Origin of the sequence: Streptomyces sp. NPDC005775 (assembly GCF_042871565.1) — a bacterium.
GTDB lineage: Bacteria > Actinomycetota > Actinomycetes > Streptomycetales > Streptomycetaceae > Streptomyces.
In genome coordinates this window covers 1-57671 of sequence record NZ_JBIAIU010000004.1, presented here as the reverse complement: position 1 = coordinate 57671, position 57671 = coordinate 1, and the positions used below count along the sequence as shown (strand labels likewise).

Sequence of the window (57671 nt, the reverse complement as noted above, 5' to 3'; positions counted from 1 at the left end):
GATCTGATCGCCACGGTCGAGAGGACCGGGTACACGGCGCAGCCGGTGCACCGCCCGGCACCGACGCCCCCCGCCCCGGCACCGGCCGCGGAGACCGATGACAGCACCGGTACCGACACCGACACCACGACCACCAGCGACACCGGCGGTGACACCGCTCTCGCCGCGCTGCGGCAACGGCTCATCGTCTCGGCCGTCCTCGCCGCACCCGTCGTCGCGCTCGCGATGATCCCCGCCCTCCAGTTCGACAACTGGCAGTGGCTGTCCCTCACGCTCGCCGCCCCGGTCGTCGTCTGGGGCGGACTGCCCTTCCACCGCGCCACCTGGACCAACCTCCGGCACGGCGCAGCCACCATGGACACCCTCGTCTCGGTCGGGACGCTCGCCGCCTTCGGCTGGTCGCTCTGGGCCCTGTTCCTCGGCGACGCCGGGATGCCCGGGATGCGGCACGGCTTCGACTTCACGGTCTCCCGCGCCGAGGGCGCCTCCACCATCTATCTGGAGGTCGCGGCCGGGGTCGTCACCTTCATCCTGCTGGGCCGCTACCTGGAGGCCAAGTCCAAGCGGAAGGCCGGCTCCGCCCTCCGGGCACTGATGCATCTGGGTGCCAAGGACGTCGCGGTCCTCCGGGGCGGTACGGAGGTGCGCGTACCGGTGGGCCGGCTCGCCGTCGGCGACCGCTTCGTCGTCCGCCCCGGCGAGAAAGTCGCCACCGACGGCACCGTCGTCGAGGGCGCGTCGGCGGTGGACGCGTCGATGCTCACCGGTGAGTCCGTCCCCGTCGACGTGCGGGCCGGGGACTCCGTCACCGGCGCCACCGTGAACGTCTCCGGCCGGCTCGTCGTCGAAGCGACGCGGGTCGGCGCCGACACCCAGCTGGCCCGGATGGCGAAGCTCGTCGAGGACGCCCAAAACGGCAAGGCCGAGGTGCAGCGGCTCGCGGACCGGATCTCCGCGGTGTTCGTCCCCGTGGTGCTGGTGATCGCCCTGGGCACCCTGGTCGCCTGGCTGCTGGTGACGGACGACGTGACGGCCGCGTTCACGGCCGCCGTGGCCGTACTGATCATCGCCTGCCCCTGCGCCCTGGGCCTCGCCACCCCGACCGCCCTCATGGTCGGCACCGGACGCGGCGCCCAACTCGGCATCCTCATCAAGGGCCCCGAAGTCCTGGAGACCACCCGCCGCGTCGACACGATCGTCCTCGACAAGACCGGCACCGTCACCACCGGAAAGATGACCCTCCAGAGCGTCCACACCGCCGACGGCGTCGCCGAGACCGACGTCCTGCGCCTGGCCGGAGCCCTCGAACACGCCTCCGAACACCCCATCGCCCAGGCCGTCGCCACCGGAGCCACCGACCGCACCGGCGCTTCCCTCCCCACCCCCGAGGACTTCACCAACGTCCCCGGCCTCGGCGTCCAGGGCATCGTCGAGGGCCACGCCGTGCTCGTCGGACGCCCCCGGCTGCTCACCGACGCCGGAATCGACATTCCCGGCCCGCTGACCGACGCGATGTCGCAGGCGGCCGCCCGGGGCCGTACCGCGATCGCCGTCGCCTGGGACGGCGAGGCACGCGGTGCCCTCGAAGTCGCCGACGCGGTCAAGGAGACCAGCGCGGCGGCCGTGGCCGATCTCCGCGCGCTCGGCCTGACGCCGATCCTGCTGACCGGCGACAACCGGGCGGTGGCGGAATCCGTGGCCCGCGCGGTCGGGATCGACGAGGTCCGCGCCGAGGTGCTGCCCGAGGAGAAGGCGCACGTCATCGAGCGGTTGCAGGCCGAGGGGCGGGCGGTCGCCATGGTCGGTGACGGGGTCAACGACGCGGCGGCGCTGGCCACCGCGGACCTCGGCCTGGCGATGGGAACGGGCACGGACGCCGCGATCGAGGCGAGCGATCTGACGCTCGTTCGTGGAGATCTCAAGGTGGCAGCCGATGCCATCCGGCTCTCCCGGCGCACCCTGGCCACCATCAGGGGCAACCTTTTCTGGGCATTCGGCTACAACGTTGCTGCTCTACCCCTTGCGGCATTTGGCCTGCTCAACCCTATGATTGCGGGAGCGGCGATGGCCTTCTCCTCGGTCTTCGTCGTGACGAACAGCCTGCGCCTGCGGTCCTTCACGTAATTTCCACAAGGAGACTTAGATCACACCGTTTGGGGGGTAACCATTCGGCGGGTTCGCGAGTCTTAGAGTGCGATGCCAAAGGATGTCTTGGGGGACGTCCGACGGAGGGTCTTGGGGGACACTCCGGGCAAGCGTGGGCCGGGGCACGTGCACCGGGGAGCTTTGAGCGGCCCTCCCGTCCGTACGTACCCCGGCAGACCGCAGGCGGCACGCGCAGGCGGTACGAGGAAAAGCGCGGCACCAGCAGGACCCAGCAGTACCGAGGAACCCAGGAGCTTCGGCTCCCACTGAACGCCCGGCCGGATCCCGTGGGGGGAATCCGCTCCGGGATATGGGAAGCGCCTCGTTGTCGGCCCGTGGGGGGATCGACGACGGGGCGCTTCTCGCTTTCCTGCGGGAGCGCTCCCGCAGCCGCCGACGATGCCGGTGTCGGTTCCCGGGCAAGCAAATCGCCCCGGACACCGCGCTCTGTGCGAAAGCGCGGCAGTCGGGGCGAAGGCAACCGGCCGACAGGCCGGGTGATGCGGGGGTGACGCGGGTCGGTCCTCGGGTCAGCGACCTTCGACCGGGACGAAGTCGCGCAGGACCTCGCCGGTGTAGATCTGGCGCGGGCGGCCGATGCGGGAACCCGGCTCCTTGATCATCTCGTGCCACTGGGCGATCCAGCCCGGAAGCCGGCCGATCGCGAAGAGCACGGTGAACATCTCGCTCGGGAAGCCCATGGCCCGGTAGATCAGACCGGTGTAGAAGTCCACGTTGGGGTAGAGGTTGCGCGAGACGAAGTACTCGTCGGAGAGCGCGTGCTCCTCCAGCTTGAGCGCGATGTCGAGCAGCTCGTCGGACTTGCCGAGCGAGGACAGCACGTCGTGGGCCGCGGCCTTGATGATCTTGGCGCGCGGGTCGAAGGACTTGTACACCCGGTGGCCGAAGCCCATCAGGCGGACGCCGTCCTCCTTGTTCTTCACCTTCTGGATGAAGCTGTCGACGTCGCCACCGTTGGCCTGGATGCCCTCGAGCATCTCCAGCACCGACTGGTTGGCGCCACCGTGCAGGGGGCCCCACAGCGCCGAGATACCGGCGGAGATGGAGGCGAACATGTTCGCCTGCGAGGAACCGACCAGACGCACGGTGGAGGTCGAGCAGTTCTGCTCGTGGTCCGCGTGCAGGATGAGCAGCTTCTCCAGCGCCGAGACGACGACCGGGTCCGGCACGTACTCCTGGGCGGGGACCGAGAAGGTCATGCGCAGGAAGTTCTCGACGTAGCCGAGGTCGTTGCGCGGGTAGACGAACGGGTGACCGATCGACTTCTTGTACGCGTACGCCGCGATGGTCGGCAGCTTGGCCAGCAGCCGGATCGTCGAGAGGTGACGCTGCTCCTCGTCGAACGGGTTGTGGCTGTCCTGGTAGAACGTGGACAGCGCGCTGACGACCGAGGACAGCATGGCCATCGGGTGGGCGTCGCGCGGGAAGCCGTCGAAGAACCGCTTGACGTCCTCGTGCAGCAGCGTGTGCTGGGTGATCTCGTTCTTGAAGGCCGACAGCTCGTCGACCTTCGGAAGCTCACCGTTGATGAGCGTGTACGCGACCTCAAGGAACGTCGACTGCTCGGCGAGCTGCTCGATGGGGTAGCCGCGGTACCGCAGGATGCCCTGCTCGCCATCGAGGTAGGTGATGGCCGATTTATAAGCAGCGGTGTTGCCGTATCCGCTGTCCAGCGTCACCAGGCCGGTGTTCGCCCGGAGCTTCCCGATGTCGAAGCCCTTGTCGCCGACGGTGCTGTCGATCACCGGGTAGGTGTACTCGTCATCGCCGTACCGCAGTACTACAGCGTTGTTGGTGTGCTCGCTCACGTCATCCCTCACCGACGTAGTGCCTCTTCTTCGAGGTTCCCTGACTGTCTCCACCCTCCCCCATTTGGCTCAGGAGAGTGCACTCGGGGTCGTCCATTGGACCTACTCGCGGCACTGAGTGCCGCGAACTTATTCATCCTGCCCCCTTGACTGCGGTTGCGGAAGACCTCCGTGATGTTTCCCACCGATTTGATCGATCATTTTTTGGAGGGTCCGGCAAGCGGGGGACGGATGAAGGAGCGGGGCTGGGTGCGTGCGGCTGCAAGGCGGAGGACTGAGGCATGGCGGAGCCATGGTGATTGACGACAACGCGGCAGATGTGCGTGCCCAGCCCCGCGACGCCGTCCCCCGGTTGCCGGACCCTCCTCAGGAGGATCCTCCTTCCGCGCCTCCTCGCAGCCGGTAATTTAGCGCCGTACAGCGTCTGCCTGCGGAAACCGTGCGGACCGCCTGCCCGATCGCCTGCCGTGAGCCGACGAGCACGACGAGCTTCTTCGCCCTCGTCACGGCCGTGTACAGAAGGTTCCGCTGGAGCATCATCCAGGCGCTCTTCGTCACGGGGATGACGACGGCCGGATACTCGCTGCCCTGGGAGCGATGGATCGTCATGGCGTACGCGTGGGACAGCTCGTCGAGCTCGTCGAAGTCGTAACTGATCTCCTCGTCCTCGTCCGTCAGCACGCTCAGCTTCTGTTCGTCCGGGTCGAGAGCGGTGACGACACCGACGGTCCCGTTGAAGACGCCGTTCTCGCCCTTGTCGTAGTTGTTGCGGATCTGGGTGACCTTGTCGCCGACACGGAAGACCCGGCCGCCGAACCGCTTCTCGGGCAGATCGGGGCGGGCCGGGGTGATGGCCTGCTGGAGCAGCCCGTTGAGATGACCGGCCCCGGCCGGCCCGCGGTGCATCGGGGCGAGCACCTGCACGTCCCGGCGCGGGTTCAGCCCGAATTTGGCCGGGATACGGCGGGCCGCGACGTCCACCGCGAGCACCCCCGCGTCCTCCGTCTCGTCCTCCACGAAGAGGAAGAAGTCGCTGAGCCCCTGGGTGACGGGTGGCAGTCCGGAGTTGATGCGGTGGGCGTTGGTGACGACGCCGGACTGCTGGGCCTGCCGGAAGATGGTGGTCAGCCGGACCGCAGGGACGGGGCTGCCACCCGCGAGCAGATCCCGCAGCACCTCCCCCGCGCCGACCGAGGGCAGCTGGTCCACATCGCCGACGAGCAGGAGATGGGCCCCGGGCGCCACGGCCTTGACGAGCTTGTTGGCGAGCAGCAGGTCGAGCATGGACGCCTCGTCGACGACGACGAGATCGGCGTCGAGCGGCCGGTCCCGGTCGTAGGCCGCGTCGCCGCCCGGCTTGAGTTCGAGCAGCCGGTGCACGGTGGAGGCCTCGGCCCCGGTCAGCTCGGAGAGCCGCTTGGCCGCCCGCCCGGTCGGTGCGGCCAGCACCACTTTCGCCTTCTTCGCCCGGGCCAGCTCCACGATCGACCGGACGGTGAACGACTTGCCGCAGCCCGGCCCCCCGGTCAGCACGGCCACCTTCCGGCTGAGCGCGAGCCGCACGGCGGCCTCCTGCTCGGGCGCCAGCGTCGCCCCCGTACGCCCCGCGAGCCACTTCAGCGCCGCGTCCCAGTCCACGTCGCCGAAGGCCGGCATCCGCTCCTCCGGCGTCCGCAGCAGCCGCCGCACCTGCGAGGCGAGGGAGATCTCGGCCCGGTGGAACGGCACCAGGTAGACGGCCGTGATTGGCTCACCGCCCTCGGGCGACGGCACCTTCTCCCGTACGACCCCCTCCGGCTCCGCGGCGAGCTCGGCCAGGCACTCGATGACGAGCCCCGTGTCGACCTGGAGGAGCTTGACCGCGTCCGCGATGAGCCGCTCCTCGGGCAGGAAGCAGTGCCCCTGATCGCTGGACTGCGACAACGCGTACTGCAGCCCGGCCTTGACCCGCTCCGGGCTGTCGTGCGGAATCCCGACGGCCTGGGCGATCCGGTCCGCGGTGAGGAAGCCGATGCCCCAGACGTCCGCGGCCAGCCGGTAGGGCTGGTTCTTCACGACGGAGATCGAGGCGTCCTCGTACTTCTTGTAGATGCGGACGGCGATGGAGGTCGAGACACCGACGCTCTGAAGGAAGACCATGACCTCCTTGATCGCCTTCTGCTCCTCCCACGCGGCGGCGATCATCTTCGTCCGCTTCGGGCCGAGCCCGGGGACCTCGACGAGGCGCTTCGGCTGCTGCTCGATGATGTCGAGGGTGTCCACGCCGAAGTGGGTGGTGATCCGGTCGGCCATGACGGGACCGATGCCCTTGATCAGCCCGGAGCCGAGGTAGCGGCGGATGCCCTGGATCGTGGCCGGGAGGATCGTCGTGTAGTTCTCGACGGTGAACTGCTTGCCGTACTGCGCGTGGGAACTCCAGCGCCCCTCCATCCGCAACGATTCACCGGGCTGCGCCCCGAGCAGCGACCCGACGACGGTGAGCAGGTCGTTGCTCCCCCGGCCGGTGTCGACGCGCGCGACCGTGTACCCGTTCTCCTCGTTGGCGTACGTGATCCGCTCGAGGACACCAGTTACTTCGCAAACACCTTCATGGCTGCCCCGCTTGGCGTCAGCTCCGCTACTGGGCACCGCCCCACCTGCTCATCCGGAATCCGCTGTCTGTCTCGGGGGAGGCTATCGCCCGCCACCGACAGAGCGGACCTGCCCGTGTTCCGCGAGGTGGGGCGTTCCGGCGCGTGGTTGCGCGCGGCGCGGAGTGTGTAACGGCTTGGACTCGTGGCCCCTGGCACGTCTGGGCCCCGGCATGCTCAGGCCATGGGAGGACGCGATGGGGTGGGCGGCGGGGCGGTCAGGGGGTGTCTGTTCAACGGTTGTCTGGCCGTGCTCGTGCTGCTTCTTGTGTGCTTCATCGGGCTGTGGGTCTGGGCGGCCACGGCGGAAGGCCGCGCCGAGGGAAAGGCCCGCGCAGATGTGCGGAGTGCCGCTGACGCTCGGCAGGAGCGGCTCGTCGGGGCAGCGGCCGATGGTGTGCTGGACGACGGCGAGATCGCTCGGGTCTTCCCCCGGGGAAAACCGGCTCTGGGCCTGGTCGGCGTCGAGCGGCAGGGCCCTGATATCAGGGTGACGGCAGAGCTGCTGGGCGTCGGGCCGGGGGTCTTCCTCACCAGCGAGACATTCGTGACGGGGTGCTTCACCTTCGAGGTCGCGCTGGGCGGCAGGTCGGAGCCTGCGGTCGCCGTCAGGGAACTGGCCGTGGAAAACCAGCCTCAGTCGGCATGTACAGCGGCTGGGATGCCGTCTCCCAGCGCCCACCCGAGCGATAACTCCCCATCGTGACCCAGGTCGCGTTTGCTCGGATAGGTGGGATCCGCTCGAGTACGCCTTCTCGGCCGTGGCCATCCGACCCGAGGGAGCGCCGGGGCCGCCCGGGTGGCTCTGCCGTGTGAGCGGCTGCCGATCAGGAGATCTTCGTCAGCGTTTCGCCCTTGTGCATCGCGACGTGGTCGGTCTTGTCGCTCTTGATCTCGTACTGCGGACGGTCGGGGCTGCAATGCCGCGTACGGCCCTTGAACTCCACGTCCTCGGTGTGGACCTGGGTGATCCGGCCCTTCACATGGCCTGCTTCGGAGTTCCAGCGCACATGGTCCCCGGTCGCGAAGTCGCTGGTCATCGGTTCGCCTTCCGTCACGACGGTGTTCCCCGCCTCCTCCAGTGTCCCGCTCAGGACATGCTTCGCATGGTGTGGCGGCTCTGCGCCACGGCCGGTGCAGTATGTCCGGGGGCAGGGTCGGCCGACGCTTCCGGCGAGGAGGACGCGATGCGCGAGATCTGGACGGTCGGGCACTGGACGTGCCCGGAGGAGACCTTCATCGGCCGGCTCGACGACCAGGGCATCGACGTGCTGGCCGATGTCCGGGCCCAGCCCGGCTCGCGCCGGAGCCCGCAGTTCTCCCAGGACGTGATGCCCGAGTGGCTGGAGCGGGCGGGCATCGACTACGTGTACCTGGCCGAGCTCGGCGGACGACGGCGCAAGCAGGACGTGGACCCGCTCGTGAACGCGGGCTGGCACAACGCGAGCTTCAAGAACTACGCCGACTACTCGCTGCTCCCGGAGTACGAGGGCGGTATCACCCGTCTGACGTCCCTCGCGGACCGCGGCCGGGTCGCCGTCATGTGCGGTGAGCCGATGCCGTGGCGCTGCCACCGGCTGCTGATCGCGAACACGCTCACCGCACGCGACTGGACGGTCCTGCACATCATGGGCGACGGCCAGCCACGGCCGCACGAGCTGGGCGTTTGGGGCGCGACCCCCCGGATCGGCACGCGGGGCGAGGTGACGTACCCGGCACAGTAGGCCCCGCCGGGGCCCGCCGGCTGCCGGGGCCACCGGTCAGGCGGCCACCGCTGTGAGCGAGCGATGGTGCTTCGGGGTCTCGATCTCGTCGATCAGGACGACCGCCAAGTCCGCGTAGGAGAAGGCGGATACGCCGCCGACCGCCGGCAGCACCTGATGGTTCCCGGTCCGGTACCGACCGGCCCTCGGGCCCTCGTCGTCCAGGGCGACGGGCGGCGGGGCGACGACCAGCCAGTCGATGTCCGTCTCGGCGGCGCGCAGCACGTCGAGTTCCGCCGTGTGCCCGAGGGAGAAGGCCCGAGCCTCCTCGGGAAAGCCGGGGGCGTCGTGGACGGCCACGCCGGGCGCGGTCTCCAGGACGGATCCGATGCCGATGAGCACCAGCCGGCCGACGCCCGCCCGGCCCAGCCCGTCGAGCAAGGCGTGGGTCGCGCTCACATAGAAGTCCCGGGCCGGCACGTCCATCCGGCCTGCGGCGTTGATCGCCGCGTCGTGCCCCGCCGCCGTCTCCGCGACACTGTCCGCCCGGGTGACGTCGCCGGCGACGACGCTCACGCCGTCGCCGGCCGGCCCCTTGTACGCGGCCACGTCCCGCACGACCGCGGTGACCCGGTGCCCGCGTGCCACGGCCTCGGCGACCGCACGCCGGCCGGCACGTCCACCGGCTCCGAACACGATGATCCTGCTGCTCATGGGCTTCCCCTCGCCAAGGCCCGCGGACCGCCGGCCGACGCAGCGGACGCTAGCCCCGCACCCCATGGTTTCCGCAACGATAGTTACGTACGCTCGCCAGGGTGAGCCAACCACTTGATCCCGAAATGTTCACGGGCTGCTCCCACGCCACCTCGCCGCTTCGCCTCGGCGGCAAATGGACCGCGAAGATCATCAGGTGCCTGGAGGACGGCCCCCGCCGCTTCTCCGAACTGGAGGTCCCGCTGCGCGGCATCACGCCGAAGGTGCTCACCGAGACGCTGCGGTCGATGGAGCGCGACGGCCTCGTCACCCGTACCGTCGGCGGCGGAACCCCACCGCGGGTCGACTACGAACTCAGTGGACTCGGGCGGACGCTGCTCGACCCGATGGCGGCCTGCTGCGCCTGGGCGGCGGCGCATCTGCCGGAGTTGCAGGGTGCGCGGGAGGCGTACGAGGGGCCGGCACACCGTTCCGCGTCATGAGCGACTGCCCGCGGGAAGGTGTGCCGGGCCTGTCATGGCGTCGGCTTGCTGCCACCGCTGGGTGCACGGCTCAGGTCCACCACGCAGAAGATGTTGTCGTCGGGGTCCGCGAGAACGACGAAGTCGGGATCGGGCGGGTAGTGGTCCCAGTCGACGGTTCGCGCGCCGAGACCGACCAGGCGCTGGACCTCCGCCTGTTGTTCCTCGGCCGTGTCCGTGAAGAGGTCCAGGTGGATACGGGGGTGCGGCTCGGCCGGGGAGGCGCTGCGCAACAGGCCGAGGGCGCGGCCGGACCCGTCGGGGTAGATGAGCGTCCGCCACGTCTCGGTCTTCCACTCCTCGGCGGCGACCAGGTGCAACGCCGCGGTCCAGAAGGCCACGGCACGGGGGACGTCGGTGACGCCGATGACGGGAATTCCTAGTCTCAGCATGATCGCGAGCCTAGTTGCCCCGTACTGACCCTTGATACGAGAGTGGTCGGCCGCGACCGCCGCCGGAGCTCGGAGCTCTCCAGCGTCGAACACAGTGCGGTCCCGCTCACTCTTTCGTGGGTACGCGAAGGAGTCCGGGCCCGACGCTTGAGCTCCGGGATTCGAGGGTCGAGATGCAGGCTTCGGGATTCGAGCAGTGCAGTTATCCGGAAGGAAAAGAAGGGGTTGGGGTAAACCCTCCCCACCTCCCTGACCCGTAACGGTCAGCAAGTGTGACTATTCGTGACCAGGTTGCGGCGCGCTGTCACGGCTGCATACGTTGCCCTCAACAAATCGACCCCGACGCGGTGTTGTTCGCACCGGCCGGGGCCTCACCCCAAGATCGAACGGAACTCGACCCCGTGGCTACCGAGAACCTTAGCCCTGCCCTGCGCGCACCCGCAGCTTCGCGCCCGTACGCCAAAGCCAACCCCAGCTACGGCAAGCGCACGGTCTCCGAGCAACGTCCCGCCGGCGCCGCTGACTTCGCACTACTGCCGGAACGCGAGCGCTACATCGCCGGGTACGTCGACCGACTCCCCGACGGAAGCGCCATGGACGTCAAGTCGCTGGCCAAGGCGCTCCCCCTGCACGGACAGATGGCCGTCGGCAGCGCGCTCCGGGCCCTCAGCGCAGCCGGTCACCTGCGGCGCGTACGGTGCCAGGTCGTCGACGCGGACAGCCAGAGCCGCTGGGTCACCCGCACCTTCTGGTCCCGTACCGCACGCGACAGCGAGTGGTGGAACGCCTTCGCCCAGGCCGGGGCCGCCCCGCTGCCCCGGTCCGCTGCGCCATCGAATGAGCCCGCGGCTGAAGAGGTCCGGACAGGTCAAGCCGAGCCGGTGCGGCCACCCGAGCGCCCGCAGCCCGCTCCCGCTCCTGCCCCGCCTGCCACACCCCTCGTGCCCCAGCAGCGGTCCGTGACCGAGGGGAGCCCTGCCGCGCCCTCGCCCGCGTACCTCGCCCTGGCCGAACTCGGCCGCAGGGAGCCCCGGCTGTCCCTGTCGGCCGCTGACTGCACGGTGCTCGAAGAGCTGGCTTCCGCATGGCTGGACCGGGGCGTGAACACGGACTACCTCACCCAGGCCCTCACCGCTGGACTCCCCGCACAGGTCGACTCCCCCGTCGGCTTCGTACGCCGACGACTCATCGACAAGATCCCGCCCGCGCTGCCGGTCACGGCCTCACATCGAGTACCGAACGGCCCGGTCCGCCGCGTCATGATGGAGTGCACCGAATGCGGTGCGCCCGGCCGGCCCGAAGCCCTCCCCGACGGCCTCTGCCGCGCCTGCCGGACGCCTGCCCAGGTCACCGGCGACGCCCCGGAGACCATCGCCGAGGCGCCCGCCGAACGCGACATCAACGCACTGGTCGGCAACCTCCGCAATCTGATGCGGACACCCTGACCTCGCCCCCGGGTCTACTCGTCGAGTACGTGCGCCACGGCAAGGGCGATGCGGTCGATCCAGTTGATCGCATCCGTCACGTCGGGCTCGGAGATGGGGCTCCGCTGCTTGAGGTCCCCGGCCACCAGATCCGCGTCGTGCGCGATCTTGTTGCGGCGGGTGGTGATGCTCATGAACTGCGTCTTCAGCGTCTTGTCCGTGTACGCGGTCCGGCCACCCAGCCAGGTGTTGATCTGCGTGGCCGCGCCCTGCCAGACGTTCTTCTCGGTGACGAGCCTCAGCACATCGGAGATGGCGCGCGGATTCTGGAGTGAGGCGTTGCCCCACCTGTCCTTGACGTGCTCGACGACCACATCGGCCAGCGTGACATCGCCCCGCTGCACGGCCTCGACCCGGTGCAGCGGGATCTCGTAGTTGCGGAGCTGGAGTGGCATCTCCGGGCTGTCCTTGGCGGCCAGCTCGGCAACCCGGCGGAAGAGTTCCTCGTGGAACCAGTGATCGATGGCCGCCACGGCCTGCACCCACGCGGCACGGTAGAAGTCGTCGACATCGACCGTCCCCGGCTGGAACGGAGCCAGATACCGTCCCGCGTCCACCATCTTGCGGGCGTAGGCGAGGTTCGTCGTGAACGCCTCGAACTGGCTGGTGTTCGGCCTGGGAATGGCCATCTGTCGAGCCCCCGTACTGTCACGTGTTCGCCGAGCTGAGCTGCGTGAACAGGTTTCGTGACAGCCAGGGGGCTCGTCAAGCGCTTGACCGACTCAGCGGTTGCCAATGTCCGGTTCTTGGCGCTGCGGCCGGTTTCCGTCCGCACGATCGACCCCAGCCACGCGGAGCCGCGCGCCCCGGCTCTCCGCGACGCGCTTGACCTCCCGCAACGACTCGGTCAACCGACTGGCGAGGAAGTGGACTTCTGCTCCCGTGACCTTCCGGTCCGCCAGAAGGCCGGCGGCATGGCCGAGCAGGTCTCCCGCCATGCCGAGCTGGATGCTCTCGATGTCGTCCGCCATGCGTGACACGTAGCCGTTGCCGTCCCCGAGGACGTAGCACGGCTTGCCCTCCGGCCCGGTCCACGGCAACAGCCTGACCGCGCGCGCATCCTGCCCCTCGCCGTTCACGCGGCGACCTCGACTCCGTGGATGTGACGGGGGCCTGCGTCCACTCCGTGCACGGCGAGCCAGAGCGTGCGGCGGCGGGCGCGTTGACGCCGCTCCTCGGCGGCTACCCTCGCCGCCTCGATCGCCAACTGCCGCTCGTGCGCGACAAGGTACGGGCGGACAAGCGGACTGTCCTCGCCGCGCGGGGGCCGCTCGCCCGTGCGGTAGGTGGTCGGCCCGGCTACGTAGTCGCAGGAGTACGGGTACGTGTACGGGTCGGCGGCGCCCCACTCCTGCTGGTGTCGCCGACTGGAACCGGTGATCAGGAACCGCAGGAGCGGTTCGAGGAGTCGGGCGATAGCTTGCTTCACGTCAGCCTGCTTTCTCAGGGTGGCCACGCCCCCGGGCCGTTCATGGCGGTCGCGGGGGTTTCTGCAGCGCACGTCCGCTGCTTTCTGTAGCGAACTCATCACAGGGTGGGGTCGCGGATCGCTACGCTGCCAGGGGGTCGGGGATGACAGCGCGTCCGTCAAGACGGGGAGTTGGACCAGATGGGGACGAAGCGAAGGCCGCGTACACCTCGGGAGAAGTACGGCGAGGAGCTGAAGTTACGGCGTATCGCGGCGGGGCTGACGCAGGAGGCCCTTGGCGAGATGGTGGTCTGCTCGCCTACGCTGATCAGCCATTGGGAAGCAGGGCGGCGGCTCCCGAAGCCGGATGACGCCCGGCGGATCGATGTCGCACTCGGCACCGACGGCTTCTTCGCCCGGTGGTTGGAAGATCTGGACTCAAAGTTCGCCCAGTTCTTCACACCGGTAGCCGAGTTGGAGAGCGAAGCCACGGAAGTACGCCTATACGGCCTGTCTCTCATCCCCGGCCTTCTCCAGACGGGCGCATACGCTCGCGCCGTGTTCCAGGCGTATCGCCCCAACTACCGGGCGGACGAGCTTGACAATCTCATTGTCAACCGCATGGATCGCGGCAAAGTGCTCAGCGGGTCAAAGGCGCCCATCGCCTGGGCGCTTCTCGATGAGGCATCGCTTCGACGACGCATCGGCGGCCCACAGGTCATGGCGGAGCAACTGCGCAAGGTCGCAGACCTGGCGGAATCCGGGCGCCTACGGCTGCACGTGCTGCCTTTCGCGACAGGAGCACATGCCCTTCTGGAGAGTGCGCTCTATCTGCTGGACTTCGCTGACGCGGCTCCGCTCGCATACGTCGAGGGGCTTCGAACAGGAAATCTGATGGATGATCCGACCTTGGTGGCTGCCTGCCAAGCCTCCTACACTCTCGCCCTGAGCGAGGCGGCCTCCCAACGCAATTCGGTGGGCCTCGTCAGGGCCATCGCAGAGGAGCACGAACATGCACAGCTTGCACCACACCGTCCCTGATGCCGGGGCGCTGACCGGTTGGATCAAGTCCAGCCACAGCGGAGGGTCCAACGGCGATTGCCTGGAGGTCGCCACCGGCTACACCGCCATCCCCGTCCGCGACAGCAAGGCCCCCACCGGCCCCGCCGTCGTCTTCTCCCACGCCGGATGGTCGTCGTTCGTCGAGGCGGTCAAGGACGGCCGGCTCAGCGCCTGATCGCATCCGGTGTCCCGGCGGACCGGCTTTCCTTACAGCCTGTTCGCCGGGCGGTGTTACGCACGGGACAGGAACGCGGCACGCAACTCCTGGTCCCGCAGAAGCCCGAGGGTTTCTTCCTCGCCGTCGAAGAGCAGACCGGCGGCCGGGTGGCCGGACTGATGGAACATTGCGACCAAGACATCCGCGAGCGGCCGGTTCCAGGCGATCCGAACCACCTCCGCCGCCTTGTCGTACTGGCCCCGATCTGTGGCAATGCGCCACAACTCGACCGACTGCTTGGCGGTGCCGTAAGCGGTTCGGCGCCCGTCGACAAGGACACCGCGTGAGTTGAGTCCGAACACGTCTATGCACGCCTCGCCCTGAGGCGTGAGCGCCTTGTACGTGCACAGCGGCAGGACCAGCCGAAGGTGGGCGAGAGGGTCCTCAAGCGTGGGATCGAGTAACAGCGGGCTGCCGTCCTCAGCACGCGGGAATCTGCTCCGCTTCTGGTTGCTGTTGCAGTACGCGCAGGCCAGTAAGTGGTTGAGCCACTCGAAGGTGCGCACCGGAGCGAGGGTCTTCGGCTCGAAGTGGTCGATGTCCGTGCCCTGGCTGTCACCGCAGTACATGCAGCGCTGATGGCCGGGTGCCATGTCCGCGAGAACGGTGAGGAGGCCGTCGCGGACGCGCCGTCGCACGGTGGAGTGCGACCACAGGCGTGCCGCCGTGTCCTTCCGGTCCACCTCGGAAGTCTGCTCCACTTCCCGCGTGTACACCTTCAGCTGCGCCGCCGTGTCCACGGGCAGGGCGGCGCGTTCCAGGCGGATCACTCCGTCCCGTTCCTCTCGCCATCCTCGATCTTTTCGGCGATGCGGTGGAGGTGGGCGGACACCTCATGGACGCGCGCCGCCGGGGAACTGGAGAGCAAGCCCTTCAGTTCCTTGTACCGCGTGACCGTTTCCGGCGACACGTCCCCCTCGTACACCTTGGACTCCAGCACCACGAACTCGGCGCGGGCTTGTTCAGCCTGCTCGGAGTACGGGGTGTCCAGACCGAAGAGCTCGGAGAGCACCGCGTCGTCTCCGCTGCCGTAGACGACCCTCTCGTACAGGTCCTCCGATACGACCTCGGGGCCCGCGTCTTCCGCCGACCCCGGCAGACGGATCAGCCCACCGGGGTCGGCGGCCTGGCAGATGTACGGGCTGTGAGTGGTGACGATGAACTGGATATTGGGGAAGTGCGAGGTAAGCCAGGGGCCGATGCGGCGCTGCCAGGACACGTGGAGGTGCGCGTCGATTTCGTCGATGATCACGACACCGGGGACGTGGAGTGGAGGGGGCCGGTCCTCGTCCGCACTGAACACCTCATCACCGAAGGAGTCGTGGATCTGCTTCAACAGGTCTACGACCAGCGCGGCCACCGTACGAAAACCGTCGCTCATCTCCCGCAGCGGGAACCGATGACCGTCACGCGTGACCCACAGCCCCTCGGAGTCGACGTCCTCCACCCGATAGCCGTCAGGGAGCAGTCCATCGCCAAGGACGGAAAGAGCCGCCCTCTTGAGTCCCGCGGCACCTTCTCGGCCTTCGAGTGCGCGTAGGTGCTGCTCGATCAGCCAGGCAACACCTTCGGCCAGGGAGGCGTCCTCGTGGAAAAGGCTCGCCTGCCGCGCCACCGGGCCCGAGGCCAGCATCAGCCGCTGCACCTCGCCCGAGCCCCCGGCCATACGACGGAACGGCCCATAGGCGGCACAGAACCAGCCCACCGGGTTGTCGGCCCAGGGGCCGCGCTGGGCGGGAGTGGCGCTCGCGGTGTTGGGGTTCGCCCTGATCCCTTCCAGCGCCGGCTGGGCACCCTTGCGACTGCCCCCGCCGTCGGCCGGTGCCGTCCACCGCAAGCCCGCCCAGAAGTTGGTCGTGGTGCGTCCGGACGCGGTGAACTTGTCGAAAGCCTGGTCCCTGACGATCTTCGCGTGCGCTACGCCGACGGTCTCGCCGCGCGACATCCAGTTCTCGAACCCCTGGACCAGCCCACGCGTCGCCACGGGCCCGCTGAGGGCCAGCGCCAGCGCGCGGAGCAGCGTCGTCTTCCCTGAACCGTTGCGTCCGGCGAGCACGGTCCATCCGGCGTGTGAGCCGTCCGGGCGGGTGAGCCTGAGATCCACGGTGCGAGGACCGTGGAAGGACTTGATGTTGTCGACGATCACGCGAGAGACGTACATGGGTGACGGTTCCGTCCGGTGTGGGAGGGGCGGCTATTCCGGTTCCGCGTCGGCCGGGACCTCGCCGCCCAGCGCCTCGGCGATCGCCGCGAACTCGCTGAGCGCCGCCTGAAGGTCCTGGACAATCTCGGCGGCGATCACCTCGGGGGGCAGGAGGCTGTCCGCGTCCTCAAGAGCCGGGTCCTTCATCCAGGTCAGGTCGAGGTTGACCTTGTCGCGCTTGACCAGTTCGTCGTACGTGTACGCCTTGAACCGGCCCGTCTCCTCGGCGGAGGTGTCCACGCGGTCGGCCGGCTTCTCGCCGTACGCCTGGACGAAGTCCTCCAGGTCGGTCCGGGTCAGCGGTCGCTGCTTGAGGGTGAAGTGCTTGGCGGTGCGGAGGTCGTAGACCCAGACCATGGTGGTGTGCGGCTTGCCGTCGGCGCGCGGGGTCTTCTTGTCGAAGAAGAGGACGTTGGCCTTGACGCCGCCCGCGTAGAAGATGCCGGTGGGCAGGCGCAGGATCGTGTGCAGGTCGAACTCGTCGAGCAGGCGTCGGCGGATCTTCTCACCCGCGCCGCCCTCGAAGAGGACGTTGTCGGGGAGGACGACGGCCGCCCGGCCGTCGATGGCCGTCAGCGACATGATGTGCTGGAGGAAGTTGAGCTGCTTGTTGGTGGTGGTGGCGCGGAAGTCGTCGCGGTCGTAGGAGATGTCCTCCTTCTCCGCCTTGCCCTCCGAACCGATGACCGTGATCGCGGACTTCTTGCCGAAGGGCGGGTTCGCGAGGACGAGCGAGGCGTGCTTGCCGCCCGGCTTGGTGGCGAGCGCGTCGCCGACGTCGATGAGGCTCTTGCCCTCACTGCTGCCGATGCCGTGCAGCAGAAGGTTCATCGCGGCGAGGCGGGCGGTGCCGGGGACGAGTTCGTTGCCCCAGATCTTGCCCTCACCGAGCGCGAGGCGCTCCTCGCGGGTGAGGTCTTGCATGTGGTGCTTGCGGATGTACGAGTGGGCGGCGATCAGAAAGCCACCGGTTCCGCAGGCGGGGTCGGTGATGGTGTCCTCGGGGCGGGGCCGCATCACCTCGACGATCGCGTCGATGAGCGGGCGGGGCGTGAAGTACTGGCCGGCACCGGTCTTGGTGTCCTCCGCGCCCTTGGCCAGCAGCCCCTCGTACGCGTCGCCCTTCAGGTCCGCGTCCCCGACCGTCCAGTCCTGCTTGCCGATGAGGTCGACGACGAGCTTTTCGAGGAGGGCGGGCTCGGTGATGCGGTTCTGCGCCTTGGTGAAGATGGTCCCGAGGGTGGTACCGGGGCGAGTGCCGAGGGCGTCGAGGACGTTGCGGTAGTGGAGTTCGAGCGCCTGGCCCTTCTTGCTGGCGAGGGACTTCCAGTCGTACGCGGTCGGCACGATCGCGGCGGCGTCCGCCTCGGAGAAGGGGTCCTCGGCGATCTCGTCGACCATCTTGAGGAAGAGGAGGTACGAGAGCTGCTCGACGTACTCGATGGTGGAGAGGCCGTTGTCGCGGAGGACGTTGCAGTAGTTCCAGAGCTTGGCGACGAGGCTGTTGGTCTGGGCTGCGGCCTGCGGGGCCAGCACGATGTTGTCTTCGACGGGGGCGGGGCGGGGGCCGCTCTGGTCGGGAGTGGTGGCGGGGGTCGGCGCGGGCGCGGTCACAGGTCGAACTCCTGCTGTACGGCGTGGGTGGGTGCGGGGGTGGGGCTGGGCGCCGGGGCGGGCTCGGGCGCTGCCGGGGCTTTCGGCTTGCGGGGCGCGGTAGCGGTGCGGCGGGGGCGCTTGGCCTTGGGCTGGGCGGCGCGGTCGGCCTGGATGCGAGCGAGGAGGGCGGTGGCGGGCTCGTCGGTGGGGTCCTGGGGGACGAGGGCGCCGGTGAAGGCACGGTCCAGGACACTTTGCCGAAGGTGTCCCACCCGCTTCAACGATTGCGCGACCAGCGCACCAGCCCGAGCCACCAAGTCGTTCCACTCCTCGGCGTTGCGCACGATCCGCGTCTGTTCGCTGCTTGGCGGGAGCATAATAGGGAACGAGGATAGCTTCGTTCCGTTGACGTTAGCCTGACCAACTTGCTGCGAGACAACAGAGTTGATGTATCGACGGCCTTCCACGCTGTTGATACAGAGCGCCACCCAGTCCGGATCGACCCCCGGCCAGGTGCGGCACCGGATGAGATAGGAAGCAAACGTCGCCGGACCGTTCACGGCGCGATAGACAGCCGCTTTCCCGACCAGCTCCGCACTATTGGTGCGATTGAACAGAATGTCCCCGTCATTCAGCAAGAGCTTATCAATGCCATCCTGTCCTCTCGAGAGGTACTTCAGATTACCCCAGTCGAGGCGACCGTTCTGAATATTCCCCATACGCAGAACAGGCACGTCACCGCCGGACGGCTCGGAATGCGCTTTGGCCGACGTCCCGTATTCAATCAGGGAACACAAATCGCCCAGGGGCCGCACCGACCAATGAGTCGGCGGCGAGACACTGCCGCTCAAGGGGTGGAAGGCTGGGCTCTTGCGCCTCTTCATCGAAGAGGCGCCTTCGCTCAGACCTGCAATGTCCGCGAGTAGGGAATCAGCCGAGTCATCCGACTCCTCGGGACCTGCCAGATTCCCGCTCTGCGCTCGCTCGACCACGGAACGCGACAGAATCCGCGACCGTGTCCGAGCATGACCCATGAGGCCGACAGCCGCATCCAGGCGAGAGAGGTGGCCTTCGAGGGCCTCTACGATGCGGTGTTGCTCCGCAAGGGGCGGGATAGGTACGGGCCACGCCTTGAGAACTGTCTGACTGATGTTCTGCTGGGCACCCCCTTTACCCGCCCGAAGCAGTTCGGCCCGCTGCGAACGGAGGTACCAGAAGAGGAACTTGCGGTCTATCACGCGGTCATCGGGAGCCGCGTACGCGATCGCCTGATTCGTTGTGACACTGCACTCCGCGATCCCGAGCTTCCCGATCGAACCGTACATAGCAATCAGGACCGCCCCTGCGGGCACCCATTTGGCCGAACTATTGGCAATTCCGGCTTCCGTGAGGGTCGAAGCTGTCTCCCTCAGCGGCCCATCCGAAAGGTCACCGATGACGGCCCACGGAATTCCTCCACCGTAGTAGGCCGACGTCCCTGCCTTCGGCGTCCCCCCGCTTCCCCAAGCAGCAACCTGGTCGAGGGTAGAGATCGCCCACCCCGCCGGAAGTTCCATCTCGCTCAAGCCAGTTCCCGATTCAGTTCAGTCAGCAGTTCCAGCGCCGGCTCTTTCCCACCGAACGCCATCATGAAGCCGCGCCCCTTGCCGCGCTCCGTGAACGGTTCGTGGGCGAGTTCCGCCGGCTCTATGCCGACATCGCTGGCGACGACGTTCCGAATCCGTTCCAGCCACCACAGCTGCTCGTCCGTGAACTCGACGCCCGCCTGTCGCTGCCGTAGCAGCCAGCCCTCGAAGCGCTCCTCGACCACCGTACGGTACGGGCGCAGCTCGCTGTCCGCGCCGAGCTCGTAGCGGATCAGGCTGATCAGGTCAGGGATTCCGGCCTCACGCCCCGGGCGGGCCGCCGCCTGGTTCAGGTCCTCGTGGAAGCCCCAGAGGACCTTGGGCGTCCAGGACCGTCGGGAGGCCCGGATCGTGGCGGCCAGTTCCTGGAGCGCGGCACGGGCTTCGCTCGGCGAGGCCGGGGTTCCGCTACCCAGGGCGACCTGGATCGCCGCGTTGCGGTCGCGCTGCTTCTTGAGCAGGTCGCCCCACTCCTCCAGGTTCTCGCGGGCGCGCTCCTCGCGCGGGACCTCCTCCACATCCGTCACCGTGACGGCCGTCGTCTCGTCGTACGTCAGGTCCTTGTCGCGGCGGATCTCCAGGATCTGGCGGCGCAGCTCCGGGTTGCCGGTGAGGACGGCCACCGCGTCCTCGACCAGCTTGCGGGCCGCTCCCGGGCCGCCATGCCGCCTCGCCGCGTCCTGCGCGTCCACGTCCACCGCGTCGACGATCCCGCGGGCGATCTCGGAGAGCGTCGCCCCGCCCGCCGTGTTGGCCAGGAGGTCGCGCTCCTCGTCCTTGAGCTGCTGGCTCAGGCGGGACAGGCGTCGCTGGAGGACCTCCGCCTCCTCCGCGCTGATCGACTTCGTGCCCGTCTTGTCGAGCAGCTTGGCCAGCGACACCTGTGCGCCCGTCGCCGGGATCATGGGGCGGGCGTCGACCAGCGGGGAGGTGGTGACACCTGCCGCGTCGATCAGGACGAAGCGGTCCTTCGTCACGTCGTCGTCGGCGTCCGGGGTGACCTCGCGGAGCTCCGTCGCGTCGATGGTGCGGGCACCCCGCCCTTTCATCTGCTCGAAGAGAACCGCGCTGCGCACCGACCGCAGGAAGATCACGCATTCCAGGGCCCGGACGTCCGTACCGGTGGCGATCATGTCGACTGTGACAGCGACCCGCATCCGGGGTGAGTTGCGGAGGTCGTTGATCAGCTCGTCGGGGTTGTCGCCGTTCTGACGGCTCTTGTACGTGATCTTCTTTGCGAAGTCGTCCCCACGGCCGAAGACCTCCTTGACCTGCTTGAGCACGTCCTCCGCGTGGTCCTCGCCGACCGCGAAGATGAGCGTCTTGGGCAGGTCCTTGCGACCGGGGAACCAGCGCTGCCAGTTGTTCCTGTACGTCGTGAGTACGGCTCGGATCTCGTCGACGGTGATCACCGAGCGGCCGATCTGGCCGGTGGTGTACGTGAGGTCGTCGTCGAGTTCCACGTACCGCTGGGCCCTGGTCTTGCGGTCCTTGATCCGGACCGTCGTGCCGGCCTCGATCTTCGCACCGCCCTGCTCCCGGAGGTCCGTGTTGACACGGACGATGTCGAAGTCGACGTTGACCCCGTCGGCGACGGCCTGCTCGTACGTGTACTCGGAGACGGTGTTCTGGTCGAAGAAGCCCCGGGTCTGTGCGGTCGGGGTGGCGGTGAGGCCGACCAGGTGGGCGTCGAAGTAGTCCAGGACACCCCGCCACAGGCCGTAGATCGAGCGGTGGCACTCGTCCACGACGATCAGGTCGAAGGACTCCGGAGGCACGTCGGGCTGGTACTCGACCTCGATGGGGCTGTCGGTCGCGTAGTTCATCTCGGGGTCGTCCGCCGTGGCATCGACGGGCGGCGCGTCCTGGTTCGCGTCCGTGGCGTCGTCGCGGGCGTCGTCGTCCGTCAGCTGCTCGCCCTTGAGCAGGGAGTACATCTTCTGGATCGTGCAGATGACGACCGACGAGGTGTCCTGGAGGCCCGCCGCGCCCAGTCGGTCGACGTTGTAGAGGTCGGCGAACTTCCGGCCGTCGTCGGGGGTCGTGTAGTTGCGGAACTCCGACAGTGCCTGGCGGCCGAGGTTGTTGCGGTCGACGAGGAAGAGGACCCGGCGGGCGCCGGTGTGGCGCAGCAGGCGGTACGTCTCGGTGACGGCCGTGAAGGTCTTTCCCGCACCGGTCGCCATGTGGATCAGAGCACGCGGTTTGTCCTGGGCGAGGGACTGCTCCAGGCCGCTGATGGCGTCGATCTGCGCCAGCCGCAGACCGTACGGCTCCAGCTTCGGCATCCGGCGCAGGCCGGCCCGGAAGGTCGGCGCCCTGCGGTCCTCCGCGCGCTCCATCCACGCGGCGACGGTCTCGGGGCGGTGGAAGGAGAACACCTCGCGGGACCGGGGCTCGGGGTCGAGGCGGTTGACGAAGTAGGTCTCGGTCCCGGTCGTGGCGTACCGGAAGGCGAAGGGCTCGGACTCCCGCCAGACGGCGAGACTGTACTCCTTCAGCACGCCCTTGGCATAGCGCTCGTTCTGGGCCAGGGCGCTGGAGAGGTGGTCCCCCTCGCGCTTGGCCTCGATGACACCGACGATCTTGCCGTCCACGTACAGCACGTAGTCCGCGCGTCCGGTCGCCAGGGTGAACTCCCGTACAGCGACGCCGCGTCCGGCGAGGGGGTTCAGGTCGGCACGGTCCTGGACCTGCCAGCCCGCGTCGGCGAGCATCGCGTCGATCCTGGTACGGGCCTGGACCTCGTTGAGCGGGGCCGGGCGCTGCGCGCGGTGCACGATGGCCTGGCGGGCGGCGACGTCCACCCGGCGCGGCTGCTTGCGGGCGGTCTCGTACTGGGCCTGCTGCGCGGACCGCAGGCTGAGGATCTCGGCTTCCATGTCCACGAGCCGGGCGGCGAGCGCCGCCTTGGCCTGCTGAGCGCTGACCATCAGCGCTTCGGCCTCGGAACGGGCCCGGCGCTCGGCTTCGAGGCGGCCGGTGGACTCGCTCAGCTTGACCCGGGACTGGGCCAGTGCGTCGCGGTGACCGTCGAGCGCCTGGCGCAGCTCGGCGACCTCGGCCGGGTCCGTGAGTACCGGCATGGCGGGCGGCACGAAGGCGGTGACCGTGCGCTTGCCGGTCAGGGCGCGGTGGTAGAAGACGCCGAGCTCGTAGCAGAGCCGCACGGCCTCAAGGGCCCGAGTGGTGTCGAAGAGGTGGGCGTGGGCGGCCTCGTTGCGGTCGCGGCGGAGCCGGTCGAAGGCGTCGTGCACGGCCGGGGTGAGTGCGCCGATGTCAGTGAGCGCTCGCAGCCGGTCGATCTGGCGGGTGCCCGCCACCCGGATGCCCGTACGCGTGACGAGGTCCTCGGCCAGGACCTCGCCGAACTGGCCGGCCTGGACCTGGGCGGCGTTCGGATTGCTGAAGACGTTGAGTTCGGCCTGGGCGCCGTACAGGGCGAGTAGTGCCTGGTGTTGATACAGCACCCCGAAGTTCGGTGATGCCTTGGCCAGGTCCCGAAGTCTGTCGTCCACGCTGTTCCCACCCCGCTGGTACGCGCCGTCAAGATGATCGAGCTTACGAGGAGTGAAGTGGGCCGGGCCATGGTTCAGCCATCTTGTTCGACTGGACAGCGAAACGGGGCCCGGTCTTCTGACCGGACCCCTCTCGCTCTCCCCCTGTCAGGGCCTCCCGATCCCCCCGGACCCCTCCCCGGAAGCTCCTGACTACAGATACGACACGGCAGGGCACGGAAGGGTTGCACGCCGGGGCGATCTTTTTGCCCGGAGGCGGGGACGGCCCGATGTACGGGTTCAGCAGGCGTGCTCCGCGTACCGGGCCGCGACCTCCGCCAGCGCCTCCGCGCCGTCGCGTGCCCACAGGTCCTCGTTGAAGATCTCCACCTCGATGGGGCCGTCGAAGCCGGTGGCCTCCACCGCCGTGCGGAAGGCGCGGAAGTCCACGCTGCCGTCACCGAGTTGGCCGCGGCCCAGCAGGACGCCCGCCGGGAGCGGGGTGATCCAGTCGGCGAGCTGGAAGGAGTGGATCCGGCCTGCCGCGCCCGCACGGGCGATCTGGGCGGGTGCCTGGTCGTCCCACCAGAGGTGGTACGTGTCGACGACCACGCCCACCTGGTCGGCCGGGAAGCGTTCCGCGATGTCCAGGGCCTGGGACAGGGTGGAGACCACGCAGCGGTCCGAGGCGAACATCGGGTGCAGCGGTTCGATGGCCAGGCGTACGCCGCGTTCGGCCGCGTACGGGGCCAGTTCGGCCAGGGCGTCGGCGATGCGCTCGCGGGCGCCGTACAGGTCCTTGCTGCCCTCCGGGAGGCCGCCCGAGACCAGGACCAGGGTGTCCGTGGACAGGCCCGCCGCCTCGTCGAGTGCCGCGCGGTTGTCGTCCAGGGCGCGGGCCCGCTCGGCCGGGTCGAGGGCGGTGAAGAAGCCGCCCCGGCAGAGGCTCGTGACGGACAGGCCCGCGTCGGAGAGGAGACGGGCCGTCGCCTCCACGCCGTACTCCTGTACCGGGGCCCGCCACAGGCCGACCTTGTCGATGCCCGCCTTCACGCAGCCCTCGGCGAGTTCGGGCAGCGACCACTGCTTGATGGTCTCCTGGTTGATGGAGAGACGGCCGTCGCTCATCGGGGGCCTCCGTTGACCGTGAGGAGCGCGCGCATCCGGGACTCGGCCAGGCCCGGGTCGGGGAACAGGCCGAGGCGGTCGGCGAGTTCGTACGCCTTGGACAGGTGCGGCAGGGAGCGGGCCGACTGCAGTCCGCCCACCATCGTGAAGTGGTCCTGGTGACCGGCCAGCCAGGCGAGGAACACGACACCCGTCTTGTAGTAGCGGGTCGGAGCCTGGAAGAGGTGGCGGGACAACTCGACCGTGGGGTCCAGGAGTTCGCGGAACCCCTTGGTGTCCCCCGTGTCCAGGACCCGTACCGCGTGCGCCGCCAGCGGGCCGAGCGGGTCGAAGATGCCGAGCAGGGCGTGGCTGAAGCCGCGGTCGTCGCCGGCGATCAGTTCGGGGTAGTTGAAGTCGTCCCCCGTGTAGCAGCGGACACCGGAGGGCAGCCGGCGGCGGACGTCGATCTCGCGCTCCGCGTCGAGGAGGGACATCTTGATGCCGTCGACCTTGTCGGGGTGTTCGGCGATGACCTGGAGGAAGGTGTCGGTGGCCGCGTCCAGGTCGGTGGAGCCCCAGTAGCCGTCCAGTGCCGGGTCGAACATCGGGCCCAGCCAGTGCAGGACGACCGGTTCGGTGGCCTGGCGCAGGAGGTGCGCGTACGTCTCCAGGTAGTCCTGCGGGCTCTTCGCCGCGGCGGCGAGGGCGCGCGAGGCCATCAGGATGGCCTGGGCGCCGCTCTCCTCGACGAGGGCGAGCTGCTCCTCGTACGCGGAACGCACCTCGGCGAGCGTGGCCGGGCCGGCGGGGAGCTGGTCGGTGCCGACGCCGCAGGCGATGCGTCCGTCGACGGACTTGGCCTCGGCGGCCGAGCGGCGGATCAGCTCGGCGGCTCCTGCCCAGTCCAGGCCCATGCCGCGCTGGGCGGTGTCCATGGCCTCGGCGACGCCCAGACCGTGCGACCAGAGGTGGCGGCGGAAGGCGAGGGTGGAGTCCCAGTCGACGGCGGCCGGTGCGTCGGGGCTGACGTCGGCGTACGGGTCGGCCACCACATGGGCGGCGGAGAAGACCGTGCGGGAGGCCAGGGGCGCTCCGCCCGCTGGGAGGTCGAGCGGGGCGGTGCGGGGCTCGTACGGGCCCTGCGGGAGGTGAATGGTCACGGTGACAACTCCGGTGATCCCTGGGGGAGGTGGCTGGTCACAGGGTCAGCTCCGGTACGTCGAAGCGGCGGCCCTCGGCGGAGGACTTGAGGCCGAGTTCGGCGAGCTGGACGCCGCGGGCGCCGGCCATCAGGTCCCAGGCGTACGGCTCGTCGAGCACGATGTGCCGGAGGAACAGCTCCCACTGGGCCTTGAAGCCGTTGTCGAAGACCGCGTTGTCGGGGACTTCCTGCCACTGGTCGCGGAAGGACTCGGTGACCGGGAGGTCGGGGTTCCAGACCGGCTTGGGGGTCGCCGAGCGGTGCTGGACGCGGCAGTTGCGCAGGCCGGCGACGGCGGAGCCGTGGGTGCCGTCGACCTGGAACTCGACGAGCTCGTCGCGGTTGACGCGGACCGTCCAGGAGGAGTTGATCTGGGCGACGGCGCCGCCCTCCAGCTGGAAGATGCCGTACGCGGCGTCGTCCGCGGTCGCGGCGTACGGCTTGCCGTGCTCGTCCCAGCGCTCGGGAACGTGCGTCTGGACGTGCGCCTGGACGGTGGTGACCCGGCCGAACAGCTCGTGGAGCACGTACTCCCAGTGCGGGAACATGTCGACGACGATGCCGCCGCCGTCCTCGGCGCGGTAGTTCCAGGAGGGGCGCTGGGCCTCCTGCCAGTCCCCCTCGAAGACCCAGTAGCCGAACTCGCCGCGCACGGAGAGGATCTCGCCGAAGAAGCCGCCGTCGATGAGGCGCTTCAGCTTCAGCAGGCCCGGCAGGAAGATCTTGTCCTGGACGACACCGTGCTTGATGCCGGCGTCGCGGGCGAGGCGGGCGAGGTCGAGGGCGCCCTCGACGTCGGTGGCGGTGGGCTTCTCGGTGTAGATGTGCTTGCCCGCCGCGATGGCCTTCTTGATCGCCTCGACGCGGGCCGAGGTGACCTGCGCGTCGAAGTAGATGTCGATGGTGTCGTCGGCGAGGACCGCGTCGAGGTCGGTCGACCACTCGGTCAGGCCGTGCTGCTCGGCGAGTGCCTCCAGCGCGTGGGCGCGGCGGCCGACGAGGACCGGCTCGGGCCACAGCACGTCGCCGTTGCCGAGATCCAGGCCGCCCTGCTCGCGGATCGCGAGGACCGAGCGCACCAGGTGCTGTCGGTATCCCATGCGACCCGTGACGCCGTTCATGGCGATGCGCACTGTCCTGCGTGTCACGAAAGTTCCTCCATGCAGCCGTAGCAAGCGCTTTCTATACGGTATGACGCTAGCCTGCCGACAGCGGCCTGGACAAGAGGGGGCGCGCTGATTGGTTTAGAGGGTCCGACAATTGGGGGTGGGTGAAGGAGCGGGGCCGGGTGCGTGCAGCTGCAAGGCGGAGGATTGAGCCATGGCGGAGCCCTGGTGATTGACGACAACGCCGCAGATGCGCGTGACCGGCCCCGCGACGCCGCCCCCCAATTGCCGGACCCTCTCAGTCCACTCCCCCTCATCACTCCTCGGAGGAATTGCGATGACAGTCACCCTGGCGGACGTGGCGGCTCGCGCCCGGGTGTCCCCGGCCACCGTCTCCCGCGTGCTGAACGGCAACTACCCGGTGGCGGCGTCCACCCGGGAGCGGGTCCTGCGTGCGGTGGACGACCTGGACTACGTACTCAACGGGCCCGCGAGCTCCCTGGCGGCGGCCACGTCCGACCTGATCGGGATTCTGGTCAACGACATCGCCGACCCGTTCTTCGGAATCATGGCGGGCGCGGCCCAGACGGAGATCGGCGGTCCGGGCGACGGATCGGGCCGGGCGGGCGGCGAGAAGCTCGCGATCGTCTGCAACACCGGCGGCACCCCGGAACGCGAACTCACCTACCTCACCCTGCTCCAGCGCCAGCGCGCCGCCGCCGTCGTCCTCACCGGCGGCGCGGTCGAGGACCCGGCCCACCAGGCCGCGATGTCCGCGAAGCTGGCGAGGCTCGCGGACGCGGGGACCCGGGTGGTTCTGTGCGGGCGGCCCCCGCTGCCGGACAACGCCTCCGTGGTGGCCGCGCTGGCCTTCGACAACCGGGGCGGCGGCCGGCGCCTCACCGAGCACCTGCTCTCGCTGGGCCACCGCGACATCGGCTATGTCGCGGGCCCGGTGGAGCGGACCACGACCCGCCACCGGCTGGAGGGCCACCGCGACGCGATGAAGGCAGCGGGGATCGTGGGCGACGAGGAGCGGCTCACCGTGCACGGCTCCTACGACCGGCGCTCCGGCTACGACGCCACGGTCGAACTCCTGCGCCGCGAACCGGGGATCACCGCCGTCGTCGCGGCGAACGACACGGTCGCCCTGGGCGCGGCCGCGGCGATCCGCGACCGCGGACTGCGCATCCCCGAGGACATCTCGGTGGCCGGCTTCGACGACCTGCCGTTCTCGGTGGACGTGGTCCCGGCCCTGACGACCGTGCGGCTGCCGCTCGTCGAGGCGGGGGCGCGCGCGGGCCGGCTGGCGACCGGCAAGGACGCCCCGCCGCCGGGCGGCATCGCGACGATCTCCGCGGAACTCATGGTGCGCGGGTCGACGGCTCCGCCCCGGGGGTGAGTCGCGCCGCCGGGACCGGGTAGGCGCCGGACGTGCCCCGGTCCGTACGGTGCGGGGACATGAACCGCGACGGACGATCCGTACGGTGCAGGGGTACGAACCGCGACGGAAGGGACACGCACGTGAAGCTCGCTTTCTCCACCCTCGGGGTTCCGGGGCTGCCGATGGCCGAGGTCGTCCGGCTGGCCGCCGAGAACGGCTACCAGGGGGTGGAGCTGCGCGCCCACCCCGAGGAGCCGGTGCACCCCGGGCTCTCGAAGGCCGAACGGGCCGCTGTGGCCGATGAGTTCAAGCGGGGCGGGGTCGAGATCCTGACCGCTGCCGGTTATGTGCGGGTCGCTGCCGAAGGGGACGACCAGCCGGTGCTGGACGAGCTCGCCGGGCTGATCGAGCTGGCCCGGGACCTGGGCGCTCGATACGTCCGGGTCTTCCCTGGCGGCGGCGACCAGGACCCCGCCACGGCCGACGCGGCCGCCGCCCGCAGGCTGGCAGCCGCCGCGCCGTACGCCGCGGACATGGGCGTACGCGTCCTGCTGGAGACCCATGACTCGCACCGCGCGGGGGTCGACGCGGCCCGGGTGGCCGGGACGGTGGGGCACAGAAGCATCGGCGCCCTGTGGGACGTCATGCACACCTGGCTGGCGGGCGAGGAGCCGGTGGCGAGCCATGCGGTGCTGGCCCCGCACCTGGGCTACGTACAGGTGAAGGACATCGCCTCGGCCGAGGACACCACGCCGGTGGCGCTGGGCGCGGGGGTGCTGCCGCTGCGGGCGTGCCTGGACACGCTGGACGCGGACACCTGGGTCTGCTGGGAGTACGAGAAGCGCTGGTACCCGCAGGCGGCGGAGCTGCCGGGGATGCTGAGCGCGGGGCGCGAGCACCTGTTGCGGCTGGGGGATCCGAAGGAGTAGGGCTCGCCTCGGACGCAGCGCCGCCCTAAGGGCTGTCCCGTAATCCCTGGTGGATCAGCGCGCGGCGTCAGATGCGGTGCATCGCAAGGCGGAGGGGCGTCCGCATACTGGATGTATTCGGGCGTTCCGACAACGGAGGGGGTCCCCCCGTGCCGTTGAGGCTACGGGGGAGAGGTGCCGTAGCTGTCGTCGTGCGCCCGCCAGGGATTACGGGACAGCCCTTAGGGCACGGGGGCCGGCTCCGGAGCGTCCGGAGCCGCGGCCCGGGCCCGCCGCGCCCCCGTCAGCGAGGTCAGGGCCACCCCGCCCACCAGCAGCGCCCCCGCGCACCACCGCAGCGGGCTCACCGATTCGCCGAGCAGCAGCGCGGCGGACGACATACCGAAGACCGGTACGAGCAGGGTGAACGGCGCCACGGATGACGCCTGGTAGCGGCTGAGCAGGAAGCCCCAGGCCCCGAAGCCGAAGATCGTGACGACCCAGGCGACGTAGACGATGATTCCGGCGCCGCTCCAGTCGAGCGCGGCGAGCGCGTCCCGGTCGCGGTCCCAGCCCTCGAAGAGCAATGAGAGTCCGAGCAGCGGCAGGGCGGGCACGGTCGAGACCCACACCATGAAGTTGAGGGAGTCGGGCGGGGCGGCCCTGCGGGTGAGGACGTTCGACACACCCCAGCAGGCCGCCGCGGCGATCACCAGGACGAACGCGAGCACGGGCCCGCTCGCTCCCTCGTCGACGGCGGCCACACCGATGCCGGAGAGCGCCACCGCCATACCCAGCAACTTTCTCCTCCCCGGTCGCTCACCCAGCAGGAGGGCGGCGAAGAGCGCGGTGAAGACCGCCTGCACCTGAAGGACCAGGGACGAGAGCCCGGCGCCCATCCCCCGGTCCATCCCGATGAAGAGCAGGCCGAACTTGGCCACGCCCAGGGCCAGCCCCACCCCCACGATCCACTTCCACGCGACCTTCGGCCTGCCGACGAAGAACACCGCGGGCAGGGCCGCGACGAGGAAGCGCAGGGCGGAGAAGAGCAGCGGCGGGAAGTGGTCGAGACCGATCTCGATGACGACGAAGTTGACGCCCCAGAGGGCGGTCACCAGGACGGCCAGGGCGATGTGGAGGGGACGCATGCACCGAGGATCGCGTGCGCGGACCATGTAGCACCAGCACGGATTTCTTCAGGGTTAGATTGAGCGTTGCTAATGAATCGCTCACGACCCGACGACGGAACCCCGGAGGCCACGGTGCTCGATCTCGCCCGGCTGCGCGCCCTGCACGCCATCTCGGTCCACGGCTCCGTCGCGCATGCGGCGGCCGCGCTCGGCTACACCCCGTCAGCGGTCTCGCAACAGATCACCAAGCTGGAGCGGGAGACCCGCACGACGCTGCTGGAACGCCGCGGCCGCGGGGTCGCGCTGACCGAGGAGGCCGTCCACCTGGTCTCAGCCGCCCGGGAGTTGCTGGCGATCGTGGAGCGGGCCGAGACCTCGCTGGAGGAGCGCCGGGGGCTGCCGACGGGCCGGCTGTCGATCGGCGCGTTCGCCTCGGCGGCGCGCGGGCTGCTGCCGGGGGTGCTGGCGGAGCTGGACCGTGAGCATCCGGAGCTCGACGTGCGGCTGACCGAGGTCGACCCGCACCTTTCGGTGGACCTGGTGGCCAAGGGGGTGATCGACCTGGCCGTCGCGCACGACTGGGACATCGCCCCGCTGCCCGCCCCGGAGGGCGTGGCGCAGGCGGTGATCGGGGACGACCGGTGCGACCTGCTGGTGCCCGCGGGCCACCGGCTGGCGGGCCGGGACGGGGTGCGGCGTGAGGAACTGGCGAAGGAGCGGTGGATCTGCCAGCCGCCGGGGACGGTCTGCCACGACTGGCTCGTACGGACGCTGCGCACGGCGGGGTACGAGCCGGACATCCGCCACCAGGCCGAGGAGAACCACACCCAACTCGCCCTGCTCGCCGCCGGACTCGGGGTGGCGATGATCCCCCGCCTGGGGCGCGGACCGCTGCCGGACGGGGTGGTCGCGGTGCGGATCGATCCCGTACCGGTGCGGCGGCTGTACGCACTGTGGCGTACGGAGGCGGCGCGCCGCCCGGCCATCACGGCGGCCGTTTCGGCACTTCAGGCGCGTGGAGAGGGCGTGGGGCTGCGTCAGGCACTGTCCGGAAGTTCCCCCGCGGCGTCGCGGCGACCGGCTCCGGGGGACGGGGCTCCCGGGCGCGCCGGACGCGCTCAAAACGGTCCGCACCCTTGACCGGAAGTTATTTTCTGGATATCCGTGATCCTTGGCAGTTTCTTTCAACCCCCTCGTCACCGAGTACGGCCGAAGGAGCTCACGTGCACGACCGCACCTCCAGACGCACCCTCCTCACCGCCACCGCGGCCACCGCTGTCGCGGCGGCTGCGGGCATGGCAGTCGCCCCCGGCGCCGTTGCCGCCCCGAGGTCCGCAAGCAGCGGCCACAGCCACACCTCCGCCGCCACCACCCGTCGGCTGAAGCGGCTCATCTCCCGGATGAGCCTGGAGGAGAAGGTCGGCCAGCTCTTCGTCATGCGGGTCTACGGGCACTCCGCGACCGAGCCCGACCAGGCGGACATCGACTCCAACCTCGCCGAGATCGGGGTGCGTACCGCCGCCGAGATGATCGCCAAGTACCACGTGGGCGGCATCATCTACTTCGCCTGGGCGCACAACACCCGTGACCCGCACCAGATCGCCGCTCTCTCCAACGGCATCCAGCGGGCCGGGCTCGCGGGGCCCAACGCGGTGCCGCTCCTCATCTCCACCGACCAGGAGCACGGCATCGTCTGCCGGGTCGGCGAGCCCGCCACGCTGATGCCGGGCGCGATGGCGCTGGGCGCGGGCGGTTCGCGGTCGGACGCGCGGCGGGCCGGACAGATCGCGGGTGCCGAGCTGGCGGCGATCGGCATCCGGCAGAACTACGCGCCGGACGCGGACGTCAACGTCAATCCGGCCAACCCGGTGATCGGCGTGCGGTCCTTCGGCTCCGATCCGCAGTCCGTGGCCGGGATGGTCGCGGCCCAGGTGAAGGGGTACCAGAGCGCCGGGATCGCCTCCACGGCCAAGCACTTCCCGGGGCACGGCGACACCAGCACCGACAGCCACACCGGCCTGCCGGTGATCGGCCACACCCGCGAGCAGTGGGCCGAACTGGACGAGCCGCCGTTCCGGGCGGCGATCGCCGCGGGCATCGACTCGATCATGACGGCGCACATCGTGGTGCCGGCGCTCGACCCGGCCGAGGACCCGGCGACGCTGTCCAGGCCCATCCTCACCGGCATCCTGCGCGAGGAGCTCGGCTACGACGGCGTCGTGGTCACCGACTCGCTCGGCATGGAGGGCGTGCGGACCAAGTACGGCGACGAGCGGGTGCCGGTCCTGGCGCTGCGGGCGGGCGTCGACCAGTTGCTCAACCCGCCGAGCCTGGACGTCTCCTGGAACGCCCTCCTGGCGGCCGTGAAGAGCGGCGAGGTCAGCGAGGACCGCCTCGACGAATCGATCCTGCGCGTCCTGCGGCTGAAGACGAAGCTGGGGCTGTTCGACGACCCGTTCGTCAGTGAGCGCGGCGTGGACCGTACCGTCGGCACCCGGTCCCACCTCGCCGCCGCCGACCGGATCGCGGAGCACACCACCACGCTGCTGGCCAACGACGGTGCGCTGCTGCCGCTGTCGCGTCGCTCGCACAGGAACCTGCTGGTGGTGGGGGCCGATCCGGCCTCGCCGTCCGGCACGACGGGCCCGCCGACCACCACCCTGGCCCAGGCGTTCGGCGAGCTGGGGTACACGGCCACGGCCCTGTCCACCGGTACCGCCCCGACCAGGGCGGCCATCGACACGGCGGTGGCGGCCGCGCAGGGCAAGGACGCGGTGGTCGTCGGGACGTACAACGTCACGGGGACCAGTTCGCAGCGGACGCTGGTGAGCGAGCTGGCCGCGACCGGCGTTCCGGTGATCACGCTCGCGATCCGCAACCCTTACGACATCGCCCGGCTCGCGGGGACGGGACACGCGGCGAGCCTCGCCTCGTACTCCTGGACCGATGTCGAGCTGCGGGCAGCCGCCCGGGTGATCGCGGGCCGGGCGCGGCCGCAGGGGAAGCTCCCGGTGCCGGTGCAGCGCGCGGACGATCCGTCACAGGTGCTGTACCCGGTGGGCTACGGGCTGACGTACTGACCGCGGGGACTGACCGGCGGTGAGGCTCAGGGGGCGGTGCGGGCGGTTCCGGGCCCGTACCGCCCCTGGCGCTGTTTCCCGGGCGCCGGGTGGGCCGTCATCCGGTCCGCCCGGCCTCTCCGGTGGCGGATGGCCGGGGCAGGGCTGATTCTGGTGCCGTGGCCGTGGTCGCGCGCGGACGCCTGTCGCGGGCCCCGCCCAGGGGGCCGAAGGAGCTGGCGTGATGGCTGATTCCCCCCTGATCGTCGTGGACGGCAGCGGCGTCGTCACCGGCTGGAGCGGTGGCGCCGAGCAGCTCTTCGGTCTGCCGGCCGCCAAGGCGACGGGGCGGCCCGTCACGGACGTCCTGGCGGGCGGCGGTCGGCGGCGCGGCCGTGACGACGCGGCACCGGGACTGTGGGTGCAGCCGCTTGCCGGGGAGGGGTGGGGGATCTGGGCGTCCGACGGATGCGTGGGAGGCATCGATCAGGCGCTCCTGGACATGATGTTCTCCCAGGCCTACCTCCCCCTCCGCGTACTCGATCCGGACCTGCGCGTGATGCGCGCGAGCGTCCCGCCCGCCGACGGCCCGGACGAAGCCGAGGAGCTGCGGGGACGCCTGTTCACCGAGCTGTGCAATTTCGAGGAGCCGGATGCGGTGGACTCCTTCCTGCGTGACGTCCTGGACACCGGCGTGCCGGGGCTCCGCCGGCTGTTCCACGCCCGCCCGAACGCCGCACCCGGCGACGCCCCGGGCACCGGACGGCGTCCCGCACCGAGCGAGAGGCGCACGCTGTCCCTCACGGCGCTCCGGCTCCAGGAGCGACAGGGAGGCGGTGCGGGCGCACCGGAGGGGGACGGCGGCGCCGTCCTCGGACTCGCCGTGTCCATGATGGACGTGACCGCGGAGACGAGACGCCTGCGCCGGGAGGAGATCCTCACCGCCGTGCGCGTCAACGTGGGCTCGACCCTCGACATCGAGGCCACCTGCCGCGAGCTCGTCGACACGCTGGTCCCCGCCTACGCCGACGTCGGCGTGGTCGAGATCGTCGAGGCGCTCCTGCGCGGCGAGGCCCCGCAGCCCGGGCCCCTGAAGCAGGACGAACTCCTGCGGCGGGCCGCGTACAAGGGACTGCCCGACCCGGCCCGCCAGGTGGGGGACATCCGCTCGGTCGCGCACGGAACCCCCTACCAGCAGGCCCTGTCCGACCTGGAGCCACGCCTCATCCCGCTCACGGGCGAACTCTGGGCAGATGTCGACCCGGAACAGGCGCGCGTCATCCGGGCCGCCGGTGCGCACTCGCTGCTGCTGGTGCCACTGACGCTGCGCGGTGCGGTCCTCGGACTGGTCAGCCTGTACCGGTACGGCGACTCCGAGCCGTTCACCGAGGAGGACATCACGGTCGGGGCGGCGGTGGCCTCCCGGGCCGCGCTCGGGATCGACAACGCGCGCCGCTACGTGCACGAGTACACAGTCGTCAGCGCGCTCCGCAGGGCCCTGCTTCCGCAGCGGCAGGCGCAGCAGCCCGCCGTCCGGACGGAGCACCTGGTGCTGCCGGGCCGTGACAGCACCAGCTGGTTCGACACGATCTCCCTGCCGGGGGCCCGGACCGCCCTGGTGATCGGGGAGGTGCGCGAACACGGTATCCACGCGGCCACCGCCCTGGGGCAGCTGCGCACCGTCGTCCAGGCCCTCGCCGCGCTCGATCTGGAACCCGACGAGTTGATCGCACGCGTCTACGACACCGCGGCGATGCTGGTGCGGGAGCGCGACCAGTTGCCGGCGGACGACCCGCTGCACCGCAGACCGTTCTCCGCTTCGTGCATGTACGCCGTCTACGACCCGTTCAGCGAGACGTGCGTCGTGGCCTCCGCCGGTCATCCCACCCCGCTCGTCGTCGACCCGGAAGGCGTCGCCTCCGTCGCCCAGGTGCCGGTGGGGCCGCTCCTGGGTGTCGAGGAGCGGGAGCCCGTGGCCGCGACCACGGTGCCGCTGCGCGAGGGGAGCCTTCTCGCCCTCTACAGCAGCGGGCTGCGCGACTACGCCGAACCGTCCTCGGGTGTGCTGCGGGGGGCGCTAGCGCAGCCGGACGCCCGTCCGCTGTCGCAGCTGTGCGAGGCGGCCGCGCACGCGCTGCCCGACGCACCCGAGCTCCAGGGCTCCGTCCTGCTCCTGGCCCGGACCCGGACCATGCCCGCGGAGCGGTACGCCGCCTGGGAGCTGCCGCACGACCCGTCCGCGCCGGGTGCCGCGCGTCGCCTGGTGTCCGAACAGCTGGCCGCCTGGAACCTCCCCGACGACACCGGTTACGCGACGGAGCTGATCGTCAGCGAACTGGTGACCAACGCGGTGCGCTACGGCAGCCCGCCGGTGAAGCTGCGCCTCATCCTCGACCGCGGACTGACCTGCGAGATCCGGGACGGCAGCACCACCGCCCCGCACATGAAGTACGCCGGGGCGGCGGACGAGAGCGGGCGGGGGCTGTTCATCATCTCCCAGCTCGCCACGCTGTGGGGCACCCGGTACGCCCCCCAGGGCAAGACCGTCTGGTCGGAGCAGACGCTCGCTCCCGAAGAGGAGTGAGCGGCCGCTCCGGGCCCCTTACGGGCTGAGCGGCCGCTCCCGGTCCCTTACGGGCTGAGCGGCCGCTCCCGGTCCCTTACGGGCGCCTGGTGCCGAGGCGGTGCTCGGTCGTCAGGTCCTTCTTGTCGAGCCGTGCGTCGAACTTCGCGAGCGGCTTCGCCTGCGCCGGGTCCGCCTGGACGGCGGCCGGGGCGACGCCCGCCCAGCGCAGGATGGCCGCGGTGGCCGTCGCGTTCTCCGCCGCGGCGAGCCCTGCGACGTTCGAGCCGTGGTTGCCGCCGGGCACCGTGAAGACGTAGCTGTCACGGGCGCCCGCCCCGAGGCGGAACCGCTCGGCGCCCCACGGGTCGTTCTCCCCGTACACGTACAGCATGTGGCTGGCGTGGTGCTTCACCCACGTGTCGACGTCACGCATCACCGAGGGCTGGAACTTCATCGGGATGGAGCGCGGCACGAAATTGCGGGGCGGCTGGTAGCCGTATCGGCTCAGCTTTCCGAGCCAGGGCTGCTTGATGTCGGGCGAGCCGAGCTGGGTGCCGGCCTGGTAGTAGTACGGCGTGTAGTTCGCCAGGCCCTGGTCCGCGTAGGCGGAGAAGCCGGAGATCGAGTCGATCGAGTCCCAGATCGCCTGGTCGGGGGCGCTCGCGGCGTCGGCCGGGATGGAGTCGCAGTCGGCGAGCAGGCTGTACTGCCAGAACGCCCAGATGTAGTCCATGACCACGGCCTCGTAGGCCTTGTCCAGGGTGCCGACGGTCGCGAAGGTGTAGCCGTTGTCGGCGGCGTACTGCTCGTACTTCTTCTCCATCGGCTTCCGGCGGACCAGCGCCTCGCGCTGTACGCCCTCCAGCCGGGTGCGGCACTCCTTGGTGCCGACGTTCGCGAAGAACCGGTCGTACGCCGAGTCCTCCTTGTTGACCACGTCGTTGGGCGCGACGTAGGCGACGACGCCGTCCATGTCGTTGGGGTAGAAGCGCTCGAAGTACGTGGCGGTCATGCCGCCCTTGGAACCGCCGGTCGTCAGCCAGTTCTTGGAGTAGATCCGCTTCAGCGCGGTGAAGACCCGGTGCTGGTCGCTGGCGGCCTGCCAGATGTCGAGCTTGGACCAGTCGGCGGGAGACGGGCGCGACGGGGTGAAGAAACGGTACTCCAGCGAGACCTGGTTGCCGTCGATGATCCGGGTCGGCTCCGAACGGCTGGGATTGGTGGAGACGTTGTAGCCGCCGGTGTAGAAGACCGTCGGGCGGGCCGTGTCCTTGTGCAGCAGGGTGATGCGCTGCTGGAACGTGCCCTTGGACGGGTGCCGGTGGTCGATCGGCTGGGTGTACTCGAGGACGAAGTAGCGGTATCCCGCGGCCGGCTTCTCCTCGATGAGACTCATGCCCGGGATGGCCAGGATGCGGTCCTTGATGTCCGTGCTCGTACCGCTGTCACTGACCGCGGAACGCAACGCGGCCGGTTCCGCGGCGGTGGCCGCCCCGGCCGAAGCACCCGTCGCACTCACCGTGCCGATGAGCACCGCGAGCGACAGGAACCCTCTGAGCGCCTTACGCATACACACTCCCCTTGGTTCACAACAGACCTCGTGAACCTAGCGGGGCGACACCCGCACCACCAGACCCTGTTGAGGGGCGTGCCCGCGCGTCATCCGCTCAGCAGAGGATCCAGCTCGTGGTCGCGGTCTTCCCGGAGACCGTGCCCGAAGCGCGGACGCAGCGGTTCAGCGCGTGGACGGTCACCGGTCCGGCCCGATGGGTGAAGGAGCCGCTGTCGACGACGGGCCGGCCGCCGCGGGGCTGGATCTGTACGGACATCCGGCGCCGCTTGCCAGGTTGGGTGGCGACCGCGGTAGCGCAGGCGTAGGCGCGGGTCCGGTACACACGCAGCTCACCCGTCGCGAACTTGACCGTCTTCGCCGGCCGTCCGGCGCACACCGAGGCGGCGTCGGCGCTGCTCGCCTCCACGCCGCCGACGACGAGCCCGAGGGCGGTCGTCAGAGCGAGCGCGAGCAGGCGGAAGGGGACACCGCGCCCCGTGCGCCCGCCGTGTCTATCGGTCCCTCTGGTCACCAGCAGCCCCATCACTCCATCGAACGCACATGCCTCTACCCGACACCTGTACGCACACACGTGTATCTGCCTACGACGCGGGAGGCCATCCGGAGGTTGCACCCGGCGCGCTCCGCATTCCGCGCCGCCGGACGGCCCACGATGGGCATCCCAGGACAGAGCCGCACGAAAGACAGGAACCGCAATGACCCGACTCCGCGCCCCCGGGCGCTCCAGCGGCCGGCGCGTCATCGGACGCACCGTGCTCGCTGCCGCGCTCCTGACCGCCGTGGCCACCGTCCCCGCCGTCGCCACCGTGCCGCAGGGCGGGCCGGCCGTGGCGGCCGCCCGCGGCGGACTCGTGGCCCCGGCGTACGAGCAGGTCGTCCACTTCTACGGTGCCTACATCGACGCGGTCGCCGGCGAGGGCGGCGGCCGGCTGGCCACCTCGCTGCGGGACTTCTACCTCACGCCCCGCCTGCGCGCGGAGCTGACCGACTGGGAGGCGGCCCACCACGCCGACGGGGTGCTGCACGCCCAGAACACCCCCGCCGGCTTCCGCGTCACCGGGGGCGACAGCGGCGCCGGCCACACCTGGTCGACGGTCCGGCTCACCTGGGGGTCGGCGCAGAACCCCACGTACACGTACCTGAAGCTGCGCTCCGACCTGGCGACCGGGAAGATCTCCGGCATCCGGGAGTAACGGCCCGTGGCGGCCGGTTCAGACGCCCGCCGGCTCGTCCTCCCCTATGAAGGTGCGCCACAGCACCGCGTAGTGCCCGTCCTTGGCGAGGAGTTCGCCGTGGGTGCCGTCCTCGACGACGCGGCCGTGATCCATCACCACGACCCGGTCCGCCCGGGCGGCGGTGGTGAGGCGGTGGGCGACGACGAGGGTGGTGCGCCGGCCCGCGATGCGGTCGGTCGCCTGGTTGACCAGGGCCTCGCTGGCGAGGTCCAGGGAGGCGGTCGCCTCGTCGAGCAACAGGATGTCTGGGTCGACCAGTTCGGCGCGGGCGAGCGCGATCAGCTGGCGCTGACCGGCCGAGAGGTTGCGGCCCCGCTCGGCGACCTCGTGGAGGTAGCCGCCCTCCAGGGTGGCGATCATGTCGTGCGCGCCGACCGCCCGGGCCGCCGCCTCCACCTCGGCGTCGGTGGCCTCGGGCCGCCCGTACGCGATGGCGTCACGCACCGGGCCGGCGAAGAGGTACGCCTCCTGCGGCACGACGCCGAGCCGGTGCCGGTACGCGGTCATGTCGAGGTCGCGCAGGTCGGTGCCGTCCGCCGTGACCCGGCCGCCCGTGGGGTCGTAGAAGCGGGCGACGAGCTTGACCAGGGTGGACTTGCCGGCGCCGGTCTCGCCGACGAACGCGACCGTCTGCCCGGCCGGGATGCGCAGGTCGACGCCGGTGAGCGCGTCCTCCTCACCGCCGTAGGCGAAGGAGACGTCCTCGAAGGCGATGTCGCCGCGCAGCGACGGCACGTCCAGTGGCGCGTCGCGGTCACCGGTGGAGGTGGGTTCCTGGAGGAGTTCCTGGATGCGGCCGAGGGAGACGGTCGCCTGCTGGTAACCGTCGAAGACCTGCGAGAGCTGCTGCACGGGGGCGAAGAACAGGTCGATGTAGAGCAGGTAGGCGACCAGCGCGCCCGTGGTGAGCGTGCCGTTGTCGACCCGGCCCGCGCCGACGATCAGTACGGCGGCGGCGGCCACCGACGACAGCAGCTGGACGAACGGGAAGTACACCGAGATCAGCCACTGGCCGCGTACCCGGGCCTCGCGGTAGTGGTCGCTGCGGGCGGCGAAGCGGTCGGCGCCGTCGCGCTCGCGGCGGAAGGCCTGCACGATGCGCAGGCCCGACACGGACTCCTGGAGGTCGGCGTTGACGACGCTGATGCGCTCACGGGCCAGCTCGTACGCCTTCACGCTCTTGCGGCGGAAGAAGAACGTGCCGATGACCAGCACCGGCAGGGTCGCGAAGACGACCAGGGCCAGCTCCACGTCGAGGACCAGCAGCGCGACCATGATGCCGAAGAAGGTGACGACGGAGACGAACGCCGTGACCAGACCGGTCTGGAGGAACGTGGACAGGGCGTCCACGTCCGTCGTCATCCGGGTCATGATCCGGCCGGTCAGCTCGCGCTCGTAGTAGTCCAGGCCGAGGCGCTGGAGCTGCGCGAAGATCTTCAGCCGCAGCGAGTAGAGCACGCGCTCGCCGGTGCGCCCGGTCATCCGGGTCTCGCCGATCTGGGCCGCCCACTGGACGAGGACGACGACGAGGCCGAAGGCGGAGGCCGCCCAGACCGCGCCGAGCGCCAGCTGGGTGACACCGTCGTCGATGCCGTTCCTGATCAGTACGGGCAGGAGCAGGCCCGCTCCGGCGTCCACGGCCACCAGCGCCAGGCTGACCAGCAGCGGCAGTCCGAAGCCGCGCAGCAGCCGGCGGAGACCGTAGGCCTCCTCGGCGTGCACCGCGCGGGCCTCGTCGACGTCCGGGGTGTCGGTCGCCGGGGGGAGGGCCTCGACCTGGGCGAGGAGTTCCGGGGTGGCCGGTGTGCCGGCCGCGTCGGTCTCGCGGGCCTCCTCCTTGCGGACCCACAGCTCGGGGGTGATGCCGCGCTCGGCGTCGAACTCGGCGTCGATCTCCTCCTGGAGCGCGCGGTCCTCGGCGGGGTCCGGCGCAGCGGTCCTGGCCACGTGGCCGGGTGAGGTGCCGCCCAGTTCGTCCGGGTCGGTGAGCAGGCGCCGGTAGAGCGCGGAGCGGCGCTCCAGCTCCTCGTGGGTGCCGATGTCGGCGAGCCGGCCGTTCTCCAGGACGGCGATCCGGTCGGCGAGGTTGAGGGTGGAGCGCCGGTGGGCTATCAGCAGGGTGGTGCGGCCGGCCATGACCTCGCGCAGGGCGTCGTGGATCTCGTGCTCGACGCGGGCGTCGACGGCGGAGGTGGCGTCGTCGAGGAGGAGCAGCCGGGGGTCGGTGAGGATGGCGCGGGCGAGCGCGACGCGCTGGCGCTGGCCGCCGGAGAGGGTGAGTCCGTGCTCGCCGACGGTGGTGTCGTAGCCGTCGGGCAGCTCGGCAATGAACCGGTGGGCCTGGGCGGAGCGGGCGGCCCGTTCGATCTGTTCGTCGGTGGCGTCCGGGAGCCCGTAGGCGATGTTGGCGCGGATGGTGTCGGAGAACAGGAAGCTGTCCTCCGGTACGAGTCCGATGGCGGCCCGCAGCGAGTCGAGGGTCAGCTCGCGCACGTCGTGTCCGCCGACGAGGACGGCGCCGTGCGAGACGTCGTAGAACCGGGGCAGCAGCAGGGAGACGGTGGACTTGCCGCTGCCGGACGCGCCGACGACGGCCACGGTCTCGCCGGGTTCGATGGTGAGGGAGAAGCCGTCGAGGACGGGGCGCGAGGCGTCGTAGCCGAAGCGCACGTCCTCGAACTCGACCCTGGCGGGCGCGTCGGCCGGGAGGTCCTTGGTGCCGTCCTGCAGGGACGGTTCGGTGTCGATCAGTTCGAGCACGCGTTCCACACCGGCGCGGGCCTGCTGGCCGACGGTGAGGACCATGGCGAGCATGCGGACCGGGCCGACGAGCTGGGCGAGGTAGGTGGAGAACGCGACGAAGGTGCCCAGGGTGATCTCGCCGCGCGTGGCGAGCCAGCCGCCGAGGGCCAGCATGGCGACCTGGCCGAGGGCGGGGACGGCCTGGAGCGCGGGGGTGTAGCGGGAGTTCAGCCGGATGGTGCGCAGCCGGCCGGCGAAGAGCCTGCGCCCGACCTCGCGCAGCTTGCCGGTCTCCTGCTCCTCCTGCCCGAAGCCCTTGACGACGCGGACGCCGGAGACGGCTCCGTCGACGACTCCGGCGACGGCCGCGGCCTGCGACTGGGCGTACCAGGTGGCGGGGAAGAGGCGGGTGCGGGAGCGGCGGGCGATGTACCAGAGGGCGGGGGCGACGGCGACGGCGACGAGGGTCAGCAGCGGCGAGAGCCACGCCATGATCACCAGGGAGATGAGGAAGAGCAGAACGTTCCCGATGGTCATCGGGAGCATGAAGAGCAGGCTCTGGATCAGCTGGAGGTCGCTGGTGGCGCGGCCGACGACCTGTCCGGTGGAGAGCTCGTCCTGACGCCTGCCGTCGAGGCGGGTGATCGTCCCGTACATCTCGGTCCGCAGGTCGTGCTGGACATCGAGGGCGAGCCGGCCGCCGTAGTAGCGGCGGATGTAGGTGGAGACGTACACGAGGGCGGCCGCGACGATCAGCAGTCCGGTCCAGACGGCCAGGGACCGGGTGTGGCCGACGACCACGTCGTCGATGATCACCTTGGTGACCAGCGGGACGAGTGCCATCACGGCCATCCCGGCGAGGGACGAGCCGAGCGCCAGCAGTACGTTGCGCCGGTAGCGCCACGCGTAACCGCTCAGCCTCCGCGCCCAGCCGCGCGGCTGCTGCCCGCTCTCCTTCTGCCCTGCGTCCGACACGCGGTGCCTCCCGATCGACCTGCTCTACCGGAAGGCACCAACGCGGTGTGCTGCGGATTTCATCCCGCCGCAACAAATACGGGACCTTCGTCGTAGGTCCCGGGGCGGACGGCCGCTATCGCGGGGCCACGGTCAGCATCCGGCCGGCCGGTGCCTCCGGGACCGGCGGGATCGCCTCCTGGAGAAGCGGGGTCACGGTGGGCGCGTCCGCCCGGTGGATGACGCGGACGGGCATTCCGTGCAGGACGCGCGGCTTCGCCGGGGGCAGGTTCAGGTCCTTGTGCACGACCTTGGCGACGGCCTCGATGGTGTTGACCCCGTCCGTCATCGTCTTGTTGTCCTGGGTGAGGACCGTCAGCACGTAGTCGTGGCCCTTTCCCGTGAAGGCCCCGATGCTGTGCACCCGCCAGCCGTGCGTGGCGCGCGGCAGCCAGCCGTTCTTGACCTGGACGGTGACGCCCGCCGGGGCCCCGGCGGGCGTGCCCCAGCGCTGCGAGGAGATGACCTTGCGCATCAGGCCGAGCTCGTAGGAGCGGGAGCTGTCGGTGAGCACGGAGTTCTTCGCGGTGAGCAGCGTCAGCAGGCGCAGCTGGTCCTGGGCGGTGATCTGCGTCAGCCCCCAGTAGCCACCGGAGCCCGGCACGGTGTGGGTCATCCCGGCGGCCTTGAGGAACGCGTTGACCTTGGTGGCACCGAGCTGCTTCCACAGCGCGGTGGTCGCGTCGTTGTCGGACTTGGTGATCATCGCGGTGCTGAGTTCGCTCTCGCGCGCCGTGAGCTTGCGGCCCCGCTTGGCGTTGTCCCAGAGCAGGGTGGCCAGCACGGTCGCCTTGACCACGCTGGCGGAGTCGTACCTGGACGTGGCCCGGAGCGTGCACGTGGTCTTCGTGGTCCGGTCGTAGAGGGCCACCGCGGTGGTCGACTTGCGCCCCTTGAGCGCTGCGGTGATGTCCTTCGACAGCTTGGCGGCGAGTCCGGCCCTCGCCGAGGTGCAGCTCGCCGTCGGCGTGGCGGCCGCGGCGGGCGCCGCCGAGAGCGCCACGGGTGCGAGCACGCCGACCGCGAGCGCGGCACCGAGTGCGCCGCGGACGCGGCGCGATATGCGGGGTGTCGTCATGTGAATGGGTTCCCGTCCCCTGAGGTTCAGTGGGCGCGCCCCCCGGCGTGCCCACTGAGTTGACTCGTGGACGGGCGAAAAGTTGTACGGGACAGCCGTATGCGCCAGTCGGGTGGGCCAGCCCGTACGGAGCAGGGACGGGGAGGGAACATGTCGGACGGTCAGCCCACGGATGCCTGTCGTTGTGGGCAGTTGTACGCGGCGGACGGCCTGCGCGGGTGAAGGCGCCGGGGGCCGCGGCGCGCTGAGACGCGGCCGTGTCCGGGGCTTCCGCGGCCCCGGACACGGGTGGCGCCCTACAAGTGAGCCGGCACCCACAGGCGCGTCAGCGTTCCGCGAGTGCGTCGGCGTCCCACAGGTGCGCCTGCGTCCTACAGGTGCGTCGGCGCGAACATCCGTAGCAGCGCGGGGAGTACGACGACCGAGGGGCCGGGCCGCGCGAGGGCGCCGGCCAGGTCGTCGGCGAGCGTCTTCGGGCTCGTACGGACCGCGGGAACGCCGAAGGACTCCGCGAGGGCCACGAAGTCCGGGCGGACCAGTTCTGTCGCGCTGGTCTCGCCGAAGGCGTCGGTCATGTACTCGCGCAGGATGCCGTAGCCGCCGTCGTCGACGATCAGCCAGGTGACCGGGAGGTCGTACTGGCGGGCGGTGGCGAGTTCCGCGATCGAGTACATCGCGCCGCCGTCGCCGGAGACGGCGAGGACCGGTTTCGTGCGGTCGGCGGCTGCCGCGCCGATGGCCGCCGGGAAGGCGTAGCCGAGGCCGCCGGAACCCTGGGCGGAGTGCATGGTGTTGGGGTGGCGGGCGTCGAAGGAGGCCCAGGCCCAGTAGGCGAGGATCGTCATGTCCCAGAAGCTGGGGGACGCGTCGGGCAGGGCGGTCCGGACCGCGGCGACGAGGTCCTGTTCCAGGGTGAGTTCCTGGGCGGCGATCCGGTCCCGCACCCGTCCGAGCACCGCCGTGACGCGCTCGGCGGCGGCCGGGTCCTCGCGTGGGGTGACGGCTTCGAGGAGGTCGGACAGGGCGTCGCGGGCGTCGGCGTGGATACCGAGGGCCGGATGGTTGGACTCCAGCTTCCCGGCGTCGGCCTCGATCTGCACGACGCGGCCGCGCGGGGCGAACGTGTGGTAATTCGAGGAGAGTTCGCCGAGCCCCGAGCCGACGACGAGCAGGACGTCGGCGTCCTCCAGGAAGTCCGTCGTGTGCCGGTCCTCGATCCAGGACTGGAGCGAGAGCGGATGCCCCCAGGGGAAGGCGCCCTTGCCTCCGTACGTGGTGACGACGGCGGCGTCGACCTTCTCGGCGAGGGCGCGCAGCTTGCCGGACGCGTCGGACCGTACGACTCCGCCTCCCGCGATGATCGCCGGGCGCTCGGCGTTCGACAGCAGGTGGGCGGCGACGGCGACGAGCTCGGGGCGGGCGTGCACCTCGCGCGGGGTGGCGTCCATCGCCGTGACGACGGGCAGCGTCGTCGCGGCGGTGAGTACGTCCTGCGGGATCTCGATCCAGACCGGGCCGTGCGGGGCCGTGAGCGCGGACTCCCAGGCGGCGGCGATCGCGGACGGGATCTGCGAGGCGGTACGGACGGTGTGCACGGACTTCACGACGTCGCGGAACGACGCCTTCTGGTCGCGCAGTTCGTGCAGGTAACCGTGGCGTCCGCCGCCCAGACCCGCGGTCGGGATCTGGCTGGAGATCGCCAGTACGGGCGCGGAGGCGCTCGCCGCCTCCTGGAGCGCGGCGAGCGAGGTGAGCGCGCCGGGCCCGGTGGACAGGAGCAGCGGGGCGACCTCGCCGGTGATGCGCCCGTAGGCGTCGGCGGCGAAGCCCGCGTTGTTCTCGACGCGCAGGCCGACGTAGTCGAGGCAGGAGCGGCGCAGCGCGTCGAAGATGCCGAGCGCGTGCTGTCCGGGCAGGCCGAAGACGGTGGTCGCGCCGAGGCCTTGGAGGGTCTCGACGACGAGGTCGCCGCCGGTGCGTCCGGGCGGCGGGCTCAGGGCGGCGGCGATCTGGGCGGGGGTGAGTTCGGGCCGCTCGTCGTGGTGGTCGTGGCTCACTTCTGCCGGGCCTCCGCGATCGGGTTCCGGGCCTCCGCGATCTGGCGCGTCATGATCGTCGTCAGTTCGTACGCGGTGTGCGAGGCGGCGACGGAGGTGATCTCGGCGTGGTCGTACGCGGGGGCGACCTCGACCAGGTCGGCGGAGACCAGGTGGCAGGAGGACAGCCCGCGCACGATCTCCAGCAGTTCGCGGGAGGTGAGGCCGCCGGCCTCGGGGGTGCCGGTGCCGGGGGCGTGCGCCGGGTCCAGGACGTCGATGTCGATGGAGATGTACAGCGGCCGGTCGCCGATACGCTGCCGGAGCTGGTCGGTGATCTCGTCGACGCCGCGCCGCATGACGTCGGCTGAGGTGACGATGCCGAAGCCCATCTTGGCGTCGTCGGTGAGGTCCTGCTTGCCGTACAGCGGGCCGCGGGTGCCGACGTGGGAGAGCGCCGACGTGTCGAGGATGCCCTCCTCGACGGCCCGGCGGAACGGGGTGCCGTGCGTGTACGCGGCGCCGAAGTAGGTGTCCCACGTGTCGAGGTGCGCGTCGAAGTGGAGCAGCGCGACGGGGCCGTGCTTCTTGGCGACGGAACGCAGCAGCGGCAGCGCGATGGTGTGGTCGCCGCCGAGCGTCATCAGGCGGGCGCCGGTGCCCAGCAGGTCGTCGGCCGCGGCCTCGATCGTCTCGACGGCCTCGTTGATGTTGAAGGGGTTCGCGGCGATGTCCCCGGCGTCGGCGACCTGGGCGAGGGCGAACGGCGAGGCGTCCTGTGCCGGGTTGTACGGGCGGAGCAGCCGTGAGGCCTCCCGGATCGCGTTGCCGCCGAAGCGGGCGCCGGGCCGGTAGGAGACGCCCGAGTCGAAGGGCACACCGACGACGGCGACGTCCGCCGCGCCGACCTCGTCGAGGCGGGGCAGCCGGGCGAACGTCGCGGGTCCGGCGTACCGCGGGACGCGGGACGAGTCGACGGGGCCGCGCGGCGTTTCGTTGCTGCTCATGGGGCGGGTGGCCTTTCCGTGGTGCCTTCGGTGGTGCCTTCGGTTCTTCTGGTTCCCTCGCTGACGCGCTGCTTCGAGTGTGCCGGATCCTCCGGAACGGCACGGAATGACGCGTACGGGTCCACGGGCGACGCTAGGCCGTGCGGCGGCGACCCTGAAGTGTATCTTTCATCCACTCCCGACTCACGGAACGGATGAAACATCCATGCCACCCGACTCCCCCGCGGGACCGCCCACCCCGCCCGTGCCGCTGGCCGGGCTGCTGGCCCTGGAGGAGCTCGGGCTGCGTCTGATCGCGGGGCCGGCCGACGCCGAGCTGTCATGGGTGCACACCTCGGAGATGGCGGACCCGTACCCGTACCTGCTCGGCGGTGAGCTGCTGCTGAGTGCCGGGGTGCTGCTGACGGACCCGGACACCTATGTGGCCCGGCTCGTGGAGGCGGGGGCCGCGGCGCTGGGGTTCGGGGTGCGGCCGGTGCACGACACGGTGCCGCCGGCCCTGGTCGCGGCGTGCGAGCGGTACGGGCTGCCGCTGGTGGAGGTGCCACCCGGTACCCCGTTCACCGCGATCGCGCGGGCGGTGTGGGGGCTGATGGCCGCAACGCGCCACCGCGAGCTGCGCCGGGTGACCCGGGCCCAGCAGGCCCTGGCCGCGGCGGCGGCGCGGCCGGACCCGGTTCCGGCGGTGCTGCACCAGCTGGCGGTCCGGCTGCCGGGGCGGGCGGCCCTGCTGACGGCCGACGGCGAGGAGCTGCACGCGGCGGGCCGGCCACCGACCCCGGAGACGCGGGCGGCCCTGGCCCGGCTCGCCCGGGTCCTCGCCCCCGCGGGCCGGCCCACCCCCTCCTCGGCCACCGACACCGTGGGCGGGGCCCAGCTGTCGGCGTACGCGCTGGGCGGCGGGCAGGGGCTCGCCCTGACCCTGGCCACCGACCACCGCGAGCCGGGCGACCACACCGTCGCCGGGATCGCCGTCGTCCTGCTCTCCCTGCTGGCCGCCCCGCACCAGGGCGCCCACGCGGCGAACCGCTCCGCGGCCCTGGTCCGGCTGCTGCTCGGCGCGGAGCCGGCGGACGTCGCACCCCTGTTGGGCGGCGACGGGCGGTGGACGGTGGTGCACGCGCGCCGCAGCGACGGCACGGCTCCGGACCCGCTCACGGCGGGCGCGCTCGGTGCGGCCCTCGGTTCGGCGCTCGTGGACACGGGCCGGGACGACGAGACGGTACGGGTGCTGGTCCCGGGCGGCGACCGGATCGCCCCGCAGCCGGGCTGGACGCTCGGCGCCTCGGCCCCCGCCCCGGCCGACGCCCTGGGGGCCGCGGACACCCGGGCCGGGCGTGCGCTCGGCCGGGCGCTGGCGACCCGCACGCCGCTGGCCGTGGACAACCCGGTCACCGGCCTTGCCGCCCTGCTCCCGCCCGGCCCGGCGGCCGACCGCGCCCGCACCCTCCTCGCCCCGCTCTCCGCCCCGCTCACCGAGACCCTGCGCTGCTGGCTCTCCCTGCACGGGAGCTGGGACCGGACGGCGGTGGCCCTGTCCGTCCACCGCAACACCGTCCGCCAGCGCATCGCGCGGTGCGGGGTGTTGCTGGGAACGGATCTGGACGACATCGACGTACGTACGGAGTTGTGGCTCGCCCTTCGCCAGGAGTGATCCCGCGCGCACCGGCGTACGGACGTCCCGTTCCGGCCACCCTGATGTGCCCGGACCGTCGGCCCATGACATATGTTGCAGTGGCAAAGGGGGGCCGCATGGCACGGGATTACGACAGTCAACTACTGGAATCGGTGGGGGTACGTCGGCGCAGGATGCGGGACGCGCTCCTGTTCGGCGCCCAGCGTGCGCGCCGAACGGCGGACGAACGCCTGGGGAAGGTGTTCGCGGGGATCGCGATCACGGCGGTGCTGTGCGCGGGATGCGTGGGGTGGTCGTTCCTCCAGCACACCCTGGACAAGCAGAAGGCCGAGCAGGAGAAACAGCAACGGCAGTCCCAGCAGTACGGGCAGCCCTCGCCGGCACCCTCGGCCCCGGGCGGTTCGGCGAAGCCGGCTCAGCCGTAGGCAGTTTCCGTGCGCGCGCCGGGATTCACCGATTCAGGACTTCACGGGACCGCTTCGTTCGTTTCGTTCGCTTGGTTCGCTTCATTCGTTTCGTTCGCTTGGTTCGCTTGGTTCGCTTTGCCCAATTGGCCCGAAATTCCAGGAAATCGCGATGATAGGTTTTCGTAAGTGGTGAGTACAGCAATGACTTCCCGGGCGGAAATGAGCCGGGTGACCCTGGTCGGTGAGCGGCGTCGGGCCGACATCGTGCTGCCCTCCGACACTCCTGTCGGCCAACTCCTGCCGGACATCCTGCAGTTGCTGGACGACCGCGCCGCGGCGCGGCCGTTGACCCGGCAGTTGCTCACATCCGACGGCTCGGCCCTGCCGCACGACAGCACCCTGGCGTCGGCCGGGATCGGCGACGGCGCCGTGCTGCGGCTCGTCCGGACCCACGCCGCGCCCCCCGCACCGGTGGTCCATGACGTCACGGACCAGGTCGCCGACAGCCTCGACCTGCAGGCCTGGCGCTGGCGCCCGGCCGCCCGACGGGCCGCAGCGGGGGCGTCGACGGTGGCCTTCGCGGTGATCGCCGCGCTGCTCGCCCGCCGCGAGTTCCCGCTCGCCGCACTGGCCGGCGCCCTGGCGGCCGTCACCGTCGTCCTCCTGGTGACGGGTGCGCTGGTCGCCCGGCTCGGGCGGGGCAACCGCGGTCTGGCGACCGCGCTGCTGCTCGCCTCCAGCGGGCTCGGCATCCTCACGGCCTGGACCGCCGCCGACGCGTACGACTGGTCCGGGGCGCTCCGGCTGGCCGGAGTCGCGGGCGCGGTCGCCCTGTCGCTCGTGCTGCTCGGCTTCTTCTCACCGCTGGGCCGAGGCGGCCTCATCGGCGCCATGGCCACCGCCGCCCTGACCGTGATCTGGGAGGGCGTCGCCGCCTGCACGTCGGACCTGGCCCGGCTCGGTGCCGTGATGGCCGTGGTCTCCGTGGTCCTGCTCGGCCTGCTGCCCCGGATCGCCCTGATGGCCTCGGGGCTCACCGCGCTCGACGACCGGCGCTCGGGCGGGGTGTCCGTCAGCCGTCACGACGTCGGCAACGCGCTGGCCGCCACGCACCGCGGGCTCGCCCTCGCGACCCTCGCCACCTCGGTGTCCGCGGCCGCCGCCGGCTGGCTCCTCACCCTGGCCGACCGGCCGACCGTGTGGACCGTGCTGCTGCCCTCGCTCGTCGCGGTGGTGCTCCTGTCGCGGGCCCGGGCGTTCCCGCTGGTGGCGGAGGTCGTGGCGCTCTTCGGGGCCGCCGCGGTCCTCGTCGTCCGTCTGGTGATGCTCTGGATGGATCACGCCGGGGGCGCCGGCCCCATCGCCGTGCTGTGCGCGGCGGCGCTGCTGCCCCTGCTCGCGCTGGCGGTGGAGCCGCCGGAGCACGTACGGGTCCGGCTGCGGCGTACGGCCGACCTCGTCGAGTCGATCGGCGTGGTGGGGCTCTTCCCGCTCACCGTCGGCGTGTTCGGCATGTACGGGCAGCTGCTCAACGAGTTCTGACGACTGACACCACATGCGCGGGCGCTCCGGGCGGGGCATCGAAGCGGAGACGAAGGACGGACATGCCGAACGCGGACAACTGGCAGAACGATGTGCTGCGTGACCTGAGCGGCACCGCCGCCCCGCAGAGCGCGCCGGGGACGACGAGCACGCCGGGCACGACGAATACGCCGGGCACCCCCGGCCTCGGCGCACGGACGGCCGCGGCGCACGCCCAGGTGCGGGCTCAGGCCCCGGCACAGGTGCCGGCCCCGGCCCCCGCGCAGGTGCCGGGCACCGCCGCGTACACGGAGAGCGCCCCGTACGCGGCGCCGGGCAACCGGCCCCACGGCGCACCCGAGTCGCGGGCCGTCGTGGACCGGGAGCTGGCCGGGGCGGCGCGGCGGCCGCAGCGGGGTGAGTCCTTCGGCGTACGGGGCTCGCGCGCGCTGCGCCGAATCGTTTCCTCCTCGGCGGCGCGCGAGGTCGCCGACATCACCCGTACCGCCGAGGTGCTTCAGCGGCCGGTGACGACCGGGCGGCAGATCGCCGTCACGTCCATCCGGGGCGGCGCGGGCAAGACGACCGTCGCCGCGCTGATCGGCACGGCGTACGCGCACTACCGTCAGGACCCGGTCCTCCTCGTCGAGGCCGATCCGGCCCTCGGCTCGCTGCCGTTGCGGCTCGGCGCCGAGACGCTGCGCTGGACCACGGCCGATCTCGCGGACATCGTGGAGCCGCAGATGTCGCTGCTCGACGTCACCGGCTACCTCGTCCAGCTCCCCGACAACGCCTGGCTGCTGCCCGGCAGTCAGGGCCGGATCGGGGCGATGCTCGACACGGCGACGTACGAACGGGTCATGGTGGCGCTGCGGCGCTACTTCAGCGTGACCGTGGTCGACTGCGAGACGCTGCCCGCCGAGGTCGCCCGCGTCGCCCTCTCGGCCTCCCAGGCCCGCGTGCTGGCCGCCCCCGCCACGCTCGACGGCGTCACGAGCACGTACGCGGTGCTGCAGTGGCTCCAGGGGCTGCCCCGTCATGTGATCGCCGGGACCGTGGTCGTCCTGTCCAGCATGGTGGCGCGGCCCGGCATCGACGTGGAGGCGGCTGCCGAACGGCTCCGGTCCACCGGTGCGAGCGTCCACGTCCTGCCCTACGACCGGCATCTGGCGGCGGGCGGGGCGCTGCGCACCGAACTGCTCGCCCGGCCGACACGGCTGGCCGCCACCCGGCTCGCGGCCGAGGTCTTCGAGCTCTCCCAGAAGCGCCGGTGACCGCGATGCGACCTAGCCCGAAGACACCCCCGGGGCCGAGCCCGAAGAAGTTTCCCGGGCCGGGCCCGATGACACCCACGAGCCCGAGCCCGATGACGACCCCGGTCCCGCGCACGCACCACGTGAACCCCGGACGGAGCCGATGAGTACCCGCCTGATCCACCGCCCCGCCCGGACCACCCGTCCGCCGGCCGCGACCGCGCCCCGCACCATCGAGGCCCCGCCCAACCTGCCCGAGGGCAAGGCGGGCAACATCGCGATGTCGCTGCTGCCGGTCGCCGGCGTCATGTCGTCCGTCGTGATGATGACGGTCGTCCGCAACAGCCAGTTCGCCGGACTCGGCGCGATCATCCTCGTGGTCACGGTCATCGGCTCCGTGGCCCTGCTCCTCTCGCAGCGCGGCAAGGCCCAGCGCACGCGCCGCACCCAGCGCGAGGCCTACCTCGCCTATGTGGAGGACCTGCGCGAGGAGTTGTCGGCCGAGGAGCGCGAGCGGCGGGGGCGGGCGGACGTGCTGAACCCGTCGCCGTACTCCCTGTACGACATCGTGCGCGATCCGGCCCGCCTGTGGGAGCGGCGACGGGTCGACGACGACTTCCTGCGGGTACGGGTCGGCACCGGCGAGATGCCGGTGCGGGACCTTCAGATCGCCGAGCAGGGCTCGTCCGTCCTCACGCCGCCCGACCTCTTCATGCTCAACGAGGCCTCGGCCGTGGTGACCCGGTTCCGCAACGGCACCGAGCTCCCCCTGACCGTCCCCCTCGACCGCGTCGGCAACGTCAGCGTCATCGGCCCCCGCGAGGACTGCCTGCGCATCGCCCGCGCCCTGCTCGTCCAGGCGTCGGCCCTGCACGCGCCCGACGACGTGGCCATCGCCGTCGCCGCACCGGGCGACCGGATAGCGGACTGGGAGTGGGCCAAGTGGCTGCCCCATCTGCTCGACCCGGAGCAGCTCGACGGCCCGGTCGCCGCCCGTCGCATCGCGCCGTCCGCACCCCAGCTGGCCCACCGGCTCGACGCCGAGCTGCGCCGCCGGGCTTCCTATGCCGCCGAGGTCCGCCGCGGACTGGCCGGACGGGACGCGCTGTCCATGAACTCCCGGCTGCTCGTGGTCACCGACGGGCACGGCGAGGACGCCGTGGACCTGCCGCGCCCCGACGACGCCGTCGGACTGCGCGAGATGGGCGTCACGGTGGTGCACCTGCTCGAACAGCGGGTGCAGGAACCGGGACACGTCAACGTACGCATCACCGTCGAGGGCACCGACGTGACCATCGAGGACCTGCGGGAGGCCGAGCCGGTCCAGGCTCATGGCACGGTCGACGAGGTCGGTGTGCCGTTCGCCGAGGGCCTGGCCCGGATGCTCGCCCCCCTGCGGCTCTCCGCCGAGTCCCTGATGGACGCCCCGCTCTCCGGCCCGGTCGAGTTCGCCGCGATGCTCGGCATCGACGACGTGGCCCGGCTCGACCTGGACCGCCTGTGGGCGCCGCGCGGGGAACGCGCCTTCCTTCGTGTCCCCATCGGCATCAGCGACTCCCACGAGCCGGTGCTCCTGGACCTCAAGGAGTCCTCCGAGCTCGGCATGGGCCCGCACGGGCTGTGCGTGGGCGCCACCGGCTCCGGAAAGTCGGAGCTGCTGCGGACCCTGGTCCTCGGCCTGGTGGCCACCCATCCGCCCGAGGACCTCGCGCTCGTCCTGGTCGACTACAAGGGCGGCGCCACCTTCGCGCCGTTCGCGGACCTGCCGCACGTCGCGGGGGTCATCACCAACCTGGAGAACCAGGCCGGTCTGGTCGAGCGGGTCCACTCCTCGCTCGCCGGTGAGGTCAAGCGCCGCCAGCAGGCCCTGAAGGACGCGGGCAACGTCGCCGACATCGGGGACTACGCGGCCCTGCGCGCTTCGAGGCGGCCGGACCTCGACCCGCTGCCGCACCTGTTCGTCGTGATCGACGAGTTCGGCGAACTGCTCACCGCCAAACCGGACTTCATCGACCTGTTCCTCTCCATCGGCCGGATCGGGCGCTCCATCGGCGTCCATCTGCTGCTCTCCAGCCAGCGCATCGAGGGCGGCAAGCTCAAGGGCCTGGAGACCTACCTCTCGTACCGGCTCGGCCTGCGGACCTTCTCCGCCGACGAGTCGCGCACGGTCCTGGACACGACGGACGCCTTCCACCTGCCGCCGCTGCCCGGCTTCGGCTACCTCAAGGTCGACACGAGCCACTACGCCCGGTTCAAGGCGGGCTACGTCTCGGGCGGATACCGCGGTCCCGTCCGGCATGCCGACGAGGAGGAGACCGGGCCGCTCGCCCTGGAGTACGAGGCGTTCAACACCCTCGCCGGAGCGGACGGCACGCAGCAGTCACAGGAACCGGCATCCCGCCGCCGCGAGACGGGGCCGACCGAACTCGGCATCATGGTTGATCAGTTGACCGGCGCAGCGCCCGGCGTTCGCAGCATCTGGCTGCCTCCGCTGCCCTCCGCGATCGCCCTGGACACGGTCGCCGGTCCGCTGGACGTCGGCCCGCGCGGCATGCGCCTGGCCGGGGCGCGCCCGGGCGGCGGCCGGGCCGGCGCACGGCAGCAGGGGCCGCTCCGGGTGCCGCTCGGTCTGCTGGACGACCCGGCCAAGCAGTGGCAGGGGCAGTGGTTCCTGGACCTGACGGTGGCCGGCGGTCACGCGGCCGTGATCGGCGGCCCGCAGTCCGGCAAGACGACGCTCCTGCGCACGCTCGTCCTCTCGCTCGCGCTGACCCACACCCCGCAGGAGGTCGGCGTCTACGGACTCGACCTGGTCGGCGGCGGCCTCCAGGCTCTGGCGGAGCTGCCGCACGTGGGCGGGATCGCGGGCCGCGCCGACCGGGAGCGGGCGGCCCGCACCGTCGAGGAGGTCCGCGCCATGCTCGCCGTGCGCGAGGACCTCTTCCGCGAGTACGGCATCGACTCCGTCGAGCAGCTGCGTACGCTGCACGCGGCGGGGCGGCTGCCCCAGCTGGCGTCCGCCGAGATCGTGCTCGTCATCGACGGGTTCGGCGCGCTGCGCGACGACTTCGACGACCTCGACGACGCGGTCGCGGACATCCTCAAGCGCGGCGGCGGGTACGGCATCCACGTCGTCGCGGGCATGCTGCGCTGGAATGACGTACGCATCGCCATCCAGTCCAACTTCGGTACCCGCGTCGAGCTGCGGCTGAACGACCCCGGCGAGTCGAGCGTCGACCGCAAGCTCGCCGCGACCCTGTCGCCCGACGAGCCCGGCCGGATCCTCACCGACGGGAAGCTCTTCGCCCAGGTCGCGCTCCCCCGCACGGACGGGGCCGCGGACACCGCGGACCTCGGCGTGGTGCTGGAGCGGGCCGCCCGTACGGTCCGCGCCACCTGGCACGGCGAGGTCGCCCAGCCCGTACGGGTGCTGCCGCACATCCTGGAACCGGCACTGCTGCCGGGGCCGGTCGCCGAGCCGCTGCGCGTCCCGCTCGGCCTCGACCAGTCGGCGCTGGCGCCCGCCCTGCTCGACCTGTTCGGCCACGACCAGCACCTGCTGGTGCTGGGTGACAGCGAGTGCGGCAAGACGAACCTGCTGCGGACGGTCGCGCACGGCCTGGTCGACCGCTACGGCGAGGACGACCTGGTGTTCGCGGTGATGGACCCGAGGCGCTCCCTGCGCGGGGTGGTCCCGGAGGAGTTCAACGGGGGCTACGCGTACAACTCCAAGCTGTGCGCCGGACTTTCGGCCGGCATCGCCACCGAGCTGGAGAAGCGGCTGCCCGACGAGAACGCGCGCCTGGAGGACCTGGAGCCGGGCAGCTGGGGCAAGGGCCCGCGCATCGTGGTCCTGGTCGACGACTACGACGTGCTGACGACGGCGGGCCAGTCGCCCTTGGCCGCCTTCCTTCCGTACATCCCGTCGGCGGTCGACATCGGCCTTCACTTCGTGCTGACGCGGCGCGTGGCCGGTGCGTCGCGCGGCATGTACGAGCCGCTGGTACAGGGCCTGCGCGAGTCGGGCGCCTCGGCGCTGGTGATGTCCGGCGACCGGAACGAGGGCCAGCTCTTCCCCGGGGTCTACGCGTCGCAACAGGCGCCGGGCCGAGGCACGTTCATCCAGCGGGGCCGGCCGAACCGGCTGGTCCAGACGGTGTACGCACCGGGGTGAGCACCTCGGAGGACGTACGCCACCACCGCCGAGCCGACAAGGACCGCACGACTCCATGACGAAAGACGTCATCGCGCTCACCGCCCGCATGCCCGACCCGTTGACCGTGCTCGCGGGCCTGCTCTCCGGCGGCCCGGACAAGCTGGTGGGCACCCGGGGCGAGGGCGCCGTGGTGCAGCTCTGCGACACGCAGGGGCGTCCGCTCGTCTCGGTCGAGGCCCCGCTGCTGGTCGCCGTGGAGGGTGAGGCGGAACGGCTGCTGGGGGCGACGCCCCCGCCGGTGCCGTACTGGTGGACGGAGGCCCGCGCCACCACGGGGGTCGCGGAGGCGGAGCGGCTCGCGGGCACGTTCGCGACCCGGCTCACCGCACTGGTGGGCGGCTCGGCCTGGCCGCCGGACGCCGTCGGCTCGCTCACCGTGGTGCCGACGGACGGGGTGAGCGTCGCCCCGGCGCCGGCCGCCGCGCAGCCCGCCGTCGACGTGCTCACCGAGAAGGTCGCCGTCGTCATCCAGGACCGTCCGGTCGTCGCGATGACGGCCTGGCTCTCCGACGCCTTCCGGGCGGCCGCCGAGGCACGGCTCGGCCTCCAGATCGTCAGCCCGGCGGGGACCACGCTCTCCCCCGCCGTACGCGACAGCCTCGCCGGATGGCCGTCGCGCTGGATCGTCCAGGACGAGCGGGACGGGTACTACGACGGCCTCACGGGGGCCGTACTGCGGTGGCAGGACGGCATGTTCGCGCCCCCGGCCTCCCCGGACGCTTCGGACGAGGACCCGCACACCCAGGTGGCGGCCTCGTACCAGGAGGTCACGGACACGGGCGAGCGGCAGCTCGGTCTGACCTTCCGCATGGTCCACCCGGCGGACGACCGGCTGGTGCTGGGCGGCGGCCTGGAGACGGTGTGGCGGGAGCTGACGGGGCGGCCTCCGGCCGGCTGGGGGACCTCGGAGCCGGCCAACCTGTCCTGGTCCCTGCGCCAGTTGACGGACCTGGCCCACCGCAGGGCGCCCGAACCGACCTGGCTCGTCGTGGTCGGCACTCCGGACCGCCCGGCCCTCGCCACCGTACGCATCACGCGGACCGAGGCGGGCGTCGAGGAGCACGTCACGATGGCGCTCGGCTACGGAAGGGACGAGGAGTGCCCGGTGGACGCCCTGCCCGCCCTCGCGGAGGCCCTCGCCACCCGGCACCGCCTCCAGTCGATGCTCATACAACTTCGCAAAGCACGACGCGACATGGCGGTGCCGGCACGCTTCGAGGGGCCGGGCGTGCCGCTGGCCTTCGTGCTCGGCGCGGAGGAGGTCCGCACCCTGCCGGGCGACCGCGCCCGCCGCACCCCGCTGTCGCGGGCCCCCCTCCCGCTCGGCCCGAAAACGCGCCCCGCACTGTACTACCCGCTGCCGGGCGACCCGTCGGACCTGTCGGGGTGGCAGGACTTCGAGCGGCTGATGCGCCATCTCAAGGGGGCGCCGTGACCGTCCCCGATGTCATGGGTTGGCAACAACGGCGATATGACCGATTGCTGATTGCAGTAGCGATGCGTGAGTTGATAGACATGTATTCGATCTAGATGGCGTTCGTTCGAGTGGGTGGGGGAAGCTGATGAAGTTCAACATGGGGGCCTCGGTCCTTTCGACCCTGATGTCGAAGTCGCAGGGCTCCAGTACGGATCTGGGCACGCTGATCCGGCAGCTGATCGCGGCGGCGGAACCGCTGGAGGGCAAGTTCCACGGTTCGGGCAAGGTCGCGTTCGACGACTTCAAGAACCGCTCCGACGAGATCACCGCGGCGCTGAACGCCTCGCTGTCCGGAATCCTGGGCGGCCAGTCCGGGATGGACGCGGCGTTCGGTTCCGGTGACCAGGAGCAGGGCGAGAACGCGAAGACGCAGATGGCGTCGGCCAACTTCGACGCGGCCCGGTTCTCGGGCCGCTGACACCGGCCTGCCCGACCGGCGGGCGGCAGGATTTCGTTTTTCTGACGGGGAGTGATGGGTGATGGCAGGAAACGCGGGCGACGCGGACCGGCGTGCGTACGACACGGGCGCTTCCACCGAGGTCCAGGGCAACATCCAGGTGGTGATCGCGCAACTGGAGGCGGTGATCACGGCCCGGGACACGCAGGTGAAGGCGGCGATGAGCGACTTCGCGGCGGACGGCGTGGCGGACGAGTACCACGGCAAGGAACTGCGGTGGAACGCGACCTCGCAGGAGGTCAAGAACATCATCCAGCTGCTGCGTTCGACGCTGGAGAAGAACGACGGCACCGCACAGCAGACGCTGGCGCGCGCCAAGGCCGCGGTCGACAACATCGGCTGAGCGGCCTCGCTGTGACGCCCACCGGAAGAATCGTTCCTTCTTCTTCCGGTGGGCGCGGTGGTTCGGCATCGGGTACGGGGGCGGGTTTTCAGTGACGGCGTGGGACATCAAGCCACAGGGTGTGCAGGGCCGGTTGAAGGTGGTCGGTACGCATGCCGGTGACCTGGAGGCGGCGTTGAACGCGAT

Annotated in this window: 45 protein-coding genes (1 of these 45 running past the window's edge); 22 read left to right on the top strand and 23 right to left on the bottom strand. The window is 70.9% G+C overall.

The window, feature by feature from the left end:
* Nucleotides 1–2124: the 3' portion of a heavy metal translocating P-type ATPase gene (locus ACFYPA_RS10805; RefSeq protein WP_389131140.1), read on the top strand. 195 nt of this gene lie to the left of the window's left edge; 2124 of the gene's 2319 nt are visible here — the last part of the coding sequence; its start codon lies off the left edge, out of view; its stop codon occupies nt 2122–2124.
* A 551-nt stretch (nt 2125–2675) separates the two neighbouring features.
* On the opposite strand, the gene ACFYPA_RS10800 is transcribed toward ACFYPA_RS10805, so the two are convergent.
* Nucleotides 2676–3974, bottom strand: coding sequence for a citrate synthase (locus ACFYPA_RS10800; RefSeq protein WP_356324972.1), 1299 nt, complete (start codon nt 3972–3974; stop codon nt 2676–2678).
* A 366-nt stretch (nt 3975–4340) separates the two neighbouring features.
* On the bottom strand, nt 4341–6602 hold the full coding sequence (locus tag ACFYPA_RS10795) for an ATP-dependent RecD-like DNA helicase (protein WP_389131138.1): 2262 nt from the start codon (nt 6600–6602) through the stop codon (nt 4341–4343).
* A 186-nt stretch (nt 6603–6788) separates the two neighbouring features.
* Between ACFYPA_RS10795 and ACFYPA_RS10790 the strand changes: the two genes are divergently transcribed.
* Nucleotides 6789–7310: a hypothetical protein gene (locus tag ACFYPA_RS10790; RefSeq protein ID WP_389131136.1), complete on the top strand. Its 522-nt coding sequence runs from the start codon at nt 6789–6791 to the stop codon at nt 7308–7310.
* Nucleotides 7311–7431: 121 nt separating this feature from the next.
* On the opposite strand, the gene ACFYPA_RS10785 is transcribed toward ACFYPA_RS10790, so the two are convergent.
* Nucleotides 7432–7644 carry a DUF2945 domain-containing protein gene (locus tag ACFYPA_RS10785; RefSeq protein WP_359320484.1) on the bottom strand — a complete coding sequence of 71 codons (213 nt, stop codon included), beginning with the start codon at nt 7642–7644 and terminating at the stop codon, nt 7432–7434.
* A gap of 147 nt (nt 7645–7791) precedes the next feature.
* On the opposite strand from ACFYPA_RS10785, the gene ACFYPA_RS10780 reads away from it, so the two are divergent.
* A complete protein-coding gene (locus ACFYPA_RS10780; RefSeq protein WP_389131133.1) occupies nt 7792–8328 on the top strand; it encodes a DUF488 family protein in 537 nt (178 codons plus the stop codon).
* Between the two features lie 36 nt (nt 8329–8364).
* Here the strand turns inward: ACFYPA_RS10780 and ACFYPA_RS10775 are convergent, their stop codons facing one another.
* Nucleotides 8365–9021, bottom strand: a complete 657-nt coding sequence (locus ACFYPA_RS10775; RefSeq protein ID WP_359320479.1) for an NAD(P)H-binding protein — start codon at nt 9019–9021, stop codon at nt 8365–8367.
* Nucleotides 9022–9146: 125 nt separating this feature from the next.
* On the opposite strand from ACFYPA_RS10775, the gene ACFYPA_RS10770 reads away from it, so the two are divergent.
* Nucleotides 9147–9503: a winged helix-turn-helix transcriptional regulator gene (locus ACFYPA_RS10770; protein ID WP_389131703.1), complete on the top strand. Its 357-nt coding sequence runs from the start codon at nt 9147–9149 to the stop codon at nt 9501–9503.
* 32 nt (nt 9504–9535) lie between these two features.
* Here ACFYPA_RS10770 and ACFYPA_RS10765 read toward each other — a convergent pair whose 3' ends face one another.
* Nucleotides 9536–9934 carry a VOC family protein gene (locus tag ACFYPA_RS10765; protein WP_359320477.1) on the bottom strand — a complete coding sequence of 133 codons (399 nt, stop codon included), beginning with the start codon at nt 9932–9934 and terminating at the stop codon, nt 9536–9538.
* Nucleotides 9935–10335: 401 nt separating this feature from the next.
* Between ACFYPA_RS10765 and ACFYPA_RS10760 the strand changes: the two genes are divergently transcribed.
* On the top strand, nt 10336–11379 hold the full coding sequence (locus ACFYPA_RS10760; RefSeq protein WP_389131130.1) for a MarR family transcriptional regulator: 1044 nt from the start codon (nt 10336–10338) through the stop codon (nt 11377–11379).
* A 14-nt stretch (nt 11380–11393) separates the two neighbouring features.
* On the opposite strand, the gene ACFYPA_RS10755 is transcribed toward ACFYPA_RS10760, so the two are convergent.
* The 3 genes from ACFYPA_RS10755 to ACFYPA_RS10745 all read right to left on the bottom strand — a co-directional run bounded on the left by ACFYPA_RS10755 (nt 11394) and on the right by ACFYPA_RS10745 (nt 12847).
* Nucleotides 11394–12047 (bottom strand): hypothetical protein, encoded by a 654-nt coding sequence (locus tag ACFYPA_RS10755; RefSeq protein WP_389131128.1) that lies wholly within the window; start codon nt 12045–12047, stop codon nt 11394–11396.
* Nucleotides 12048–12140: 93 nt separating this feature from the next.
* Nucleotides 12141–12497 (bottom strand): hypothetical protein, encoded by a 357-nt coding sequence (locus tag ACFYPA_RS10750; RefSeq protein ID WP_389131125.1) that lies wholly within the window; start codon nt 12495–12497, stop codon nt 12141–12143.
* The gene (locus tag ACFYPA_RS10745; protein ID WP_389131122.1) at nt 12494–12847 is read right to left on the bottom strand and encodes a hypothetical protein; all 354 of its coding nucleotides are present in this window, start codon (nt 12845–12847) and stop codon (nt 12494–12496) included. Before ACFYPA_RS10745 ends, ACFYPA_RS10750 begins: the two co-directional genes overlap by 4 nt.
* A 180-nt stretch (nt 12848–13027) precedes the next feature.
* Here ACFYPA_RS10745 and ACFYPA_RS10740 point away from each other — a divergent pair, with 180 nt between their 5' ends.
* Together ACFYPA_RS10740 and ACFYPA_RS10735 are read left to right on the top strand one after the other, a co-directional pair.
* The gene (locus tag ACFYPA_RS10740; RefSeq protein WP_389131120.1) at nt 13028–13867 is read left to right on the top strand and encodes a Scr1 family TA system antitoxin-like transcriptional regulator; all 840 of its coding nucleotides are present in this window, start codon (nt 13028–13030) and stop codon (nt 13865–13867) included.
* Entirely contained in the window at nt 13839–14063 is a 225-nt protein-coding gene (locus ACFYPA_RS10735) for a DUF397 domain-containing protein (RefSeq protein WP_389131117.1), read from the top strand. The genes ACFYPA_RS10740 and ACFYPA_RS10735 overlap by 29 nt, the downstream gene beginning before the upstream one ends.
* Before the next feature lie 56 nt (nt 14064–14119).
* On the opposite strand, the gene ACFYPA_RS10730 is transcribed toward ACFYPA_RS10735, so the two are convergent.
* From ACFYPA_RS10730 to ACFYPA_RS10695, 8 genes are all read right to left on the bottom strand, one after another.
* Nucleotides 14120–14875 (bottom strand): HNH endonuclease, encoded by a 756-nt coding sequence (locus tag ACFYPA_RS10730; protein ID WP_389131115.1) that lies wholly within the window; start codon nt 14873–14875, stop codon nt 14120–14122.
* Nucleotides 14872–16266 carry an AAA family ATPase gene (locus ACFYPA_RS10725; protein ID WP_389131112.1) on the bottom strand — a complete coding sequence of 465 codons (1395 nt, stop codon included), beginning with the start codon at nt 16264–16266 and terminating at the stop codon, nt 14872–14874. The genes ACFYPA_RS10730 and ACFYPA_RS10725 overlap by 4 nt, the downstream gene beginning before the upstream one ends.
* 33 nt (nt 16267–16299) lie before the next feature.
* Nucleotides 16300–17844 (bottom strand): N-6 DNA methylase, encoded by a 1545-nt coding sequence (locus ACFYPA_RS10720; protein WP_389131701.1) that lies wholly within the window; start codon nt 17842–17844, stop codon nt 16300–16302.
* A gap of 74 nt (nt 17845–17918) precedes the next feature.
* A complete protein-coding gene (locus tag ACFYPA_RS10715; RefSeq protein ID WP_389131699.1) occupies nt 17919–19460 on the bottom strand; it encodes a restriction endonuclease subunit S in 1542 nt (513 codons plus the stop codon).
* A gap of 5 nt (nt 19461–19465) precedes the next feature.
* Nucleotides 19466–23047, bottom strand: coding sequence for a DEAD/DEAH box helicase family protein (locus ACFYPA_RS10710; protein WP_389131110.1), 3582 nt, complete (start codon nt 23045–23047; stop codon nt 19466–19468).
* Between the two features lie 279 nt (nt 23048–23326).
* Nucleotides 23327–24154, bottom strand: coding sequence for a sugar phosphate isomerase/epimerase family protein (locus tag ACFYPA_RS10705; protein WP_359320447.1), 828 nt, complete (start codon nt 24152–24154; stop codon nt 23327–23329).
* Nucleotides 24151–25296 (bottom strand): dihydrodipicolinate synthase family protein, encoded by a 1146-nt coding sequence (locus ACFYPA_RS10700; protein ID WP_359320445.1) that lies wholly within the window; start codon nt 25294–25296, stop codon nt 24151–24153. Before ACFYPA_RS10700 ends, ACFYPA_RS10705 begins: the two co-directional genes overlap by 4 nt.
* Nucleotides 25297–25333: 37 nt before the next feature.
* The gene (locus tag ACFYPA_RS10695) at nt 25334–26485 is read right to left on the bottom strand and encodes a Gfo/Idh/MocA family oxidoreductase (protein ID WP_326662089.1); all 1152 of its coding nucleotides are present in this window, start codon (nt 26483–26485) and stop codon (nt 25334–25336) included.
* Between the two features lie 295 nt (nt 26486–26780).
* Here ACFYPA_RS10695 and ACFYPA_RS10690 point away from each other — a divergent pair, with 295 nt between their 5' ends.
* Both ACFYPA_RS10690 and ACFYPA_RS10685 read left to right on the top strand, forming a co-directional pair.
* Nucleotides 26781–27845: a LacI family DNA-binding transcriptional regulator gene (locus tag ACFYPA_RS10690; RefSeq protein WP_359087019.1), complete on the top strand. Its 1065-nt coding sequence runs from the start codon at nt 26781–26783 to the stop codon at nt 27843–27845.
* A 122-nt stretch (nt 27846–27967) separates the two neighbouring features.
* A complete protein-coding gene (locus ACFYPA_RS10685) occupies nt 27968–28756 on the top strand; it encodes a sugar phosphate isomerase/epimerase family protein (protein ID WP_359087020.1) in 789 nt (262 codons plus the stop codon).
* Between the two features lie 221 nt (nt 28757–28977).
* Here the strand turns inward: ACFYPA_RS10685 and ACFYPA_RS10680 are convergent, their stop codons facing one another.
* The gene (locus tag ACFYPA_RS10680) at nt 28978–29883 is read right to left on the bottom strand and encodes an EamA family transporter (protein WP_359320441.1); all 906 of its coding nucleotides are present in this window, start codon (nt 29881–29883) and stop codon (nt 28978–28980) included.
* A 114-nt stretch (nt 29884–29997) separates the two neighbouring features.
* On the opposite strand from ACFYPA_RS10680, the gene ACFYPA_RS10675 reads away from it, so the two are divergent.
* The 3 genes from ACFYPA_RS10675 to ACFYPA_RS10665 all read left to right on the top strand — a co-directional run bounded on the left by ACFYPA_RS10675 (nt 29998) and on the right by ACFYPA_RS10665 (nt 35508).
* The gene (locus tag ACFYPA_RS10675) at nt 29998–31005 is read left to right on the top strand and encodes a LysR substrate-binding domain-containing protein (RefSeq protein WP_359320496.1); all 1008 of its coding nucleotides are present in this window, start codon (nt 29998–30000) and stop codon (nt 31003–31005) included.
* Nucleotides 31006–31088: 83 nt separating this feature from the next.
* Nucleotides 31089–32945 (top strand): glycoside hydrolase family 3 protein, encoded by a 1857-nt coding sequence (locus ACFYPA_RS10670; protein WP_359320438.1) that lies wholly within the window; start codon nt 31089–31091, stop codon nt 32943–32945.
* 223 nt (nt 32946–33168) lie between these two features.
* Nucleotides 33169–35508 (top strand): SpoIIE family protein phosphatase, encoded by a 2340-nt coding sequence (locus ACFYPA_RS10665; protein ID WP_359320435.1) that lies wholly within the window; start codon nt 33169–33171, stop codon nt 35506–35508.
* 76 nt (nt 35509–35584) lie between these two features.
* Here ACFYPA_RS10665 and ACFYPA_RS10660 read toward each other — a convergent pair whose 3' ends face one another.
* A complete protein-coding gene (locus ACFYPA_RS10660) occupies nt 35585–37060 on the bottom strand; it encodes a S28 family serine protease (protein WP_359086889.1) in 1476 nt (491 codons plus the stop codon).
* A gap of 97 nt (nt 37061–37157) precedes the next feature.
* Nucleotides 37158–37574 (bottom strand): hypothetical protein, encoded by a 417-nt coding sequence (locus ACFYPA_RS10655; RefSeq protein ID WP_359086890.1) that lies wholly within the window; start codon nt 37572–37574, stop codon nt 37158–37160.
* 184 nt (nt 37575–37758) lie between these two features.
* Between ACFYPA_RS10655 and ACFYPA_RS10650 the strand changes: the two genes are divergently transcribed.
* On the top strand, nt 37759–38256 hold the full coding sequence (locus ACFYPA_RS10650; RefSeq protein WP_359320432.1) for a hypothetical protein: 498 nt from the start codon (nt 37759–37761) through the stop codon (nt 38254–38256).
* Nucleotides 38257–38274: 18 nt separating this feature from the next.
* On the opposite strand, the gene ACFYPA_RS10645 is transcribed toward ACFYPA_RS10650, so the two are convergent.
* From ACFYPA_RS10645 to speB, 4 genes are all read right to left on the bottom strand, one after another.
* Nucleotides 38275–42015 carry an ABC transporter ATP-binding protein gene (locus ACFYPA_RS10645; protein ID WP_359086894.1) on the bottom strand — a complete coding sequence of 1247 codons (3741 nt, stop codon included), beginning with the start codon at nt 42013–42015 and terminating at the stop codon, nt 38275–38277.
* Nucleotides 42016–42130: 115 nt separating this feature from the next.
* Nucleotides 42131–43132 carry a serine hydrolase gene (locus ACFYPA_RS10640; protein ID WP_359086896.1) on the bottom strand — a complete coding sequence of 334 codons (1002 nt, stop codon included), beginning with the start codon at nt 43130–43132 and terminating at the stop codon, nt 42131–42133.
* A 371-nt stretch (nt 43133–43503) separates the two neighbouring features.
* The gene (locus ACFYPA_RS10635) at nt 43504–45189 is read right to left on the bottom strand and encodes a thiamine pyrophosphate-binding protein (protein WP_359086898.1); all 1686 of its coding nucleotides are present in this window, start codon (nt 45187–45189) and stop codon (nt 43504–43506) included.
* The gene (gene speB, locus ACFYPA_RS10630; RefSeq protein WP_359086900.1) at nt 45186–46175 is read right to left on the bottom strand and encodes an agmatinase; all 990 of its coding nucleotides are present in this window, start codon (nt 46173–46175) and stop codon (nt 45186–45188) included. Before speB ends, ACFYPA_RS10635 begins: the two co-directional genes overlap by 4 nt.
* A gap of 205 nt (nt 46176–46380) precedes the next feature.
* Here speB and ACFYPA_RS10625 point away from each other — a divergent pair, with 205 nt between their 5' ends.
* From ACFYPA_RS10625 to ACFYPA_RS10585, 9 genes are all read left to right on the top strand, one after another.
* Entirely contained in the window at nt 46381–47829 is a 1449-nt protein-coding gene (locus tag ACFYPA_RS10625) for a PucR family transcriptional regulator (protein ID WP_389131100.1), read from the top strand.
* Between the two features lie 98 nt (nt 47830–47927).
* A complete protein-coding gene (locus tag ACFYPA_RS10620; protein ID WP_359320420.1) occupies nt 47928–48236 on the top strand; it encodes a hypothetical protein in 309 nt (102 codons plus the stop codon).
* A gap of 183 nt (nt 48237–48419) precedes the next feature.
* A complete protein-coding gene (gene eccD / locus ACFYPA_RS10615) occupies nt 48420–49760 on the top strand; it encodes a type VII secretion integral membrane protein EccD (RefSeq protein ID WP_389131097.1) in 1341 nt (446 codons plus the stop codon).
* A 62-nt stretch (nt 49761–49822) separates the two neighbouring features.
* Complete coding sequence (locus tag ACFYPA_RS10610; RefSeq protein WP_359086906.1) at nt 49823–51013, top strand: MinD/ParA family protein; 1191 nt, start codon at nt 49823–49825, stop codon at nt 51011–51013.
* A 142-nt stretch (nt 51014–51155) separates the two neighbouring features.
* A complete protein-coding gene (eccCa, locus tag ACFYPA_RS10605) occupies nt 51156–55166 on the top strand; it encodes a type VII secretion protein EccCa (protein ID WP_389131094.1) in 4011 nt (1336 codons plus the stop codon).
* A gap of 55 nt (nt 55167–55221) precedes the next feature.
* On the top strand, nt 55222–56643 hold the full coding sequence (locus ACFYPA_RS10600; RefSeq protein WP_389131092.1) for a DUF6177 family protein: 1422 nt from the start codon (nt 55222–55224) through the stop codon (nt 56641–56643).
* Between the two features lie 127 nt (nt 56644–56770).
* Entirely contained in the window at nt 56771–57103 is a 333-nt protein-coding gene (locus tag ACFYPA_RS10595; RefSeq protein WP_123471228.1) for a hypothetical protein, read from the top strand.
* Nucleotides 57104–57164: 61 nt separating this feature from the next.
* Entirely contained in the window at nt 57165–57485 is a 321-nt protein-coding gene (locus ACFYPA_RS10590) for a pore-forming ESAT-6 family protein (RefSeq protein ID WP_359086910.1), read from the top strand.
* A 91-nt stretch (nt 57486–57576) separates the two neighbouring features.
* Nucleotides 57577–57671 (top strand): DUF6507 family protein (locus tag ACFYPA_RS10585; protein ID WP_359086914.1); only part of this gene is annotated, 95 nt, incomplete at its 3' end.

What these genes read in the sequence shown, in the direction of transcription:
- ACFYPA_RS10790 (WP_389131136.1), top strand. Translation starts at nt 6,789, where the DNA reads ATGGGAGGACGCGATGGGGTGGGCGGCGGGGCGGTCAGGGGGTGTCTG.
- ACFYPA_RS10785 (WP_359320484.1), bottom strand. Translation starts at nt 7,644, where the DNA reads ATGACCAGCGACTTCGCGACCGGGGACCATGTGCGCTGGAACTCCGAA.
- ACFYPA_RS10780 (WP_389131133.1), top strand. Translation starts at nt 7,792, where the DNA reads ATGCGCGAGATCTGGACGGTCGGGCACTGGACGTGCCCGGAGGAGACC.
- ACFYPA_RS10775 (WP_359320479.1), bottom strand. Translation starts at nt 9,021, where the DNA reads ATGAGCAGCAGGATCATCGTGTTCGGAGCCGGTGGACGTGCCGGCCGG.
- ACFYPA_RS10770 (WP_389131703.1), top strand. Translation starts at nt 9,147, where the DNA reads ATGTTCACGGGCTGCTCCCACGCCACCTCGCCGCTTCGCCTCGGCGGC.
- ACFYPA_RS10765 (WP_359320477.1), bottom strand. Translation starts at nt 9,934, where the DNA reads ATGCTGAGACTAGGAATTCCCGTCATCGGCGTCACCGACGTCCCCCGT.
- ACFYPA_RS10755 (WP_389131128.1), bottom strand. Translation starts at nt 12,047, where the DNA reads ATGGCCATTCCCAGGCCGAACACCAGCCAGTTCGAGGCGTTCACGACG.
- ACFYPA_RS10740 (WP_389131120.1), top strand. Translation starts at nt 13,028, where the DNA reads ATGGGGACGAAGCGAAGGCCGCGTACACCTCGGGAGAAGTACGGCGAG.
- ACFYPA_RS10735 (WP_389131117.1), top strand. Translation starts at nt 13,839, where the DNA reads ATGCACAGCTTGCACCACACCGTCCCTGATGCCGGGGCGCTGACCGGT.
- ACFYPA_RS10725 (WP_389131112.1), bottom strand. Translation starts at nt 16,266, where the DNA reads ATGTACGTCTCTCGCGTGATCGTCGACAACATCAAGTCCTTCCACGGT.
- ACFYPA_RS10715 (WP_389131699.1), bottom strand. Translation starts at nt 19,460, where the DNA reads ATGGAACTTCCGGCGGGGTGGGCGATCTCTACCCTCGACCAGGTTGCT.
- ACFYPA_RS10705 (WP_359320447.1), bottom strand. Translation starts at nt 24,154, where the DNA reads ATGAGCGACGGCCGTCTCTCCATCAACCAGGAGACCATCAAGCAGTGG.
- ACFYPA_RS10690 (WP_359087019.1), top strand. Translation starts at nt 26,781, where the DNA reads ATGACAGTCACCCTGGCGGACGTGGCGGCTCGCGCCCGGGTGTCCCCG.
- ACFYPA_RS10680 (WP_359320441.1), bottom strand. Translation starts at nt 29,883, where the DNA reads ATGCGTCCCCTCCACATCGCCCTGGCCGTCCTGGTGACCGCCCTCTGG.
- ACFYPA_RS10665 (WP_359320435.1), top strand. Translation starts at nt 33,169, where the DNA reads ATGGCTGATTCCCCCCTGATCGTCGTGGACGGCAGCGGCGTCGTCACC.
- ACFYPA_RS10660 (WP_359086889.1), bottom strand. Translation starts at nt 37,060, where the DNA reads ATGCGTAAGGCGCTCAGAGGGTTCCTGTCGCTCGCGGTGCTCATCGGC.
- ACFYPA_RS10650 (WP_359320432.1), top strand. Translation starts at nt 37,759, where the DNA reads ATGACCCGACTCCGCGCCCCCGGGCGCTCCAGCGGCCGGCGCGTCATC.
- ACFYPA_RS10640 (WP_359086896.1), bottom strand. Translation starts at nt 43,132, where the DNA reads ATGACGACACCCCGCATATCGCGCCGCGTCCGCGGCGCACTCGGTGCC.
- speB (WP_359086900.1), bottom strand. Translation starts at nt 46,175, where the DNA reads ATGAGCAGCAACGAAACGCCGCGCGGCCCCGTCGACTCGTCCCGCGTC.
- ACFYPA_RS10625 (WP_389131100.1), top strand. Translation starts at nt 46,381, where the DNA reads ATGCCACCCGACTCCCCCGCGGGACCGCCCACCCCGCCCGTGCCGCTG.
- ACFYPA_RS10620 (WP_359320420.1), top strand. Translation starts at nt 47,928, where the DNA reads ATGGCACGGGATTACGACAGTCAACTACTGGAATCGGTGGGGGTACGT.
- eccD (WP_389131097.1), top strand. Translation starts at nt 48,420, where the DNA reads ATGACTTCCCGGGCGGAAATGAGCCGGGTGACCCTGGTCGGTGAGCGG.
- ACFYPA_RS10610 (WP_359086906.1), top strand. Translation starts at nt 49,823, where the DNA reads ATGCCGAACGCGGACAACTGGCAGAACGATGTGCTGCGTGACCTGAGC.
- eccCa (WP_389131094.1), top strand. Translation starts at nt 51,156, where the DNA reads ATGAGTACCCGCCTGATCCACCGCCCCGCCCGGACCACCCGTCCGCCG.
- ACFYPA_RS10600 (WP_389131092.1), top strand. Translation starts at nt 55,222, where the DNA reads ATGACGAAAGACGTCATCGCGCTCACCGCCCGCATGCCCGACCCGTTG.
- ACFYPA_RS10595 (WP_123471228.1), top strand. Translation starts at nt 56,771, where the DNA reads ATGAAGTTCAACATGGGGGCCTCGGTCCTTTCGACCCTGATGTCGAAG.
- ACFYPA_RS10590 (WP_359086910.1), top strand. Translation starts at nt 57,165, where the DNA reads ATGGCAGGAAACGCGGGCGACGCGGACCGGCGTGCGTACGACACGGGC.